At 73.8% G+C, this 55655-nt stretch carries 51 protein-coding genes, 2 pseudogenes and 1 riboswitch (2 of these 54 cut by a window edge); of the genes and pseudogenes, 26 read left to right on the forward strand and 27 right to left on the reverse strand.

The annotated features are described in order from the left end of the window. Positions 1-428, reverse strand: the beginning of a protein-coding gene (locus tag P2424_RS16570; protein ID WP_276476503.1) for an ABC transporter permease. Its footprint begins 664 nt before the window's first position; the window shows 428 of its 1092 coding nt (coding positions 1-428); the start codon lies at positions 426-428; its stop codon lies off the left edge, out of view. A 170-nt stretch (positions 429-598) separates the two neighbouring features. Here P2424_RS16570 and P2424_RS16575 point away from each other — a divergent pair, with 170 nt between their 5' ends. Further along, the gene (locus P2424_RS16575; RefSeq protein WP_276476504.1) at positions 599-1807 is read left to right on the forward strand and encodes a sensor histidine kinase; all 1209 of its coding nucleotides are present in this window, start codon (positions 599-601) and stop codon (positions 1805-1807) included. Next, a complete protein-coding gene (locus tag P2424_RS16580) occupies positions 1804-2439 on the forward strand; it encodes a response regulator transcription factor (RefSeq protein WP_276476505.1) in 636 nt (211 codons plus the stop codon). The genes P2424_RS16575 and P2424_RS16580 overlap by 4 nt, the downstream gene beginning before the upstream one ends. Before the next feature lie 94 nt (positions 2440-2533). Here P2424_RS16580 and P2424_RS16585 read toward each other — a convergent pair whose 3' ends face one another. After that, positions 2534-3424, reverse strand: coding sequence for a LysR family transcriptional regulator (locus P2424_RS16585; protein WP_276476506.1), 891 nt, complete (start codon positions 3422-3424; stop codon positions 2534-2536). A gap of 97 nt (positions 3425-3521) precedes the next feature. On the opposite strand from P2424_RS16585, the gene P2424_RS16590 reads away from it, so the two are divergent. From P2424_RS16590 to P2424_RS16600, 3 genes are all read left to right on the forward strand, one after another. After that, complete coding sequence (locus tag P2424_RS16590) at positions 3522-4898, forward strand: MFS transporter (RefSeq protein WP_276476507.1); 1377 nt, start codon at positions 3522-3524, stop codon at positions 4896-4898. A gap of 189 nt (positions 4899-5087) precedes the next feature. Next, entirely contained in the window at positions 5088-5660 is a 573-nt protein-coding gene (locus P2424_RS16595) for a DUF2165 domain-containing protein (RefSeq protein ID WP_276476508.1), read from the forward strand. A 407-nt stretch (positions 5661-6067) separates the two neighbouring features. Further along, complete coding sequence (locus tag P2424_RS16600; protein WP_276476509.1) at positions 6068-7321, forward strand: glycosyltransferase family 4 protein; 1254 nt, start codon at positions 6068-6070, stop codon at positions 7319-7321. Positions 7322-7504: 183 nt separating this feature from the next. Here P2424_RS16600 and P2424_RS16605 read toward each other — a convergent pair whose 3' ends face one another. The 3 genes from P2424_RS16605 to P2424_RS16615 all read right to left on the reverse strand — a co-directional run bounded on the left by P2424_RS16605 (position 7505) and on the right by P2424_RS16615 (position 9685). Next, a complete protein-coding gene (locus P2424_RS16605) occupies positions 7505-8164 on the reverse strand; it encodes a glyoxalase (RefSeq protein ID WP_276476510.1) in 660 nt (219 codons plus the stop codon). A gap of 105 nt (positions 8165-8269) precedes the next feature. Then, positions 8270-8653: a helix-turn-helix domain-containing protein gene (locus P2424_RS16610; RefSeq protein WP_276476511.1), complete on the reverse strand. Its 384-nt coding sequence runs from the start codon at positions 8651-8653 to the stop codon at positions 8270-8272. 270 nt (positions 8654-8923) lie between these two features. Then, complete coding sequence (locus P2424_RS16615) at positions 8924-9685, reverse strand: LysR family substrate-binding domain-containing protein (RefSeq protein ID WP_276476512.1); 762 nt, start codon at positions 9683-9685, stop codon at positions 8924-8926. Between the two features lie 58 nt (positions 9686-9743). Here P2424_RS16615 and P2424_RS16620 point away from each other — a divergent pair, with 58 nt between their 5' ends. From P2424_RS16620 to P2424_RS16635, 4 genes are all read left to right on the forward strand, one after another. Continuing rightward, positions 9744-10148, forward strand: a complete 405-nt coding sequence (locus P2424_RS16620) for a DUF5997 family protein (protein ID WP_276476513.1) — start codon at positions 9744-9746, stop codon at positions 10146-10148. 217 nt (positions 10149-10365) lie between these two features. After that, positions 10366-11490 (forward strand): slipin family protein, encoded by a 1125-nt coding sequence (locus P2424_RS16625; RefSeq protein ID WP_276476514.1) that lies wholly within the window; start codon positions 10366-10368, stop codon positions 11488-11490. A 132-nt stretch (positions 11491-11622) separates the two neighbouring features. Beyond that, a complete protein-coding gene (locus P2424_RS31005) occupies positions 11623-12084 on the forward strand; it encodes a hypothetical protein (protein ID WP_346660096.1) in 462 nt (153 codons plus the stop codon). Between the two features lie 66 nt (positions 12085-12150). Then, positions 12151-12699 carry a DUF1697 domain-containing protein gene (locus P2424_RS16635; RefSeq protein ID WP_276476515.1) on the forward strand — a complete coding sequence of 183 codons (549 nt, stop codon included), beginning with the start codon at positions 12151-12153 and terminating at the stop codon, positions 12697-12699. Between the two features lie 118 nt (positions 12700-12817). Here the strand turns inward: P2424_RS16635 and P2424_RS16640 are convergent, their stop codons facing one another. Together P2424_RS16640 and P2424_RS16645 are read right to left on the reverse strand one after the other, a co-directional pair. Beyond that, on the reverse strand, positions 12818-13651 hold the full coding sequence (locus P2424_RS16640) for an MOSC N-terminal beta barrel domain-containing protein (protein ID WP_276476516.1): 834 nt from the start codon (positions 13649-13651) through the stop codon (positions 12818-12820). 106 nt (positions 13652-13757) lie between these two features. Further along, a complete protein-coding gene (locus P2424_RS16645; protein WP_276476517.1) occupies positions 13758-14357 on the reverse strand; it encodes a TetR/AcrR family transcriptional regulator in 600 nt (199 codons plus the stop codon). Between the two features lie 77 nt (positions 14358-14434). Between P2424_RS16645 and P2424_RS16650 the strand changes: the two genes are divergently transcribed. After that, a complete protein-coding gene (locus P2424_RS16650; RefSeq protein ID WP_276476518.1) occupies positions 14435-15292 on the forward strand; it encodes a class I SAM-dependent methyltransferase in 858 nt (285 codons plus the stop codon). A 57-nt stretch (positions 15293-15349) separates the two neighbouring features. On the opposite strand, the gene P2424_RS16655 is transcribed toward P2424_RS16650, so the two are convergent. Both P2424_RS16655 and P2424_RS16660 read right to left on the reverse strand, forming a co-directional pair. Further along, entirely contained in the window at positions 15350-17830 is a 2481-nt protein-coding gene (locus tag P2424_RS16655) for an FtsX-like permease family protein (protein ID WP_276476519.1), read from the reverse strand. Next, complete coding sequence (locus P2424_RS16660; protein WP_276476520.1) at positions 17824-18561, reverse strand: ABC transporter ATP-binding protein; 738 nt, start codon at positions 18559-18561, stop codon at positions 17824-17826. Before P2424_RS16660 ends, P2424_RS16655 begins: the two co-directional genes overlap by 7 nt. Before the next feature lie 166 nt (positions 18562-18727). Here P2424_RS16660 and P2424_RS16665 point away from each other — a divergent pair, with 166 nt between their 5' ends. The 3 genes from P2424_RS16665 to P2424_RS16675 all read left to right on the forward strand — a co-directional run bounded on the left by P2424_RS16665 (position 18728) and on the right by P2424_RS16675 (position 23043). After that, complete coding sequence (locus tag P2424_RS16665) at positions 18728-19327, forward strand: helix-turn-helix domain-containing protein (RefSeq protein WP_276476521.1); 600 nt, start codon at positions 18728-18730, stop codon at positions 19325-19327. 529 nt (positions 19328-19856) lie between these two features. Next, positions 19857-20033, forward strand: a riboswitch (cyclic di-AMP (ydaO/yuaA leader). A 4-nt stretch (positions 20034-20037) separates the two neighbouring features. Continuing rightward, a complete protein-coding gene (locus P2424_RS16670; RefSeq protein ID WP_276476522.1) occupies positions 20038-20805 on the forward strand; it encodes a LysM peptidoglycan-binding domain-containing protein in 768 nt (255 codons plus the stop codon). A gap of 225 nt (positions 20806-21030) precedes the next feature. Continuing rightward, positions 21031-23043 (forward strand): glycosyltransferase family A protein, encoded by a 2013-nt coding sequence (locus P2424_RS16675; protein WP_276476523.1) that lies wholly within the window; start codon positions 21031-21033, stop codon positions 23041-23043. A gap of 61 nt (positions 23044-23104) precedes the next feature. Here the strand turns inward: P2424_RS16675 and P2424_RS16680 are convergent, their stop codons facing one another. The 7 genes and pseudogenes from P2424_RS16680 to P2424_RS16705 form a co-directional block, all read right to left on the reverse strand. After that, positions 23105-24364: an alpha/beta hydrolase gene (locus P2424_RS16680; protein WP_276476524.1), complete on the reverse strand. Its 1260-nt coding sequence runs from the start codon at positions 24362-24364 to the stop codon at positions 23105-23107. Positions 24365-24817: 453 nt separating this feature from the next. Beyond that, entirely contained in the window at positions 24818-25192 is a 375-nt protein-coding gene (locus P2424_RS16685) for a hypothetical protein (RefSeq protein ID WP_276476525.1), read from the reverse strand. A 132-nt stretch (positions 25193-25324) separates the two neighbouring features. Continuing rightward, positions 25325-25831 carry a roadblock/LC7 domain-containing protein gene (locus P2424_RS16690; protein WP_276476526.1) on the reverse strand — a complete coding sequence of 169 codons (507 nt, stop codon included), beginning with the start codon at positions 25829-25831 and terminating at the stop codon, positions 25325-25327. Between the two features lie 38 nt (positions 25832-25869). Then, complete coding sequence (locus tag P2424_RS16695) at positions 25870-26829, reverse strand: transcriptional regulator (RefSeq protein ID WP_276476527.1); 960 nt, start codon at positions 26827-26829, stop codon at positions 25870-25872. Positions 26830-27044: 215 nt separating this feature from the next. Beyond that, positions 27045-27449, reverse strand: a complete 405-nt coding sequence (locus P2424_RS16700) for a hypothetical protein (protein WP_346660128.1) — start codon at positions 27447-27449, stop codon at positions 27045-27047. Next, positions 27429-27611 (reverse strand): annotated as a pseudogene (locus P2424_RS31010) (hypothetical protein); the annotation flags it as partial. The gene P2424_RS16700 and the pseudogene P2424_RS31010, both read right to left, overlap by 21 nt. Before the next feature lie 404 nt (positions 27612-28015). Further along, complete coding sequence (locus tag P2424_RS16705; protein ID WP_276476529.1) at positions 28016-29188, reverse strand: MFS transporter; 1173 nt, start codon at positions 29186-29188, stop codon at positions 28016-28018. Positions 29189-29554: 366 nt separating this feature from the next. Between P2424_RS16705 and P2424_RS16710 the strand changes: the two genes are divergently transcribed. Both P2424_RS16710 and P2424_RS16715 read left to right on the forward strand, forming a co-directional pair. After that, positions 29555-29926 (forward strand): hypothetical protein, encoded by a 372-nt coding sequence (locus P2424_RS16710; protein WP_276476530.1) that lies wholly within the window; start codon positions 29555-29557, stop codon positions 29924-29926. A 368-nt stretch (positions 29927-30294) separates the two neighbouring features. After that, complete coding sequence (locus tag P2424_RS16715) at positions 30295-30873, forward strand: transglycosylase SLT domain-containing protein (RefSeq protein WP_276476531.1); 579 nt, start codon at positions 30295-30297, stop codon at positions 30871-30873. Positions 30874-30974: 101 nt separating this feature from the next. On the opposite strand, the gene P2424_RS16720 is transcribed toward P2424_RS16715, so the two are convergent. Continuing rightward, complete coding sequence (locus P2424_RS16720) at positions 30975-31874, reverse strand: FAD-dependent oxidoreductase (RefSeq protein ID WP_276476532.1); 900 nt, start codon at positions 31872-31874, stop codon at positions 30975-30977. Positions 31875-32068: 194 nt separating this feature from the next. On the opposite strand from P2424_RS16720, the gene P2424_RS16725 reads away from it, so the two are divergent. Continuing rightward, positions 32069-34117 (forward strand): prolyl oligopeptidase family serine peptidase, encoded by a 2049-nt coding sequence (locus P2424_RS16725; protein ID WP_276476533.1) that lies wholly within the window; start codon positions 32069-32071, stop codon positions 34115-34117. 16 nt (positions 34118-34133) lie between these two features. Here the strand turns inward: P2424_RS16725 and P2424_RS16730 are convergent, their stop codons facing one another. Continuing rightward, entirely contained in the window at positions 34134-35603 is a 1470-nt protein-coding gene (locus tag P2424_RS16730) for an FAD-dependent monooxygenase (RefSeq protein WP_276476534.1), read from the reverse strand. Positions 35604-35718: 115 nt separating this feature from the next. On the opposite strand from P2424_RS16730, the gene P2424_RS16735 reads away from it, so the two are divergent. After that, positions 35719-36321, forward strand: a complete 603-nt coding sequence (locus tag P2424_RS16735) for a TetR family transcriptional regulator (protein WP_276476535.1) — start codon at positions 35719-35721, stop codon at positions 36319-36321. A 111-nt stretch (positions 36322-36432) separates the two neighbouring features. Here the strand turns inward: P2424_RS16735 and P2424_RS16740 are convergent, their stop codons facing one another. Continuing rightward, complete coding sequence (locus tag P2424_RS16740) at positions 36433-38016, reverse strand: glycoside hydrolase family 3 N-terminal domain-containing protein (protein WP_276476536.1); 1584 nt, start codon at positions 38014-38016, stop codon at positions 36433-36435. 530 nt (positions 38017-38546) lie between these two features. Here P2424_RS16740 and P2424_RS16745 point away from each other — a divergent pair. The 5 genes and pseudogenes from P2424_RS16745 (at position 38547) to P2424_RS16765 (ending at position 43080) form a co-directional block, all read left to right on the forward strand. Further along, entirely contained in the window at positions 38547-39665 is a 1119-nt protein-coding gene (locus P2424_RS16745; protein WP_276476537.1) for a phytanoyl-CoA dioxygenase family protein, read from the forward strand. Continuing rightward, positions 39647-40969: a DUF6271 family protein gene (locus tag P2424_RS16750; protein WP_276476538.1), complete on the forward strand. Its 1323-nt coding sequence runs from the start codon at positions 39647-39649 to the stop codon at positions 40967-40969. Before P2424_RS16745 ends, P2424_RS16750 begins: the two co-directional genes overlap by 19 nt. Next, positions 40966-41235, forward strand: a pseudogene (locus tag P2424_RS16755) (type III PLP-dependent enzyme); the annotation flags it as partial. The gene P2424_RS16750 and the pseudogene P2424_RS16755, both read left to right, overlap by 4 nt. A gap of 52 nt (positions 41236-41287) precedes the next feature. Further along, positions 41288-41905, forward strand: a complete 618-nt coding sequence (locus P2424_RS16760; protein WP_276476539.1) for a GNAT family N-acetyltransferase — start codon at positions 41288-41290, stop codon at positions 41903-41905. Further along, a complete protein-coding gene (locus P2424_RS16765; protein ID WP_276476540.1) occupies positions 41905-43080 on the forward strand; it encodes an MFS transporter in 1176 nt (391 codons plus the stop codon). The genes P2424_RS16760 and P2424_RS16765 overlap by 1 nt, the downstream gene beginning before the upstream one ends. 72 nt (positions 43081-43152) lie before the next feature. On the opposite strand, the gene P2424_RS16770 is transcribed toward P2424_RS16765, so the two are convergent. Continuing rightward, complete coding sequence (locus P2424_RS16770) at positions 43153-45222, reverse strand: SpoIIE family protein phosphatase (RefSeq protein ID WP_276479004.1); 2070 nt, start codon at positions 45220-45222, stop codon at positions 43153-43155. Between the two features lie 499 nt (positions 45223-45721). Here P2424_RS16770 and P2424_RS16775 point away from each other — a divergent pair, with 499 nt between their 5' ends. From P2424_RS16775 to P2424_RS16785, 3 genes are all read left to right on the forward strand, one after another. Beyond that, entirely contained in the window at positions 45722-46315 is a 594-nt protein-coding gene (locus P2424_RS16775; protein WP_276476541.1) for a hypothetical protein, read from the forward strand. A gap of 98 nt (positions 46316-46413) precedes the next feature. Next, positions 46414-47031 carry a hypothetical protein gene (locus P2424_RS16780; RefSeq protein ID WP_276476542.1) on the forward strand — a complete coding sequence of 206 codons (618 nt, stop codon included), beginning with the start codon at positions 46414-46416 and terminating at the stop codon, positions 47029-47031. Positions 47032-47184: 153 nt separating this feature from the next. Beyond that, positions 47185-47370, forward strand: coding sequence for a hypothetical protein (locus tag P2424_RS16785; RefSeq protein ID WP_276476543.1), 186 nt, complete (start codon positions 47185-47187; stop codon positions 47368-47370). On the opposite strand, the gene P2424_RS16790 is transcribed toward P2424_RS16785, so the two are convergent. From P2424_RS16790 to P2424_RS16820, 7 genes are read right to left on the reverse strand one after another with little or no spacing between them, the layout of a single operon-like run. Continuing rightward, complete coding sequence (locus P2424_RS16790; RefSeq protein ID WP_276476544.1) at positions 47354-48601, reverse strand: beta-ketoacyl-[acyl-carrier-protein] synthase family protein; 1248 nt, start codon at positions 48599-48601, stop codon at positions 47354-47356. The genes P2424_RS16785 and P2424_RS16790 overlap by 17 nt on opposite strands. Continuing rightward, positions 48598-48867: an acyl carrier protein gene (locus P2424_RS16795; protein ID WP_276476545.1), complete on the reverse strand. Its 270-nt coding sequence runs from the start codon at positions 48865-48867 to the stop codon at positions 48598-48600. The genes P2424_RS16790 and P2424_RS16795 overlap by 4 nt, the downstream gene beginning before the upstream one ends. Beyond that, positions 48843-50009, reverse strand: a complete 1167-nt coding sequence (locus P2424_RS16800) for a beta-ketoacyl-ACP synthase 3 (RefSeq protein WP_276476546.1) — start codon at positions 50007-50009, stop codon at positions 48843-48845. Before P2424_RS16800 ends, P2424_RS16795 begins: the two co-directional genes overlap by 25 nt. Before the next feature lie 4 nt (positions 50010-50013). Further along, on the reverse strand, positions 50014-50871 hold the full coding sequence (locus P2424_RS16805) for an SDR family NAD(P)-dependent oxidoreductase (protein WP_276476547.1): 858 nt from the start codon (positions 50869-50871) through the stop codon (positions 50014-50016). Next, positions 50868-51962 (reverse strand): ketoacyl-ACP synthase III, encoded by a 1095-nt coding sequence (locus P2424_RS16810; protein WP_276476548.1) that lies wholly within the window; start codon positions 51960-51962, stop codon positions 50868-50870. The genes P2424_RS16805 and P2424_RS16810 overlap by 4 nt, the downstream gene beginning before the upstream one ends. Further along, complete coding sequence (locus P2424_RS16815) at positions 51959-53839, reverse strand: hypothetical protein (RefSeq protein WP_276476549.1); 1881 nt, start codon at positions 53837-53839, stop codon at positions 51959-51961. The genes P2424_RS16810 and P2424_RS16815 overlap by 4 nt, the downstream gene beginning before the upstream one ends. Next, a complete protein-coding gene (locus tag P2424_RS16820; RefSeq protein ID WP_276476550.1) occupies positions 53836-54921 on the reverse strand; it encodes an acyltransferase domain-containing protein in 1086 nt (361 codons plus the stop codon). The genes P2424_RS16815 and P2424_RS16820 overlap by 4 nt, the downstream gene beginning before the upstream one ends. A 547-nt stretch (positions 54922-55468) precedes the next feature. Here P2424_RS16820 and P2424_RS16825 point away from each other — a divergent pair. Beyond that, positions 55469-55655, forward strand: partial view of a hypothetical protein gene (locus P2424_RS16825; protein ID WP_276476551.1) — the 5' portion only. 1193 nt of this gene lie beyond the right edge of the window; the window shows 187 of its 1380 coding nt (coding positions 1-187); it begins with the start codon at positions 55469-55471; its stop codon lies beyond the right edge, outside the window.

The raw sequence follows: 55655 nt of genomic DNA on the forward strand, positions 1-55655 counted from the left end.
CCGAGAGCGTCGGCGGCGCCCTCCGAGAGCACCGCGGAGTTCCCGTCGATCCGGTGGCTGTCCGGGGCCAGCTCGGAGCCGGGACGCACTCCGAACATCGAGACCGGGGAGCTGCGGCTTCCGGAGGTGGCTCTGGTGGTGCGGATACCGAGGGGCTCCGCACGTGCGACGCCGGGCGCGTCGGCCCAGGTGCGCCACTGGCGGCGGGTGACGGTGGAGTCGGCGTAGGAGGGATCCTCTCCGGCGCCGGGCGCGTCGAAGGCGATCCGGTCGGCGGGGAGCCCGGTGATCGCGGAGGTGTTCTGCCGGCCGAGACCCGCGGTCAGGCCGGAGAGCAGCCCGACCAGCAGCGTGAGAAGCACGATGACGGTTCCCATGAGGATGAACCGCCCCTTGGCGAACTTGAGGTCCCTCCAGGCGACGAACACTGCTGCGGCCTGCTTTCGTACGACGGAAACGGCGGAGCTCCCAGCCTCGGCGCTCCCTCCCTCGGTGGCATCGTTCGCGGGAGGGCACTCCGCGGGCCGAAAGGCGGCGGCCGGGTTCCACCTTTCGACAGAGGCCGCGCCGGGCCACCTGCTCGTACGCTGGAGTGGCCGTGAATACGCTGACTCCCACCACCCGGGCCCTGGCCTGGTGCCTGCACCTGCTCATCGCCGGGCTCCTGGCCCTGGCGGCCGGACGTGCCGTGGCCGACCACCGGCCGGAGGCGGTGGCCGTCGTCGCCGTCGCCCTGCTGCTCGCCCTGGCGTACGCGGCGGGACCGCTGCTGCCCGCCGTGGGCCGCTCCCGGCGGGCAGCAGCCGGATGGCTGGCCGCCCTGGGAGCGGTCTGGCTGGGGCTGCTGGCCCTGTCGCCGGACGGGGTGTGGGTGGCCTTCCCGCTGTACTTCCTCCAGCTCCATCTGCTGCCGCGGCGCGGCGGGCTGGTCGCGGTGGCCGCCACCACCGCCGCCGCGATCGGTGCCTTCGCCGCGCACCAGGGTGCCTTCACCGTCGCGACCGGCCTGGGCCCGGCGCTGGGCGCGGCGGTCGCGGTGGCCGTCGTGCGGGGCTACCAGGCGCTGTACCGGGAGAGCGAGCAGCGCCGCCGGCTGATCGAGGAGCTGACCGCGACCCGGGCCGACCTGGCCACCGTCCAGCACGCGGCGGGGGTGCTCGAGGAGCGCGAACGCCTCGCCCGGGAGATCCACGACACGCTCGCCCAGGGCCTCTCCAGCATCCAACTGCTGCTGCGCGCGGCCGAGCGGGCGCTGCCCGGCCGTCCGCAGGACGCCGGCGTTCATGTCGACCAGGCCCGGAAGGCCGCCGTGGACAATCTCGCCGAAGCCCGCCGGTTCGTCGCGGCCCTCACCCCGCCCGCACTGGAGGGCGGCACGCTGGCCGGCGCGCTGGAGCGGCTGTGCGCGACCGTCTCGGCGCGCCATCCACTGTCCGTCGGCTTCCATCTCACGGGACGCCCGGTTCTGCTGCCCGCCCTGCACGAGGCCGCCCTGCTGCGCGTTGTCCAGTCCGCACTGTCGAACACGGCGTCCCACGCCGGTGCCACCCGTGCGGAGGTCACGCTCAGCTACCTCGGGGAGCATGTCGCCGTGGACATCGTGGACGACGGGAGGGGTTTCGACCCGGGCGGGCTGCCCGCCTGCGAACCGGGCGCCGGGGGCTTCGGCCTCCCGGCCATGCGGGCCCGGATGGGCGCGCTGGGCGGCAGCCTCATCCTCGAGTCGGCACCGGGCAGCGGCACCGCGCTGGCGGCCCAGCTTCCGGTTCCGGCCGCACACCCGTCCGACGAGGAGGCTCGCCGGTGACCGGCGGTACGGTCCGGCTGCTGCTGGCCGACGACCACCCCGTGGTGCGCGCGGGGCTGCGCGCCGTCCTGGAGACCGAACCGGGGCTCGCCGTCGTGGCCGAAGCCGCCACGGCCGAGGAGGCCGTCGCCCTCGCCGGCGCGGGCGGGATCGACGTGGTGTTGATGGATCTGCAGTTCGGTGCCGGTATGACCGGTGCGGAGGCCACCGCCGCGATCACCGCGCGTCCCGGCGCGCCGCGGGTCCTGGTCGTCACCACCTACGGCACCGACGCCGACGCGCTGCCGGCCATCGAGGCGGGCGCCACCGGCTACCTCCTCAAGGACGCGCCGCCGGACGAACTGGCCGAGGCCGTACGCACCGCGGCCGCGGGCCGTACCGCCCTCGCGCCCGCGGTGGCCGACCGTCTCATGCGGCGGCTGCGCGCCCCGGGGACCGCCCCGACCCAGCGGGAGACCGAGGTGCTGACCCTGGTCGCCGCGGGGCTGTCCAACAAGGACATCGGCCGCCGGCTCCACCTCACCGAGGGAACGGTCAAGTCCCATCTGGCGCGCATCTACACCAAGCTCGGCGTCGACTCCCGCACCGCGGCCGTGGCCGCCGCCGCGGATCTCGGGTACATCCGCCGCTGAGCGGCCACCGCGCCGGTGTCCGCGCTGCCCGCGCGACGCCCCCCGGTCCCGTCGCCGGGGCGGCCGGCACCGCGGGTGCCGGTCCGCGGCGCGGTCAGGCGGCGCCGCGGCTGCCGCTCGCCGCGTACAGCAGTTCGCGCACCTCGGGAAGCGCCTCGTCGGCGGTGCTCCACACCAGCCGCAGCACGAGGTCGGGGGCGGGCAGCCCGAGCCGGAGCAGACGGCCCTGCTCGAGCCCGTCCTCGACCGCGAACCGGGGCAGCAGCGCGATGCCCAGGCCCTGCTCCGCCCATGCCCGCATCACCGGTACCCCACCGGCTTCCACCCGCTCGACCTCGGGGCCCAGCAGGTGGTCGGCGACCATGCGGAAGGAGCACTGCGCCACGTTGACCAGCAGCCGCTCGCCCGCCAACTCGGCCGCCGCCAGCCGGCGGCCGGCCAGCGGATGTCCGGGAGCGGCCACCAGATCCAGCGGAACGGCCCCGACGTCCAGGCTGGAGAGCGGCGCCGCCGGGAGGGGGAAGCCCAGCCCGCCCAGGCTCTCGCCCCGGTCCAGGAGCAGCGCCGCGGTCATGCTCCCCGCGGCGACCTCGTCGAGCAGCACGCCACGCCCGGCGGCGACGCGCACCTCGACCCCGAGGCGGGGCCGCCGACGCGCGAACCGGCGGAGCACCGCCGGTACGCAGGTGGCCGCGATGGTCTCCAGCGCGCCGAGCCGCAGCGGCCGGGGCGCGCCCCGCACCTCGCCGACCGCCTGCTCTGACTGGCGCAGCAGCCGTGCCGCCCAGTCCACCAACCGGTCGCCCGCGGCCGTCGTGCGCATGCCGTGCGCCGTACGCGCGAACAGAGCGACCCCCATCGCCTCCTCCAGCGCCCGGATGTGCGCGGAGACCGACGAGGGGGCGAGATCGAGCGCGTGTGCGGCCTCGGTGACCGTGCCGTGCTTCACCACCGCCTCGAAGGTGCGGAGTTGTCGCAGCTCCATGCCCCCCGCCTCTCCCCTGTGGCCGTGCGGATTTCCCGAACGGAGTGTACGGCTGTGCCGGTGGAGGGCGGAGCGCGGCGGGCGCACAGTGCCCGGTATGACGCTCGACAAACACCTTCTGCCACCGGGCACGACCGGTCGCCCGCGCTCCTCGGTCCGGCGCCGGGGAACCGTACTGGCGGGAATCTCGCTCGGCTATTTCATGGTCCTGCTCGACACCACCGTGCTCTCCGTCGCCGAGCCGGACCTGGCGGTCTCCCTGCACACGTCGGTGGCCGGTCTCCAGTGGGCGGCCAACAGCTACACGGTGGTCTTCGCAGCGCTGCTGCTGTCGGCCGGGGCGCTCGCCGACCGGCTGGGCGCGCACCGGGTCTTCCGCGCCGGTGCGGCCCTGTTCGCGGTGGGGTCGGCACTGTGCGCGCTCGCTCCCACCGTCGGTGCCCTGATCGGGCTGCGGGCTCTGCTGGGTGCCGCGGCCGCCGCCTGCGTGCCCTCGTCGCTGGCGCTGATCGGCCACCTCTATCCGGACCGGGGCCGGCACGCGCGGGCCGTCGCGACCTGGGCGGCGATCAGCGGCGCCGCGGTGGCCACCGGACCGCTGGCGGGCGGCGCGCTGGTCGGCGCGGCCGGTTGGCGTGCCGTCTTCCTGATCAACGTCCCGCTCGGTGCGGTGGTGCTGGCGCTGACGGCCACTCGGAGCCTGCACTGCCCGCGGGGGGACCGGAAAGTGGACTGGCCGGCCCAGCTTGCGGCATGCGCCTGTCTGGCACTGGTCACGGACGGGCTCATCGCCGCCGGTGCGGCAGCCTGGCCGCACACCGCCGCGGCGCTGGGCGGCGCCGCGGTCACCGGCGTGGCCTTCGTGCGGCTGGAGCGGCGCAGCACGGCACCGGTGCTGAACCGTGCGCTGCTGCGTGCCGGAGCCGCACGGGCCGGCCTGGCCGCGGGGGCCGCGGTCAACTTCGCCTTGGCGGGCAGCCTGTTCGTGCTGCCCCTGCTCCTCACCGACCGCGGCATGTCGGCGTTGGAGACAGGGCTCGCCTTTCTGCCGCTGACGATCCCGTTCGCCCTGAACCCGCCGCTGACCGGCCGGATCGTGGCCAGGAGGGGTCCTCGGCCGCCCGTGCTGGGCGGGCTCGTGCTGCTCGCCGCCGGGGGTGCCGTGCTCGCAGCCGCCGTGTGGGCCCGGGCGCCGTACGGCTGGCTGGCGGCGGGGCTGCTGCTGACGGGCCTCGGCGTCTCGTTCGCCCTGCCCGCGCTGGTCACCGCCGTGGCCGGTGCGGCGCCGCCGGGCGCCGGCGGTTCCGTGGGAGGCATGCTCAACGCTGCACGGCAGACGGGCGCGAGCCTCGGCATCGCCGCCATGGGCGCGCCCCTGGCGGCGGGCACCGGCGCGGCTTCGTGGGCATTCGCCGTCGCGGCGGTGGTGTGTGCCGGGGCGGCCATCTGGTTCGGCGGGGTACAGCGTCCCTGACCAGGTGCACGGGGGCCGTGCGAGCCGGGCACCGGCGGACCGGGTGGGACGGGCCGCCGATGACGCCCCCGGGAGGCGTCGCCTGCGGGGCCGGTCCGCGGCGAGGCGCCTGCCAGGGGCAGTTCGCGGGCGGTCCCTGCACGGGAGGCGGTCTTCAACACGCGGGGTTCTCCGGCCCATAGTCGGACCATGAATGCCTCATCGGATCATCCCCGCGGACCGCGCACCGGCCCGGCGGGCGCCGCAGCCCGCCGCTTCCCTGACATACGCGAGGCGGCGGCCGCCGTGCTGACCGGCGTAGTGGCCCTGTACATCGCCCTGGTCGCGTTCGGGAACATCACCGACTTCGACACCAACCGGGAGTTCGTCCGGCACGTACTGGCGATGGACACCACGTTCCGGGACGACGGTGTGATGTGGCGGGCGGTCACGTCGCGCGTGTGGCAGGACGCGGCCTACGTCGCGATCATCGTGTGGGAATCGGCCGCGGCGCTGGTGCTGATCGCGGCGACCGGACTGTGGCTGCGGCGCGGGGACCGGCACCGCGCCCGCTCCCTGTCCACGGCGGGCCTGCTGATGCTTCTCGTCCTGTTCGGGGCGGGGTTCATCGCGCTCGGCGGGGAGTGGTTCGCCATGTGGCAGTCGGAGAAGTGGAACGGGCTGGATGCCGCCTCCCGCGTCGTCCTGCTGAGCGGACTCACGCTGCTGACCGTGCACACCACCCGGGACCGCCCCGGCGCTGCGGGCGGCGGTACGGACTGACCGGTGCGGCAGCCGGAGCGGGCCGGGGTGGGCACGTCCCTCCCCGGCCCGCTCCGTTCCGCCCGTCGGCCGGGACGCCGCGGCCTCCGGGCGGTCGCCGCGGTCGGAAATCCGGCGCTCGCCGTGAACTTTCCGCGCGGAGCGGCCATCGAACTCCACGTGCAGAACACCGCAGCAGAGGGGCGGATGCGCTCCGCTCCCGTATCGCCACCCGCTCCGCCCGACACGTTCCGCTCCGCGCGGCCCGCCGGCAGGTCGCAGGCGCCACCGGCGCCGGCTCGGCTGCCGTGCTGCCGTCCCCGCGCCGCGGTCCGGTACCGGCACTGCGCTTCGCACGGTGCCTGCACACCACCCGCGGCAGGCTTCCGGCCCGCCGTCCCGACCCACCGCACCGGATATGAGGACCCATGCACATCTCGTTTCTGATCTTCAGCGCGTACGGGATGGGCGGGACGGTCCGCACCACCTTCAACCTGGCGGACGCGCTCTCGGGGCAGCACGACGTGGAGGTCGTTTCCGTCTTCCGCTACCGGGACAAGCTGTTCTTCGAGCCGGGCGAGCGCGTACGGCTGAGCTCGCTGGTCGACATGCGCCGGAACCGGCCGACCTATGAGGGCGACGACCCCGAACACGCCCGGCCGGCGCGGGTCTTCCCCGCGGCCGACGGCCAGTACTCGCGGCACAGCGTGCTGACGGACCGCCGGATCGGCGCCTACCTCAGGAACACCGAGGCGGACGTCGTGATCGGCACCCGGCCCGGACTCAACGTGCACGTGGCCCGGCAGACGCGGCGCGGCCCGGTGCGGCTGGGGCAGGAACACCTCACTCTCGCCACACACTCCGTGCGGCTCAAGCGCCTGCTGCGCCGCACCTATCCCCGGCTGGACGCGGTCACCACGGTGACCGAAGCCGACGCGCGGGACTACCGCAGCACGCTGCGCCTTCCCGGAGTGCGCGTCGAAGGGCTCCCCAACAGCGTGCCCGAGCCGCAGATCAGTCCGACGGACGGCAGCGGCAAGTGGGTCGTGGCCGCGGGGCGGCTCGCTCCGGCCAAGCGCTACGACGTGCTGATCCGCGCCTTCGCCGAGGTCGTGCGGGAACGCCCCGACTGGGGGCTGCGCATCTACGGCCACGGCCGGGAGCACGACAGGCTGCGCAACCTCATCGACGAACTCGGCCTCTACAACCACGTCTTCCTGATGGGCTCGGCCAAACCGATCGAGGCCGAGTGGGTGAAGGGCGCGATCTGTGCCGTCACATCGAGCCTCGAATCGTTCGGGATGACCATCGTCGAGGCGATGCGGTGTGGGCTTCCGGTCGTGGCCACCGACTGCCCGCACGGGCCCGGTGAGATCATCCGGCACGGCGAGGACGGGCTTCTGGTGCCCACGGGTGATGTGAGTGCGATATCCGGTGCGCTGTTGCGGCTCATCAACGACGAGGGGCTGCGCGCGCGTATGGGGCGGGCCGCGCTCACCGCGTCGGCCCGGTTCGATCCGGCGCACCTGGCCGCCCGGTACGAGGACCTGCTGACCTCGCTGGTGAACCGCCGGTCGGGGACGCTGCACCGAGCCCGCGGCAGCCTGCTCGGCGGAGCGTACACGGCTCGGGAGGCAGCGCGCGCGGGGGCCGGGTACGCCCTCAGGGCTGCCCGGAAGTGATCGGGCGGGCCCGGGGTCCCTCCCGGGGAACAGGGCCCGCCGGGCAGCGCTCCGGGCTCCCCGCGGCTCCCCGGAAGGCGGAGCGGCGGTCCGAAGCGCAGGCCGCCGGTGTCCGCGGGCCCGCCGGGTTCTGTGGGCCGGCACGCGGGCCGCGGACCCGCGGGGAGACCGCCGGTCCGCGGTTCAGGACGCCTCGGAGGCGGCCGGCCCGGCGGTCTCCCAGAGGAATCCGTCCGGGTCGGAGAAGGAGTCCGCCGTGCCGCCGAGGACGATGCGGTGCGATCCGGAGCCGTCGTCGGGAACGCCGAGGTCCTTGGCGAGGCCGGGGCGCTTGTACAGCGCCAGCTTGACCGGGCTGGATTCGCCGGGGGCGAACTCGGCGTACTTGCCGCCGAAGCTCTTGGCCACGGTCAGTCCGCGGTCGGCGTAGAACTGCTTGGTGGCCTTCACGTCCCGGACGCCCAGGAGGAGGACCAGCTCGTCGATCTCGCGGGTGGCCGGGCCCGTGTCCTTCTTCGCGGGGGTCGCGACCTTCCAGATCGTCCCGTCCGGTGCCTGGACGACACCTCCGTAGCCCCACAGCGACTTCGCAGCGGGCTTGAGCACGGTGGCGCCGGCGTCCACGGCGGCGTCGAGGAAGCCGTCGACGGTGGCCGGACGGGAGACCGTGAGCGCCAGGGTGAAGCCGCGGAACCCGGTGGAGTGCGGCGCGGAGCGCCGCAGACGGATGCGCGATTCCACCCCGAAGGCGGTGTAGAAGAGGTGGGCGGAGTCGGGGTCGGCCACCTCCAGGGTGACGGAGGAGAGGGAGATGCCGGCTGTGGTGGAAGCGGTGGTTGCCATGAACATCACGCTAGGAGGAACCGCCCGACCGGGGCTTCTCGATTCCTGACCGCTTGGATCCCCGCTCCGGACCGCGCCCCGGCGGGAGGGAGTCCGGCGGGCCTCTCAGAGGTCGAAGCGGCGGCGCGCCTCCTCGATGTGCGTCAGATACCGGTGGGTCCAGCCGCACATGGCGTCGACCGTGCCGCGCAGTGCCCGGCCCGGTTCGGTCAGGGTGTACTCGACCCGCGGCGGAACGGTCGGATATACCGTGCGGTCGACCAGGCCGTCCCGCTCCAGCCGGCGCAGGTTCTGGGTGAGCATCTTGTGGCTCACTCCCTCGACCTCCTTGCGCAGCTCGCTGAAGCGCAGGGTGCGCTCGCCGAGCGCCTCGACGATCAGGAGCGCCCACTTGTTGGCGATGTCGGAGAAGATCTCCCGCGCCAGGGAGTCGGCGCGCCTCAGGTCGGCATCCTCGGGCAGGCCCTCGAGCTCCTGCTTGGTCCCCATCAGGTTCCTCTCCCCGCCGAAACGCACGTTCTTCCAGGTCCGCCGCCACTCTCCTACGGTCGGCCGGCCGGACACAATCGCGGTGCGCGGTCGGGCACCCGGCGGCGCCCGGGAACCGGGGGCGGCGTCGGTTCCCGGAGGGCACCCGACACGGCAGGCCGGGCGCACGTCGCCGCGGACCGGACCGCGGCCCCGCCTGCGCCGGGCCGAGGGCGGGTCACCGGTGGAGTTCTGCCGCCCGCAGGGTCGCCGCCCCGTACGACGAGCGGGTCAGGAGCGGCGGCGGGGCCTGCCGCGCCGGCTGCTGTCGGTCCGTCCGGCGCCGCTGCGGCCCTTCCCGCCGGTCTGCTTGCCGGGGGCGGGCTTGCGGCGGGTGGTGGACTGCTCCGCGCGCCGCTGCCCGGTCTGCGCTTCGGGCGCCTTGCGGCCCCGGGTGCTGTTGGGGGTGCGGCCGCGCACGATGCCGATGAAGTCCTCGACCATGTCGGTGGTGCGCTCCTCCGGCCAGGAGAGCGCGACCTGCGAGACGGGCGCGTCCGTGACGGGCCGGTAGGTGAGGTCCCGGCGGTGGTGCAGCCGGGCGAGGGACTGGGGGACGATCAGGATTCCCACTCCGGCGGCCACCAGTTCGACAGCGTCGGCGGTGGTGGCCGGACGCTCCAGGGCGGGCTGCCCGGGCCGCTGCTCCCAGTCCAGGACCTCGTCCAGGGGGTGCAGCACGATCTCGTCGGCCAGTTCGGCGAGGGTCACCTCGTCCGCCGCGGTCACCAGGTGGTCCTTGGGGACGACGGCCACCGTCGTCTCGGTGTACAGCGGGATCGCGCTGAAGCGGGAGCGGTCGACGGGCAGCCGCACGAAACCCGCGTCCGCGGCGCCGTCCGCCAGCACGCCGGGGGCGTCCGCAGCGGTCGCGGAGACCAGATGCAGCGGGATGTCCGGCAGCCGCTCCCCCCAGATCCGCACCCATTTCGCGGGTGTCACGCCGGGGACGTAGGCGAGGCGGAACGACGATGGGGTCTCCGAGCCTGTCACGTGGCCAGGCTACCGGGCGCGGTCGAGTGCGCCGCAGGTGATCGATACCCTGGACGGCATGACGTCGCACAAGACCACCCAGACCATGAAGCCCGCGACCGCGGCGAAGAAGCTGGGTGTGTACCTCGAAGCCACCCCCGCCGAGTTCCAGGAGGGCGTGGTCTCGCGCGACGAGCTGAACGCCCTGCAGACCGAACCTCCCCAGTGGCTCCTGGACCTGCGCCGCGACGGCCCGCACCCGCGGCCCGTGGTCGCGGCGAAGCTGGGGGTGTCCATCTCCGGTCTCGCGCGGGGAGGCGTCACCGAGGCCCTCACCACCGAGCGGATCGAGGCGCTCAAGGCGGAGAACCCCGAGTGGCTGCAGAAGGAGCGCACCACTCAGGCCGAGGTCCGCAAGGAAGCGGCCCGGCTCAAGGCGAAGAAGGCCGAACGCGCCGCGGAGGCGGACGCACCGCGCCGCTGACCGCGCCGGTACTCCGGGCACCACGGGTCGGTACTGCGAGGTTCCGACCCGCGCCCGGGTGCGCGCGGTCACCGCTGCTGCCCCACCGTGTCCCGCCGGGCCGGACGCCCCCCGCGCGGCGAAATCGTGCCTGTTCACAGGCCCGCCCCACCGGGCTCGCCTGTACACCCCGACCGGATCTACGCTGGTATCAGCCGTTCTGGACGTAGGTGCGGATATGTCGGAAACAGTGACAACTGTCATCGTCGTCGTGGCACTGCTGGCAGCGATGGGCGTGCTGTCAGCGGTTCGCATCATCAAGCAGTACGAACGCGGTGTCGTGCTGCGTCTCGGCCGCCTGCACAAGGACATCCGCGGCCCCGGACTGACCTTGATCGTTCCCGTCGTCGACCGACTGCGCAAGGTGAGCATGCAGATCATCACCATGCCCGTCCCGGCGCAGGAGGGCATCACCCGCGACAACGTGACCGTGCGGGTGGACGCGGTCGTCTACTTCAAGGTCGTCAAGCCGGCTGACGCGGTCATCCGGGTCGAGGACTACCAGTTCGCCGTCTCCCAGATGGCCCAGACCTCGCTGCGGTCGATCATCGGCAAGAGCGATCTGGACGATCTGCTCTCCAACCGGGAGAAACTCAACCAGGGCCTGGAGTTGATGATCGACAGCCCCGCGGTCGACTGGGGTGTGCAGATCGACCGGGTGGAGATCAAGGACGTGTCCCTGCCCGACACGATGAAACGGTCCATGGCACGCCAGGCCGAGGCCCACCGGGAGCGGCGGGCACGCATCATCAACGCGGACGCGGAACTCCAGGCGTCCAAGCGGCTGGCAGAGGCCGCACAGCAGATGTCCGGGCAGCCCTCGGCCCTGCAACTGCGGCTGCTCCAGACCATCACGGCGGTCGCCGCCGAGAAGAACTCCACGCTCGTGCTGCCGTTCCCCGTCGAGCTGCTGCGCTTCCTGGAGCGCGCACAGCCGGAGTCCGACCAGGCAGCTCCGTCCGCCGCGGACACCGCAGCGGACGAGACACCGGTGCCGGTGGGTGGTGGACCGACGCGGGACGCGACCGCGGGAGAGAGGCGGAGCCGAGCGGACAGGGGCGTCGCGCCGACCTTCCGGTCCGCGGCCCGCGCTGCCCGCTCCGCAGTCGAGGACGAGGCCGACGCCCCGTTCACCGGCACACTGCCGCCGGACCCGGCAGCTCCCCTCCGGGATCCGGCCATGGTCCTGCCGGAACTGCAGGTGACCGGGTTGCCCACGGCCGAGTCGGCGCGTCCGGGCGGAAGGTCCGAGGAGACCGCACACACCGGGCACCGGCGCAGGCGCCCCGGCAACCGGACGTGAGGGGAGCCGGGCCACCGGAACCGAGGGCCGCCCGGAGCCCCGCTCGCGCATTCTCACCGGTTTCTCACCGGCGGACGGAAGGCCACCGAGCGCATCCCTCGTAGCCTGGGAAGATGAGGAGGCGCATAGGCCATGAGCAACGGCGGCAGCCGGGCCGGGGAACCGGGCGGCGGTGACCCCGGCGACGGGCCCGACCCCCGGAACCGGGGCGGGCGGGGTGAAGCGGATCCCCGCGCCGACGTCTCACGTACGCGCGAGGAGCCCGAGCCGTCCGAGGGACCCGATCGGCACGAGGAGCCGGCGCCGGGGGAATCCGGGCCGTCGGAGGCGGTGGGCAGCATCGAGCTCACCGACGAGGAGGCGGAGTCGGTCGAGTTCGGCGAGGCCTTCATCCGTGCGGCGGACGTGACCGAGCCGGCGGCCCGGACCCGAGAGCTGGCGGCCCGATGGGACCGGGAGGGGTATCCCGAGCGGGAACCGTGGCGCTCCGACGAACCGCCCGCGGGCTGGTTCTGGAGCCGGTCCCGGCGCGGTGGCCGCGGACGGCGGCGCGGACATCGCCGCTGGCCCTGGAAGCGCCGGCCGGAGGACTGAGGCCGCCTGGTGCGGAGCCGGGCGGCAGCGGCCGCCCGGGACCGGCGGCCGCTATAGGGTGGGGGCGTGGGAACGATGTACGCCGCTCTCCTGCGGGGAATCAATGTGGGCGGCCACCGGAAAGTACCGATGGCCGAACTGCGGAAGCTGCTCGTCGGTCTGGGGCACGGTGCCGTGCGCACCCATCTCAACAGCGGCAACGCAGTCTTCAGCAGTGACGCGTCCGACGAGGACTCGCTCGCGGCGGAGTTGGCGGACGCGCTCGAACAGCGCTTCGGCTTCCCCGTCGCCTGCATGGTGCGCGGTGCGGACTATCTGCGGGACGTACGCGACGCGGGCCCCTTCCCCACCGACGGTGTCGGGGGCAAGGAGCTGCATGTCGTCTTCTGCTCCCGTCCCGTCCCCGCCGAACGGCTGGCCTCGCTCGACGCCGCGGCCTATCTCCCCGAGGAGGTCCGCAGGGGAGACCGGTCGCTGTACCTGTACACGCCCGGCGGTCTCGGCACCTCCCGCCTCTCCCCCGCCCTGCACCGCCCCGCCGTGCTCGGCGATATCGACGCGACGTCCCGCAACTGGAACACGGTGACGGCGCTCGTCGAGCTGACCAGCGGCTGACGTCCCCCCGGCCGGCGCGCGAACGAGGCCCGCCGGAGGGTTCCTGCTCGCCCGGTCACGGGCTGACGTGTACGGGCCGCGGCCCCTACGACCCCGGAGGAGGCGGCGGCCCGCCGGTTCAGACCTCGCCCGGCCCCCGGGCCGTGACCTCCACCTCGTCTCCGACCCGTATCCGGCCGGGGCGCAGCACCGCGTACTTCACTCCGAACGCCACCGGCCCCCCGGCGGCCCGCCGGTAGCCGGCCAGGGTGCGCAGCGGCTCCGGGCCGTCCCGCCGGCCGTTGTGCTGGTCGACCATGACGACGGCGCAGCGGGTCGCGGGCTTGGCGTAGCCGAGCTCAGCGTCGCCGACGGTGAGGCGGTGGGCGCGGTCCTCGGTGTGCGGCTCGCCCCAGCCGTCGATGATCAGATTGGCCCGGAAGCGGTCCTCCGGCACGGCCGGAGCGCCGTTCTGGGCGAGTTTCCTGCCGAGGAGGCCGAGCGTGGCACGGGACAGGACGTGCAGCGCGCAGCTGTCGGCGTAGCCGGAGGTGCCGGGGGTGCGGCCGTCGGTGACCCTGGCGTGCTCGGGCGGCACCCGGACCAGCCGGCTCGGGGCGCGCAGGGCCTCGGACAGCCACTGGGCGGCGTCGTCTCCCTGGTCGATGCCGTGGAAGGGCTGCCCGAACAGGTCCACCGGGCGGCGGGGGCCGGTGGTGTCGACGGGGATACCGAGGGGCGGCAGGCCGTCGGCCCGCAGGGTGAGCAGTTCGCCGCCGGGACTGACGGCGGGTCGTACGAGAGCCAGGCGGGGGTGGCGGCGCTGGGTCCGGAAGACTCCGTCCCTGCTGGTCACCATGAAGCTGCGGTCGTGCGCGAGCCCGGCCGGGGTCAGTTCGGCCTCGTCGGGATGCGTGGCCGCGGCGCCCTTGACGGGGAAGTAGGACAGCGAGGCCACGTGCGGCGTGCTCATGATTCCGGGTGGTCCCTTCCGGGAGTCGGGCGGGTCGGCTTCGGTCCTGCGGCGTCCGGCGGTGGCCGCGCCGTCGGTTGACGCCTGCCGCGGGGGGGGGGGGGGTTCAGCGCGGCGCCTCCTGCTCGGCACCGGCGACGACCGCGGTGACGACCCTGCGGACGTCTTCGGTCTCGGGCGGGGTTCCCCGCCGGTCGGCGAACAGCATGTGGGCGGCTCCGACGAGGGTGGGAGCCAGCGTGGCGATGTCGGCGTCCGCGCGGAGGCGGCCGAGTTCGCGCTCGGCGGCGAGGTAGCCGGCCAGCGCGGTGGCCGCGTCGGCCAGGATCGGCAGGCCCGTCGGTCTGGCCTCGCGCAGTCGCGCGCGCAGACCGTCCCGCGAGGTGACGAGGCCCACGACGGCCACCGCGACCGGATCGAGGACCTCCAGCAGCTCCCGGGTGAGATTCCCGGCGACAGTGCCCGTTCCGGCGGACGCGCGCAGGGAAGCGGCCCGGTCCTCGACACGGGCGACGCGCCCCAGCACGAGTTCGGCGAGGAAGGCGTCGAAATCGGCGAAGTGCCGGTGCAGGACGCCCTTGGCGCACTCCGCCTCGGTGGTGACCGCGCGGCTGGTGAGCGCGCTCGGTCCGTCCCGGAGCAGGACACGCTCGGCGGCGTCGAGCAGTTGGCCGCGTACGTCGCGGAAGGCGACTCCGGTGGGCACCGTACGTCTCCTCGGCTTCCTGGTCCGCCGACCCGCCGGGATTGACGAGTGGGCACATGCCCACCCAGAGTCGGCACATGCCCACTCTACCGCCGGAGCGCGCTGCCCGCTCCACACCGGCGCCACACGAAGTCCGGGAACTGGCCGAGTCGTTCGGCACGGACGCGGAACGCTACGACCGGGCCCGCCCCGGCTACCCCCGGGCCCTGGTGGAGCGGATCGTCGCCGCCGCCCCCGGCCGTGCGGTCCTGGACGTCGGCTGCGGCACCGGCATCGCGGCCCGGCAGTTCGAAGCCGCCGGATGCCGGGTGCTGGGCGTCGACCCCGACGACCGGATGGCCGCCCTGGCGGGACGGCACGGACTCGACACCGAGGTGGCGGCGTTCGAGACCTGGGAGCCGGCGGGCCGGACGTTCGACGCCCTCGTCTCCGGGCAGGCCTGGCACTGGGTGGACCCGGTCGCCGGAGCCGCCAAGGCCGCACAGGCCCTGCGTCCCCGCGGGCTGCTGGCCCTCTTCTGGAACGCCGGGCGGCCGGCCCCCGACGTGGCGGAGGCCTTCGCCGAGGTCCACCAGCGGGTGCTGCCGGGCTCGCTCGCCGCCCGTCCGTCGACGGAGTCGGCCGTGGCCGGGTACACGGCGCTGTGCACCAGGGCGGCCGACGGGATCCGGGAGGTGGCCGGGTTCACCGAGGCCGAGCAGTGGCGGTTCGACTGGGAACGGGTCTACACCCGGGACGAGTGGCTGGACCAGCTCCCCACCCAGGGTTCCTTCACCCGGACCCCGCGGGCGGCGTTGGAGGAGGTGCTGGCCGGTGTCGGCGCCGCCATCGACGCGGCAGGAGGCAGCTTCACGATGCACTACGCCACCGTGGCCGTCACCGCGCAGCGGACCGGCGCTCGCCGACCCGCCGGCGGACCGCCGGGAGGCAGGTGAGCCGCGGCGGCCGGACGCGGGCGGGTGGCGCTGCTCCCGCCCGGCCGGACGCGGGTGCTACTCACGGACGCCCGCGAGTTCGACGGCCCGGAGGCGCAGTGACAGCGCGGCGGGGACCGTGGCGCAGAGCACCGCGACCAGGGCACAGGCGGCGAGCACCACAGCGAGCGCCGCCCAGGGGAGCTGGAGGGGTGTCCACACCGAGAGCAGGCCCAGCGCGCACCACATACCGGCGAGGTGGAGTCCGGCGACGGCGGTGCCGAGCAGACCGCCGACCGCGACCACCAGCAGGGCCTCGGCCGCAACGGTACGCAGCCCTTGCCGCCGGGTGGCGCCGGTCAACCGCAGCAGGGCCAGTTCGCGCACCCGGTCCGCGGTCGACATGACCATGATGTTGGCCAGCGCGATCCCCGTGTACAGCAGCGCGATGCCCAGGACGAGGAACAGGCCCGCGCGCGTCGTGCGTGCCGCCTCGGGCCGTTGGTCGCGTATCCACTCCTCCTTGGTGCGGGCCCGGCCGTCGGAAGCGGGCACGGCCTCCCGCAGCGCGGCGGACACCGCGGCGGCATCGGCTCCCTCCCGCAGCCGCACGTCCACCCGGTCGACGGGGGCGCGGGGTGCGTTGCGCGGGGTGACGTAGACCCCGTTGCCACCCGTCCCCACCGCCATGACGGCGGCGATCCGCAGCGACTTCCTGGTGCCGTCCCCGAGCCAGACCTCCACGCGCCGGCCCACGGTGTGCTGCTCCCACTCCTCGTTGACCACGATCGAGTCGTCGTCGAGGTCGGCCAGGCTTCCGGCGACGAGCGGCAGCCGGGCGGTGTCCCGGAGCCGGGCAGGGTCCGCGGCCCGGGCGGGCGACTCGATCAGCGCGACTCCGTCCTCGAGCGTGTAGACGGCGCTGGAGGAGGTCGCGGAGACCTCGGCGCCGGGGAGCTGCCGCAGCCGCCGCAGTGTCGCCTCCTCGAAGCCTTCCGGGCCGGTGGGGGTGAGGACGAGGTCGGCGGCGGTGCGGGTACGCATCTCGGTGGTCTCGGCGCCGTTCAGCGTCGCGGTGGCGCCCAGAAGGGAACCGGTCAGCGCCACGGTGATCAGCACGGGTGCGGCGACCGCGGCGGTGCGGCTGCGCCCGGTGACGGCGTTCTGCCGCAGCAGCACCCCTGTGGCACCCGGGAGCCGGGCCGGGAGCCAGGCGAGCAGCCGCACCAGCGGGCCGACCAGCAGCGGGGCCAGCAGCGCCACTCCGACGATCAGCAGCATGGGGCGGGTGATGTACGTCTTGCGGTGCAGCAGGTCACTCGGATCGGTCGCCAGCGATACGACCAGGGAGACCGCCGCGGCCAGCAGCAGGGCACCGGCGCACAGGCGCCGGCTCATCGGCAGGGCGCGCCTGTCCGCTGCGGACTCCCGCAGCGCCTCGGCGGGAGCGGTGCGCCCGGCCCGCCAGGAGGCCGCCACCGCACCGGCCAGGGCGACCAGCAGCCCGGTCCAGAAGGCCAGGTGGTACGGCCAGAGATGGTCGCCGATCCGGAACCAGCGCGGCGCCAGTTCCTGGTCGACCGCCCATGCGGCCAGCTCGGGCGCCCCCTGCGCGCCCAGCACGCAGCCGGTCGCGGAGGCGAGGGTGCCGACGGCCAGGGCCTCGAACAAGACGGTGCGGCGCACCTGGGCCGGGGTGGCGCCGGCCATCCGCAGCAGTCCGAACTCGCGGCGCCGCTGGGCCACCGCGAACGCGAAGGTGGCGGCCACCACGAACACCGAGACGAAGGCGGAGACGCCGCCGGCGGTGCCGAACATGGCGTTCATCGCGGTCAGCGCCTCGCTGTCCCGGCCGGGATCGGCGTCTGCGAGCCTGCGGGCATCACCGGTCAGGACACGCGCGCCGGCCCCGCCGTCGCGCACCACCGCCCGCACGGCGGTCGCATCGTCGGTTTCCACCACCAGTTGGCGGCTCTCCGGCGAGAGCCGTGCGGCGCGCCGGTCGGTGTAGAAGACGGCGTTCTCGAAACCCCGTCCTGCGACGACTCCGACGACGCGCACGGTCCCGCGCGTGGTGTGCAGGCGCTTCCCCGGCCGCACCGGCTTTCCCTCCGCCGACCAGCCGTCGCTGACGGCCACCTCGTCGCCGGCCCGGGGCGCGCGACCCTCCGTGAGGCGGTAGGGAGCGAACGCGGCCGTGGACCAGGGGTGGCCGACCAGGTCCGGGGGGCCGCCGCGGACCCGGACACCGAAGGCGCGGTCCTCCACGACCCTCCCCGGCTTCCTCAGCCGGGCCTTCGTCTCGTCCGGCACGGCACGAGGCCGGGCCGGCTTCCGCACCCGGTCACCGGCCGGAGTGGCGACGCGGAGGGTGTCCGCGCCTTTGACAAGGACGGGTGCCGCGGCGAACCGTTCGGGCTTCCGCTCCGGCGCCTGCAACGACGAGGCCAGCGCGAGTCCCATGACGGCCAGCAGTCCCGCCCCGAGGGCGAGCGCGACGAAGCTGCCGACGAAGCCGGTCCAGCGGGTGCGCAGGGTGGCCAGGGCGATTCTCAGCACGGGAGGGCCTCCAGCTTCGCCATGTGCTCGGCGATCTGCGGCGAGGACGCGCCGTGCAGCTCCCCGTCGAGGCGCCCGTCGGCGAGGAAGACCACGCGGTCCGCGTAGCCGGCGGCGACCGGGTCGTGGGTGACCATGACGGTCGTCCGCCCCTCCTGGTGGACCATGTCGCGCAGCAGGGTGAGGACCTCGCGGCTGGTCACCGAGTCCAGCGCGCCGGTGGGCTCGTCGCCGAAGAGCACCTGGGGACGAGTGATCAGCGCACGGGCCAGGGCGACGCGCTGCTGCTGGCCGCCGGACAGCTCCGCGGGCCGGTGCCGGGCCCGCGACCCGAGTCCGACCTGCCGCAGCGCCTCCGCGACGCGGGCGGACGGCGGTCGGCGGCCCGCCAGGCGCAGCGGCAGGCCCATGTTCTGCTCGGCCGTCAGGGACGGCAGCAGATGGAACGCCTGGAAGACGAATCCGATGCGGTCGCGGCGCAGCAGCGTCAGCCGGGTCTCGTCGAGCCCGGTCAGCTCGGTCCCGCCCACCGCGACCGATCCCGAGGTGGGGCGGTCCAGCCCGGAGGCGCACTGCAGCAGAGTCGACTTCCCGGATCCCGAGGGGCCCATGACGGCGGTGAACGTGCCGTGGCCGAAGTCGAGGGTGACGTCGTCGAGCGCGGTGACGGCTCCGGCACCGGTGCCGTAGCGGCGGGTGACGTGCCGCATGCGGACGGCTTCATCGGCCATGTGTCTGTCCTGACGTGTTCGAAGTGGTCGGCGCGGGAGCGGCGCGAGTGCACGCCGGTCACGCCGGGCGGCGAGGCCGGTGATGGTGCTCCGGGCCCACTGAGCATTGCAGAGAAACCTCTGCACAGGAAGCTCTGCACAGTTTTCTCTGCGATAGGCTCGGGGTATGACCGAGTCGTCGCACCAGGACCGCACCGCTTCCCACCAGGGGCAGCACACCGTCAGCGACCCCGCGACCCTGAAAGCACTGGCGCATCCGCTGCGCCTGAAGATCCTGCGCAGACTGGCCGCCGCGGGCCCGGCGACCGCCACCGCACTCGCCTCGGCTCTCGGCGAGAACACCGGGACGCTCAGCTACCACCTGCGCCGGCTGGCCCGGGCCGGCCTCGTCGAGGACGACCCCGACCACGACGCGAACGGACGCGAACGCTGGTGGCGCGGCGTGCGCGGCACGGACGTGCGGCGCCCCTCCCGGGCGGGCCTGCCGGGCGCGGAGCGCGCCATGGCCGAGGAACTGGACCGGGCGCACCTGCAGGAGGACATCGAACTGGTCCGGCGCCACGCGGACCGTCCGGCCGAGGACGACGAGTGGGTGTCCGGCTCCCGCAGCACCCTCCACCTCACACAGGAGGAACTGCGGGAGTTCCACGACGCCTACCTGGAGCTGCTGCGACGCTTCCGGCGCGACCGCACCGAAGCCGGACCGGGCACCCGGCCCATCGCCGTGCGCTGGTTCGGGGTCCCGCTCGACGGCCCCCAGGACTGACACCACCGCCGCGACATCGCGAACGCTTCCGGTGCGCGCGGCCGGGCGCCCACCACCCGGCCGCGCCCCGGCCGCTCCGGACCACCCCCGCACCCCCGCACGCCGATATACGATCGCGCTTAGTAGAATTGCTCCGTGCGGTGCCTCCGACCCCCCACGGGATCCGGCAACCGGCTGCATTCTGCGGTATTCACCGGCAATGTCCGGATATACAGGACTTGCCCTTCCCGGTCGTACGCTGTGTCGGGAAACACACCAGCCGGACCCGGAAATCAGCAAGATCTTCTGACAGCTCATCAGGAAGCCTTTCCATAAGAGCCTTTCGAAGGACCGGAAGGTTCGGCTTTTCACGCACAGAAAATGATCCACAGCATAGCGTTGAAGAATTGCTAGATCATTTCCAGCGGCTGCCCCGTTCGGGAATCACGCGCCTTGATCCGGGCAATCCATTGTGTTTCTGTGTCCTGGCTCCGGCCTCCATGAACGGCCGGAGTTCCGCTGCCGGGGCGCCGAATCCTGCCGCCCGGCTAGGAAATTCGCACCAGTACCGCGCGGCAGGAGCGGGGGACCCACTTATGTGCCGAGCCGCACTTCGCGGCCCGGCTAGGGGTGAAGTCATGGCCGCTGTGCCTCGGCACAGCGGATATGGCCGGGCAACTCCAGCCCGAATCCGACAGCTCACCTCGCAGGCGCTAGGAGAGGACACCCCCATGTCTCGTGGCCTTCACGCCCGTCATCCGTTCCGCGCCCGCCGCCTCCGGCTCTCGATCGCCCTCGCCGCCGGCGGTGCGGGCATCGCCGCTCCCCTGCTGGCCGCGGGCAGCGCGCACGCCGCCCCGGCGCAGGTGCAGGAGCAGACGCAGTCCGCACGGTCCGGCGCCGCCGCGCAGGTGAAGACCGAGCAGGAGCCCAGCTCCTACACCGTCGTCAGCGGCGACACCCTGTACCGGATCGCCCTGGACCACGACATCGAGGGCGGCTGGAACACCCTCTACGAGGCCAACAAGAAGACCGTCGGCGGCGACCCGGACCTGATCCTGCCCGGTCAGAAGCTGACGCTGGACGCCGCCTCGAAGCCTGCTGAGAACAGCGACGCCACGCCCGAGCGCGCCGACCGCAGCTCGGCCGAGCGCACCGGCGGCGTGCACAAGACCCAGTCCACCAATCTGGACGGCTGGATCAACGAGGCGCTGACCATCATGAAGCAGCACGGCATTCCCGGCACCTACGAGGGCATCCACCGCAACATCATCCGGGAGTCCGGTGGCGACCCCAACGCCATCAACAACTGGGACATCAACGCCCAGAACGGCACGCCCTCCATCGGCCTGCTCCAGGTCATCAAGCCGACCTTCGACGCCTTCCACGTCGAGGGCACCGCCTACGACCAGCGGGACCCGGTCGCCAACATCGTCGCGGCCTGCAACTACGCCGCCGACCGCTACGGCTCGATCGACAACGTGAACGGCCCCTACTGAGCCGAAGCACCCATGCGGCGACTGCCCGCCACCCTCGCGGTGGCGGGCAGTCGCCGTCTCGGCACCACCGGCCGGCGGGCCACCAGGGGGCGCCCTCCCCCGCCCCGGTCGCCGTACGCACCGGAGCGTGCACCCTCCGTCCGACGCCCGCCGCGCCGCGGCCGGCGTTCACCCGAACACCGCTTTCCTCTGGCGCGGGTACGCCCGAATGGCCACCGTCGAGCCATGAGCGAGAACAGAAATATTGTGAGCGTGATAACGCCCGCTTACAATGCGTTGCCCTGCATCGAGCGCTGCGTCGAATCGGTCGCACACCAGTCCTTCGACTCCGGCGCCACCGAGATGATTGTCGTCGACGACGGCTCGACCGATGGCACCTCCGCCATTTTGGATCGGCTGTCCGCACAGTATCCGAGTCTTCTGCGGGTGATCCGCCAGGAGAACTCCGGGAGCCCCTCGGGTCCGCGCAATGTCGGTCTGGATCTCGCGAGCGGTCGGTACGTATTCTTCCTCGATGCCGACGACTACCTGGCCCCCGAAGCCCTTCAACGGCTCACGACAGCGGCCGAGGTGAACGCATCCGATGTCGTACTCGGCCGAATGGCCTCGGAAGGACGCCGGGTGCCGCGCTCCATGTTCCGCGCGAACCAGGCCGATGCCGATCTGTTCACCTCCCGCGTCTACTGGGCGCTTTCCGCGCAGAAACTCTTCCGCAAAGAGCTGCTCGACCGGCTGCAGTTGCGCTTCGACACCGGTCTGCGGATCGGCGAGGACCAACCCTTCACCGCGCTCGCCTACTTGCGGGCCCGCCGTATCTCGGTGGTCGCCGACTACGACTGCTACTACCTGGTCCGACGCCCCGACGGCCGGCATCTGACCGCCACGGGCAGCACCGAGCCGGTACTCGATGCGCTGCACAGGGTCTGCGAGTTGCTGCGGGCCGAGCTTCCGCCCGGGCAGCGGCGCGACGCCCTGCTGGAGCGGCACTTCGCCGTCGAACTCCGGGACGTCTTCCGGTTCCTCGGCCGGGAGGCGGATCCGGCCGTCCAGCAGCGCGAGTTCGCCCGTGTGCAGGAACTTCTCGCCCGACACGAAGACGACTCCTTCTGGCACCGGCTGGCCCCCGTCCAGCGCCTGCGCTGCCATCTGGCCCGGCACGGGCATCTCGGGGAACTGCTCACCCACACCCTTTCCGCCGACGCGCACATGCCGTTCAGTGTCCACATCTCCCGGGGAACGGCACTGGCCCACTACCCCCCGCGGGGGGAACACCGCGCCCGGGGTCCGGCCGCGTCCTTCGACGTGACGGACCGTCTCACGCTCAGCCACCACATCTCCCACTTCTCCTGCACCGGCACCCGGCTGCGGCTGACCGGACGCGCCCGCCTTGAGCAGGCCGAGCCCGCCGACCGGCAGGCGGTCGAGGTCTTCCTGCAGCACCGGGACGGGCCGTGGCGACGCCACGCGCGGACCCGTCTGGCGGGCGAGTTCTTCGAGGCCGACCTGGATCTCCTCGACGAGCCGGGCGACGGGGTGCCGCCCGCCGACGGCTGCTGGGACCTGTATCTGAGCCTGACCGTGAACGGACTGACCAGGACGGTCCGGCTGGGCAACCGACGCGATCAGGACGCCGGACGCTGCCCGTTCACGTATTTGACCGACGACGGTGAGGGCCGCATCCGGACGGTCAGGCTGTACGCCACCACCCACGGCAATCTCACCCTGCGCCTGGAGCACGTCCCGGCAGGACGGCTGAGCAGGGAGCTGCGGCTCGATGTGGAAGCACCGGTCTGGTGCGGCCCGGTGCTGCGCCTGCACGGCAGCACCAACCTCGTGGCCCCTCCGACGGGCAGCGTCCTCGTACAGCTGGCCTCCCGCAGCGGCTCCGCCGACTTCCCCCTGGTGATCGAGGACGACGGCCGGTTCTCGGTGGAACTGCCCCTGGACGTGCTGTCCTCGGGGCGGTGGGCGGCGGCGCTGCGGATAGCCGCGGCCAACTGGCAGCACACGCGGCCCCTGCGGCAACCGGTCCTGCCGGCCGGCTCGGCACGCTGGCGCCAAAGCCTCATGCCCCGATACGCGAAACCGGTGGCCGGCGACCCGCTGACGCTGCGCGTGGACCGGGTACGTCCCACCCGCGGACTGCGTCGCCGGTTCGCGCAGCCGGCTGCCCTCCCGGCCGGGCCGGCCGCGCAGCGGGCCGGCGGAGCGAGTCCGGGCGGTCGGGAGGCTGCCTGATCCCGGCAACCCGCCCGTGGAACCGTCCGGAATGCACGCCGGCCGCCGGTCCGCCGCCGGGCTATGGCGTGTGGAAGTCCACCTCCGGGTTCTCCCGCGAGGGGCCGTCCAGCAGCGGTCGCGCACGTCCCCGCAGCTGCCGGTCGAAGAAGGCCGTCACATAGCGGGTGGTGATCTCCCCGGAGCGCTTTCCGGACAGCGGGGCCTCGGGGTCGGTGACCCCGGCCTGACCGCCGAGGATCGGCAGGTCGATGAAGGTGAAGTGCCCGGATCCGGCCACCGTCAGCCAGCGCTTCCAGCCGTGCAGGCGCTGCCAGGTCCGCGGCCACGTCGCGTCGGCCGCATGCGGGGTGTGGCCCTTCCGAGTGCCGAGCATCAGCGTCGGCCGGCCCAGACCCGCCCGCGGCACGGGCGCGAAGAAGGTGCCGTCCAGATTCGCGGCGGCCCGGATCCGGCGGTCGGCACCCGCTGCCACCGCTGCCGCGTTGCCGCCCAGTGAGTGGCCGGCGGCGCCGATGCGACGGGGGTCGATCAGCGCCGCCCAGCGTGCGGACCCGCGCCCCGCGCCGCTCCGCACGCCCTTACCCGCGTCCGTCAGCCTGTCGACGACGAAAGAGATGTCGGCTGCCCGGTCGCGCGCGGCCCGGGCGAGCCGCTTCTTCTCCTCCTCGTCGTCCGGCTCGTCCTCGACGGTCTCGCACGCGACACAGGTGAGCGTGCGTCGGCCGGCCGGGCCGGTGAAGGTCGTGCCGAAGGATTCGTAGGCGTGGTCGAGCACGGCGACGACATAGCCGTGGGAGGCGAGTTCCTCCGCCAGCGTGGTGAGCGTCGCGCGGTGCAGCGAGAACCCCGGCGAGAGCACGATCAATGGATGCTTCCCCGCGGCCGGTCGGGCCCCGGTGCGGGCGTTCGTGCGCACCGAGGCGAGTCTGTCCGCCGGGAAGGCCGCATCGAGCTTCAGCCCCTTCAGCAGTAGCTCCGCCTCCCGGACCGACAGGTAGCGGGCGCCGGCACCGCGGCCGCCGCCGTGCCGGGCCGGATAGAAGACCGAGGCCATCAGCCGGCGGGGACCCGCGGAGGGCACCCAGGGGTCGCGGCGCTTCTCGTCGGTGAGTTGCAACGTGTCGCGTCCGACCGGCCAGCGGCCCGTGGGCCGGGGGACGGACAGCCGGTCGGCGCGGTTCGAGACAGCGGCGGCGGACGCCCGGCCGGTTGGCGCGCCGTCCGCCGGGGCCCCCTCGGCGGAGGCGCGGGCCGTGGCCGCGGGGGCGAGCAGTGCGGCGGCCAGCAGGGCTGCCGCCGCGCGGTGTGTACGGATCATGTCCGGCAGCGTAGGAACCCGTACACCGCGCCCGGCACCGGCGAAAGCCGGTACCGTCCGTGCACTTTCGGCAGATGCGGCGCGGGCCGGGGGAACGGGCGCGGCCGGTCGCCCACCGCCGCGGCGGTCGGTCCCGGAGTCGGACCTGGGGAGTGCACGCCTGCCCTCTCGGCAGGCGCGGCAGCGCCACACTCGGCATCCGGGGCGACACCTTCGCCGGTCACCTGGCCGGCGCGAAGCCGGACGGCATCCCCTTCGACCCCGACGGCTGAGCCCGGGCCCGGACTCCGGCCGCAGCGCGCCGGGCGCAGCGACACGCCTCTCCCGGCGGACAGGTCCCGACGAGGAGCCGGCGGGCGGGCACCTTGCCTGCCGGATCCTCCGCGCATCGCCGGACCGGGTCGGCCCGGGCCAGCCCGGCGTTCGACAGGCCTGACCCGCGCGCCGGTCGGGTCAGACCTCCAGGTTCGCCTCGATCCGCCGCAACTGGTGCCGCGCCATGGCGAGGTTGGCCTTGCCGGCGTCCAACGCGATGTAGAGGAAGAGGCCGTTCCCGCTCTTCGCCCGCAGCAGACGGATCAGATGGTACTGCTTGCTGAGAGTGATCAGGATGTCCTCGATCTCGTCCTTGATACCCAGGTGCTCCATCGTGCGCAGTTTGGACCGCACGACATCCGTGTTCCCGGCGGCGGCGACCTCGAGGTCGAATTCCTTGCCCCCGCCGAGGGTGCCCAGGGCCATACCGCTGGTGTAGTCGACCAGGGCCACCCCGATCGTGCCGTCGATGCTGCTCATCGCTTCCTTGAGGGAAGCATCGGTATTCGACATGGTGTCCTGCTGTCCTTTCGTCGGTGCGTTGATCGACCCGGTGGGCTTCACCCGGGGTGCGTCGTGCGGTGTGCGTCCCGCGGGCGGTCCGGTGAGTCGTGCGGTGCGGATCGTTCGGTCGTGCGGCGGTCGTCACTCCGCGGCCGGGGCGTTCCGGCGGCGGCGCTCCAACGGCAGACGGCGGCGCTCCAGCGGGGGCCGGTATTCGGGCGGCGGGCGGTCCCCGGCCGGGTGCGGAGCCGCCGGGCCCTGGACGGCCGTCACGAGTTCACCGATCCGCGCGGCTGTGCGGCGCCCCTCCAGATGCAGTCGGCCGACATTGATCCAGTCGTCCGCGAGCAGCGTCAGCACCGCGGACGACCCCGCCGCGTACGTGGCGACGTACCCGAGCTCTCCGTGGATCAGCAACTCGCGGAAGGCGCCGCGTGCCGTGGCCTCGTTCATCCGGAAGGCCAGGCCGAGCGCGGCGGCGGTGAGCGCGGCGAGCGGCTCCGCCTCCGGGCGCTCCCCCGTCCGGGCCGGCGCCATGTCCTCGGCCAGCACGAAGCCGTCCACGGTCGCCGCCAACGCACCGGCGACCTGCGGAACCCTGGCCCGCAGTCCGCGCAGTTCCTCGCCCACGCCCTGCTCCGCCGCCATGCGCACTCTCCTCTCGGCCCGCTGCCGGAATCCCTTGATCACAATGCCTCCAGCGCGTCCCGGAGCCGGCGCAGCAGGGCGATGTCCGGCTCCGCGAACACCGGCCCCGGTGGTCCGGCAGGAGGCGTCCCGCCGTCGGCGGCTGCGGTGTTCGCACCCGGGGGTCCGCCTTCCGGGTGCGGGTACCGGTCCGGCACACCTGCCGCCGGGCGATCCTGCGGCGCCGGGGCCACCAGGCCCGCTGCGGCCAACCGGCGCAGCTCCACGAGTGTGTGGAAGGCGGGCCGCCCGAGTGCGCGGGCGATGTCCGTCGGGGTGCGGAGGCCGTCGGCCAGTTCCAGGATCCGAAGCTGCCGGACCGGTACGGCCCGCAGCCGGCTGCTCTGTCCGGGCGCGGCAGCGGACCGTACCTGCCGCCCGGTCGGGTTCGGTCGCGCGGTCCGCGGCACTGCACCGCTCCGCACCACCGGGTCGGCCGGGTGCCCGGGCGGGGCGGCGGCGCCGGTCGGCACGGGCGGCAGGACATCCAGGCGCGCGTCGGGCCAGATCCGGTCCAGAAAGGCCAGCCGACGCACCGTCTCACGCTCCACCACCAGCGGCACGACGCCCCCGCGGGCTCCGAGCCAGTGCCGGACCCCGCGCCGGAACCTGCCGGGCCCGCCATCGGGCGCCAGCACGAAGAAGGCCGCGTCGTACAGCGCGACACCCTGGCACAGTTCCAGTACTCCGGCGGGGACGCGGCCGGAGGCCACCAGATGCCGTGCGCCGCCGTCCCGCCCCGCCTGGGTCCTCGCCGCTTCCCAGCACGTCCGGGAGAGGGCGCAGCCCCGGCTCAGCAGGATCTCCAGCCCCGTGGCCGCCGAGCTCTCCGCGTGCACGATGTGGCCGTCGACGAGGAAGAGGGTGCCCCCCGCGCGGGTGAAGGCGCCGGTGGCGCGCTCGGCTGCGAGCCGGTGCAGCGTCGAGGGAGCAGGCGTCCGGCGAGGTCGAGCCGGCACGGTGTCCGCGTATGCGGCACCGGGACACGCGGTGCCGTGCGGCACCGGGCCGCCGTTGCGCGTCGCGGGCGGGTGCCCGGCCGGGCCGTGCGGTGCCGCAGGGGTCGGTAACGGGCGGGGCGGGTCCTCCGGCGGGGGGTCCGGGCGCTCCGCCCCGCTGCCGGGCGGTTCGGGGCCGGAGCGCGGCCGGGGCTCCGGCACGGGGACCGCTCCCATCAGAGCACCATCCGACCCGCGATCTCCGCCAGCCGTATCCGGGCCAGCGCGAGATTGCCCTCGTCCCGGGCGAGCCACAGGTGGAGGAAGAGCGTGCCGTCCAGGGCGCCGGTCACGAACCGCAGCAGGTGGTAACTGTCGCTGTTCGTCGCGATGATGTCCTCGACGGCCGGGGCCGTGCCGCCGCGGTGCGCGGCGGGACCGGAGAGGTGCGGAGTGCCGGGAGGGGCCGGTGGGAAAGGGTGGCCGGAGGCGGCTTCCGGGCCGCCGGGGCCCGGGCCGTTGTCGTGTCCGGGAGAGCCTGCCTGAGGAACCTGCGGAGGCGTATCGGGGGTCGCCGTCGCGGGGTCGCCCGGGGGGCCGAGTGCGGAGAGCGGGCCGAGCGAGCGGTACTCGGCGACCATCCGGGCAAGTTCGGCCGTCTCGCAGGCGGCCGCCTCGTGGTCCCCGCCGGGCGGCTCCCCGGCGACGCCGAGCGCCAGTCCGCTGATCCAGTCCACCACGGCGGCGCAGCGGGCGCCTGGCAGCCGCATCGCCTCCAGGAGGCACTCATCGATTCCGGGCACGCTGCACTCCCTCCCCGGCACACCGCATCGCTACCGAAACCGCCCGGCCACGGACAGTGAGGCTCACACTACGCATGCGCCTGGCGGAGTAGCGCGTGTTCCGGCATTTTCCCGGGGAACATGCCAAGACAGCCTCGAAGTTGGCCAAATCCTTTTGAAAGAAAGTCAATTCAGGGCAACTTCTGATCGACCCAGATCGAGTCTTGAAGCGTGCGGAATGTCCGGCTCGACCCACCACACGAGTGCCGCCGACTCCCCGCTCCGCGCTCAAGACGTCGCGGACCCCGGCACCCAAGCCCTTCGAAGGCCGCGGAAAGCCAACCGGGTACGCGCCGCCCACCGCCAAGCCGGACGTGCGACCCACACCGTGCAGCCCACACCGCCCCCGCCGAACCGGCCGACGCTCAGGCGGCGGCCCGCCGCGGAGCGAAGGAGGTGGCATATGCGACGGTGACCAGCACCAGCACCATCGGCACCAGCATGGCCACGCGGTAGTTCCAGACCTCGCCGAGCGCTCCCACCAGGGGCGAACCGATGAGGAAGCCGACGTAGTTGAAGATATTGAGGCGGGCGACGGCGGAGTCCGAGGCCCCCGGGAAGAGCCGCCCCGCAGCCGCGAAGGTCTGCGGGACGAGCACGCACAGCCCGAGCCCGAGCAGCGTGAATCCGAGCATGCCCGTTCCCGGGCCGGGGGCAGCCGCCACCGTGCCGAACCCGAGCGCGGCCAGCAGCGCTCCCGCGCGGACGACGGCCGCGGCGCCGAATCGCCGTACACCCAGGTCGCCGAGAGAGCGGCCGAGGAGCGTCGTCACCATGTAGACGTTGTAGGGGACGGTGGCGAGCTGCTCCGAGCTGCCCAGCACATCCTGGAGATACTTCGCGCTCCAGTTGGAGACGGTGGAGTCCCCTATGTAGGCGAAGGTCATGACCAGGCACAGCGGCAGCAGCAGCCGGAAGGCGGCCACCGACTGCCCGGTCCCGGCAACGCCGGGGCCCTCGTCCGGCTCCCGGCCGCGGCCGGCGTCCAGGTACCACCGGCTGCCCAGCAGGGCGGCGGGCAGCAGCACAGCGGCGACGGGCAGACAGGACCCGAGGAGCGGCACCTGCCCGCGCGCGCCCACCCAGGCCAGCGTCGCACCCGCGATCCCGCCCAGGCTGTACGCCGCGTGGAAGCCCAGCATGATGCTGCGTCCGTAGCGGTGCTGAAGGCTCACCCCGAGCATGTTCATCGAGGCGTCCAGCGCCCCGACGCCGAGCCCGAAGACCGCGAGCGCCACCGCCAGGTGCAGCACGGCGTCTCCCGCCGCGACACCCAGCAGTGCCAGCAGCACCACCGGCTGCGACCATCGGAGCACCAGGCCGGGCCGGACCCGCTTGACGAGTTGCTCCGCACCCACGCTCCCCGCCCCGGCGAGCACGGGAACCGCCGCGAGGAACGCCGGGAGCAGGGCGTTCGATATGCCGTACCGGTCCTGTACGGCGGGGATGCGCGTGACCAGCAATGCGAACGCGACGCCCTGCGCGAAGAAGCTGAAGGCGAGCGCGGCCCTGCCGTGCCGCATCCGTGTGTCCACCATGGCCGGCCAGCGTATGCCGCACCACTACCCGCGGGTAGACCGATCACAGCTTGGATTCCCGGCAGTTCAGCTTGGCTTCCCGGCAGTTCTCCACCGTTCCGCGACCGCTTTCGGATGCGGGCACCTGCGCGTCGCCGCAGCCGGAGTGGCTGCCGTGCGGCGCCGAGGCGCGCACCGGATCGTTCCGGGGCAGCTCTGTCGTGCGGAAGCGGAGCGTGGAGCCCAGCCTGGAGAGGGAAGGGGACGCGCAGACGGCCCGCGGCGACAGCCACCGGGGCGCTCTCGCGGGTCGGCATCGCTCGGCAGGCGGGTGGGCCCTCGAGCCGACCGGCAGGCCGACGGGAACGGACGGACGGAGCCGAGTCCATGGCACGGCTGCTGATCGACAAGGACGACCTGGTCATCCGGCCGGCCTGGTGGCAGAGGGTCGCCACCGGGCACCGGGAGATACGGGTACCGCTGTCCGCGGTGACGCGGATCGGTGGCGCCTCGGCCTGGTGGCGCCCGCTGCGGGGCCGCGCGGAGCGGACCAGCCACCTGCCCGGACTCGCGCATCTCGGGGTCTGGCGGCATGCGGACGGGCAGGATTTCGTCGCGGTCCATCCCTGGAAGCCGGTCGTGGTCGTCGAGACGCGGGGACAGACCCGGTTCGCCCGTATCGCGGTCTCGGTACGGGACACACGGGCAGCGGTGGGCGTCCTCCCGGACGACCGCCGTCGCGACCGGCCCTTCTGCTGACGGGGGGCGGATCACCGGCCACGGGTGATGTGCCGCTCCTGGCGGCTTCCCGGGTTGTGGCGGTGGGTGTGGGGGTGGTTGCCGGGTGTGGCGGGGAGGGGGTCTGGTGGGGTGGGGGTTGTGAGGCCGCCCATAGGGTCCACGTCACCTACGACCCACCCTCGTATGTCCGAAATGCCGGTATCGGAGTGGGTGAGGGGGTCACGGCCCCGGACCGGCACGGAGGGACGAATACGGGTCGTAGGTCACCTGTTTGCCCGGGTGGGGGGTGCCTCCCGCACGGTGGGCCCCACGCCGCAACCAGACCACCGGCACCCCCACGCCGGAACGCGGCGCCACGTCCCCCCGCGAAAGGTCCCCCGCCCCTCATGCGCACCACCCTCACCGCCCTGAGTACCGTCCGCCCCACCCGCCGCCTGGCCGTCAGCGGCCTGACCGCCCTGGGCGCGGCCGGAATCGCCGCCACCGCCCTGACCGGCACCGCCCACGCCGCCCAGCCCCAGACCCAGACCGCCGGCCCCGCCACCCACCAGGCCGCCGCCACCGCCCAGCACCTGACCGCCCAGGCCGACCACGCCGCCAAGAACACCAAGAACAGCGGCAAGGACAGCGGCAAGGGCGAGTACGCCGACAACCTCGACGGCTGGATCCGCGAGGCCCGCGCCATCATGGCCAAGCACGACATCCCCGGCAGCTACGACGGCATCAAGCGCAACATCATCCGCGAATCCGCCGGCGACCCCCACGCCGTCAACGACTGGGACGTCAACGCCAAGAAGGGCACCCCCTCCAAGGGACTCCTCCAGGTCATCCAGCCCACCTTCGACCAGTACCACGTCAAGGGCACCCCCGACGACCTCACCGACCCCGTCGCCAACATCGTCGCCGCCTGCAACTACGCCGCCGACCGCTACGGCACCATGGACAACGTCGACTCCGCCTACTGACACACCCACCCGACAACACACAGCACGCCACGGAGCGGACAGGAAGAACACACCCCCCACCCGCCCCCACGCATCCTGAGACGACGCGGGGCCGAGCCGCTTCAGCCGGCGCGGCCCCGCGTCGCGTAGTAGTGCGTGAGCACCGCCTCGGCTCCGGATCCCTGGGCGGTGACGATGCGTTGGTGGCGGGCCGATCGGAGGTCCCCCGCGACCAGGAGACGGGGATGCTGGGCCGCGGGCGGGCAATAGCCGTCGGGGCCGGGCGCGAGGTCCCCGTCGAGCGGCGCGGCACGGGAGCCGAGGTTGCCGAACAGCACGCGGGTCCGAACCTCGTGCACCCGACCGTCGGTGCACCGCGCCGTGATCCGATAGCCATCGTCCAGGGGCACCACGCAGGCGTGCTCGACCTCGTACAGCCGTACCCGGGCGTCGGCGGCGACCTCCGTCGTCTTGTACGCGTCTCCCGCCGGGTGCAGTACCTCCAGTCGCGCGGCTGTCTCGGGACGGGTCCGCAGCCAGGTGCCGAGCGGGCGGTCGGCGCCGAGCACCACGGCCGGCTCCCCCGCCCCGACGTCCTCGGGCCGCGCCCGCCACAGCGGCGGCGGCCGCAGCTCCTCGGGGGCCTCGATCCACGGCGCGTGCCCGGGTGTCAGCGCGGTGGCCCCGGTCGTCACCAGTACGGCGCCCGCAGTGAGCGTGCGGCCGTCCGCGAGCACGGTCTCCGCCCGGTCCCGGTGGGCTCGCGCCCGGAGGGCGCGCGCCTGCAGGAGGATGCACCGGCCGGTCTCCCGCACCCGCTCGACGTCCGCGGCGAGCGCCCGGGCGAGGGCTGCGCCGTCGCTCCAGCCGCCGGGAACGTTCTCCAGCGCGCCGATGTCCCATGTCTTGCCGCCGACTCGGCCCGCCTCGACGAGGACCGTGCGCAGGCCCAGCCCTGCCGCCATGAGCACGGCCGCGACCCCCGCCGGCCCGGCGCCGATCACCACCAGTTCCGGCTCCACGCACACTCCCTCGTCCGCGCTCCGCCGCCGGGCCGCTCCCGGCGTGCCGTGCCTCCACACGGTCCCATCGTGCGGGGCGGCCCGCGACCGGCGCCTTTCGGTCCGACCGCCGTGCTCCCGGTGACCGTTCCACCGCCGGGGACCGGTCGCGACCGGTCCCCGGCCCGCCGGCCGCGGGGGACAATCGTGCCGTGATGGACGACGACCCGTATCTGTGGCTGGAAGAGATCGAGGGCGACGCCGCGCTCGGCTGGGTGCGCGAACGCAACGCGGAGACCGTGGCGGAACTGACCGCCGATCCCGGGTTCGAGGCGCTGCGCGCGGAAGTGCGGGAGGTCCTGGGCGATCCCGCACGGATTCCGTACGTCAGGCGCCGGGGGCCGTATCTGTACAACTTCTGGCGCGACGCCGACCACCTCCGAGGGGTGTGGCGGCGCACCACCCTGGAGGAGTACCGGCTGCCGGAACCGCGCTGGGAGACGCTGCTGGACCTGGACGCGCTGGCCGCGGCCGAGGACGTGCCCTGGGTGTGGGCGGGCGCCTCGGTGCGGCGGCCGGATCGGAGGAGGGCGCTGGTGGAGCTGTCCCGGGACGGGGCGGACGCCACCGCGGTACGGGAGTACGACCTGGAAGCCCGCGCGTTCGTGGCGGACGGGGACCACGGCTTCGTGCTGCCGGAGGCCAAGAGTTCGGTCGGCTGGATCGACGAGGACCACCTCTTCGTCGGCACCGACACCGGCCCCGGTTCGCTCACCGCGTCCGGGTATCCCCGCACGGTGCGGCGATGGCGGCGCGGCACCCCGCTCGCCGGGGCCCCGGTGGTCTTCGCGGGGCGGGAGGAGGACGTGTCGGTCGCCGCCTGGCACGACCCCACCCCGGGGTTCGAGCGGAGTCTGGCGGCCCGGAACCGGGACTTCTGGCACCGCGAACTCTTCCTGCTGGGGCCGGACGACACCCCGGTGCGGATCGAGGTGCCGGACGACTCCCTGGCCCGGGTACACCGCCGGTGGCTGCTGGTGCGGCTGCGCTCGCCCTGGCTGGAGCAGCCCGCCGGAGCGCTGCTGGCCTTCGACTTCGACGCTTTCCTGGGCGGCGAGCGGACGCACGAGGTGCTGTTCACTCCCGACGAGCGCACCGTCCTGGAGGGCTACGCCACCACCAGGCGCCATATCGTCCTGGAGACCCTCACCGACGCCTCCTCCGGTCTGCACCTGCTCACCCCGAACGCGGGCGGCGGCTGGTCGCGCAGTCCGCTCGGTGAGGTGCCGCCACTGTCGACGGCCACCGTGACCGCGACCGCTCCGGACGAGGAGGACGAGAACGCGGAGGAGGTCCTCTTCGCCATCGACGGGTACCTGCAGCCCTCCGCACTGTGCCGGGTGTCGGCCGAGGCGCCGCAGCCGGAGACGCTGAAGCGGGCGCCGGCCCGCTTCAGCGCCGAGGGGCTGTGCGTACGGCAGCACTTCGCCGTCTCGGCGGACGGGACGCGGGTGTCCTACTTCGTCGTCGGGCCGGCGCACCAGGAGGCGCCGGCTCCGGCACTGCTGTACGGCTACGGCGGGTTCGAGGTGTCGCTCACCCCGTCCTACTCGGCGGTGACGGGCCGGACGTGGCTGGAGCGCGGCGGCACCTATGTGGTGGCGAACATCCGCGGCGGCGGCGAGTACGGTCCCGCCTGGCACCGGGCCGCGCTCGGCGCCGACCGGGACCGGGCCTTCGAGGACTTCGCCGCTGTCGCCCGGGACCTGACGGCTCGGGGCATCACCGTCCCGGAGCGGCTCGGTATCGCCGGGGGCAGCAACAGGGGCCTGCTGACCGGCGTCATGCTCACCCGCTGCCCCGAACTCTTCGGCGCGGTGGTCGCCGAGGTGCCGCTGCTGGACATGCTGCGCTTCCACACGCTTCTCGCGGGCAACTCCTGGGTCGCCGAGTACGGCGACCCCGACAACCCCGCCGAGCGGGCGCACCTGCGGCGCTGGTCGCCGTACCACAATCTGGCCGCCGACCGTCCCTACCCGCCGCTGTTGCTGACGACCTCGACCCGTGACGACCGCGTCCACCCGGGTCACGCGCGGAAGATGGCCGCCCGGATGCGCGACCTGGGACTGCCGGTCCGGTATTACGAGAACACCGGGGGCGGGCACGCGGGTGCCGCCGACCATGAACAGGCCGCCTTCGTCGAGGCGCTGGTCCACACCTTCCTCTGGACCACCCTGGGCGGCCCGGGCAGGGTTCCGGACTGAGCCGGGGCCCGGCGCCTCAGCCCAGCTGCTCCTGGAGCGCCTCGCGGACGGCGTCGGGGCCGGGCGCCTCGGCGGCCCACGCCGCGTACCCGTCGGGGCGGACCAGGAGCGCGGTGCGACGACTGCTCGCCCAGTGCCGTACGGTCAGCGGGCCGGATTCCCCGGCAGCCGGGGGCGTCTCCGTTCTCGGGGCGATCAGGACGAACCGGCCGCCGCGCAGGGCCTCGTAGAGCCGGCCGCCGTCCGCGAGGCGCACGTCGGGGACCCGGCGGCCGGTGAGCCGGTGGGAGCCGCGTGGTGCCGGATAGCGGTAGGCGATACCGCTGATCCGTCCGGTGACCGCGCGGCGGGCCGGGCCGACGGTGTCGAGGACGGTGGCCAGGGCACCGCGCACGGCACGCGCCCAGGGAGTCTTCGCCATGGCGAGCCGGATGATTCCGCCGCTGCTGCGCAGGACGGAGGTGCCGACGGGGTGCCGTTCGGAGTGGTACGTGTCGAGCAGTGCGTCGGCGGCGTGCCCGGCCGCGACCCTGGCGAGCTTCCAGCCGAGGTTGGCGGCGTCCTGCAGCCCGGTGTTCATGCCCTGGCCTCCGGCGGGAGTGTGGACGTGGGCGGCGTCGCCGGCCAGGAAGACCCGGCCGACGCGGTAGGCGGGTGCCTGGCGCTCGTCGCTGTGGAAGCGGGACATCCAACGCGCATCGTACATCCCGAAGTCCCGCCCGAACGCACGACGGGTGACCTCCTTGACCTCGTCGAGTGTGACCGTCTCGCGATCGGGGACGGCCCGGCCGCGGTGCCATCCGATGACGCGGTGGTAGCCGTCACCGAACGGAGCGATGAACGCGAAGGCGTCACCGACGGCGTTGACGGTGAGGAGGGATTCGGGCTGCTCGGCCAGTCGCACGTCGGCCAGCACGACGGAGCTGATGACGGAGCGGCCGGGAAAGGGCAGCCCGACCGCCTCGCGTACGGCGCTGCGCATGCCGTCGGTGCCGACCACGTAGGAGGCTCGGAGGGTCCCGGATTCTGCGGCCGGTCCGCGTACATGGACGGCCACGCCGTCGGCGTCCTGGGTCAGACCGGTCAGTTCGGTCCCGTACCGGAAGTCGACGCCGGCGTCCGCGGCGCGCCGGTGCAGCAGCTTCTCGACCTCGTACTGCGGCAGGACCAACAGGTGGTTGAAGCGGCTCGGAAGGGTGCCCAGTCGGATGGTCAGCTTTCCGAAGAGGCGCAGCCGCTCCAGAGGCCGGCCGACGGCCTCCAGGTCGTCGGCGAGCGCCCGCGCGTCGAGAAGTTCGAGGGTGCGGGCGTGCAGGACGAAGGCGCGGGAGAGGTTGCTGATCCCCGCGCCGCGCTTCTCCAGCAGGGTCACCGGGACGCCCGCCGCGGCCAGGTCACCGGCGAGGAGCAGGCCGGTGTGACCGGCGCCGACGACGATCACCGGGCGGGCGCCGGGGGTGGTGCCGGATTCAGTCGTGCTGCTCATCAGGACCTCCTGGACTGCCGACGACGGCGCGGCCAACGCTCGTTGACCCCACAGCGGCAACACTAGGAGCCGCGAAAGGAAGCGTCAACGCTTGTTGGCCAACGAGCGTTGACATATGCTCGTGGACGTGACTCGAGCCAAGCCCCCCACCGCCGCCCCCGACGCCCCGCGGCGCTCCGCGACGACCCGCACCGCCATCCTCGAAGCCGCCCGCGAACGCTTCGCCGCCGACGGCTACGAGCGGGCGACGATCCGCGCCATCGCCCGGGACGCCGGTATCGATCCGTCGATGGTGATGCGCTATTACGGCAACAAGGAGGGGCTGTTCGCCGCCGCCGTCGCGGTGAACCTCGATCTGCCGGATCCGGGCGCGCTGCCGCACGAGCGCATCGGCCACACCCTGGTGGCGCACTTCCTCCGGATCTGGGAAGGCGACGGAGAGCTCACGGCGCTGCTCCGGGTCGGCGCGACCAACGAGGCGGGCGCGCAGCGCATGCAGCGCATCTTCCAGGAACAGCTCCTGCCCGTCGTCCGGCAGATCCACCCCGACCCGGAGCAGGCACCGGTACGGGCCGCACTGGTGGCCTCCCAGCTGCTGGGCCTCGGGCTGACCCGCTACGTGCTGCGGCTGCCACCGGCCGTGGCACTGGACCGGGAGGAGATCGTGGCGTGGCTGGGGCCCACCCTGCAGCGCTACCTGACCGCGGCCCACCCGTAGGCCGGCCGCCGGCGGGCCCCTTCGGAGCCCGTCCGTGGCGGGCACGTCCGTACCCGGACCGGCGGCGGGCAGCGGAGCGGTGACCTCGAGAATGCCGGGAGGCGCCGCCCCTCAGGCCGCTCCGGGCACGCTCCCGGAGACAGCGACTCCGGAGGCCGCCCCACCCGGCCGGCCGGCCACCGGCCCCCGGTCACCTGCCAGCACCTCGGCCGCGGCCACTCCCGAGGCGGCGCTGGCGCCGTGGGTGTAGATCTGCGCGGCGCCCTCGGCGGTGGCACCGGGCAGGCCCATCTCCACCACGACCGCGTCCGGGCGCGCGGCGGTGAGCGTGGCGGCCGCCCGGCTCATCCACGCGTGCCGCGCCGCGTCCCGGACCACCACGACCAGCGGTCGCCCCGCGGCGGGCGCCAGCGCGCAGCCGTCCAGCGTGACGGTGCGCTCCTGCAGTTCGTCGCCGCGCACCCGCACGGACGTCGTCCCCGGAAGCCGCTCCTGCAGCGGAGCCGCGACGCCCCACGGGGTCTGCGTGCCGACGGCCATGTTGGTGACCGGCACCAGCTCCACCACGTGCGGCGCGGCGCGCAGGGGCAGGCTCTCCCCGGCCGCGCCACCGAGCCGGACGGCACGGCGGGCGGCGACATGGCCGATGTCCCCACCCGCTCCCCGGGCGCTCGGGTCCGCACGCAGCCGAGTCGACCAGTCGGCGAACTCCGTGACCCGGGCCGCAGCTTCAGCCAGCCGCTCCTCGGACAGGCCACCGTCGGCGACGGCACCGGCCAGCGCGTCGACCAACTGCCCGACTGTGGCCTCCTCGGCGCTCTCCCCGCCGACGCAGACGGCATCCACCCCGGCCGCGACGGCCCGCACCGTGGCTCCCTGGATCCCGTAGCGCCGGGTGACGGCACCCATTTCGATGGCGTCGCTGACGATCAGGCCGTCGAAGCCCAGCTCCTGCCGCAGCAGTCCTTCGAGCACGGGCCGGCTGAGGGTGGCCGGGAGTTCGGAGTCGTAGGCGGGGACCAGCAGATGACCGCTCATGACCGCGCGGACACCGGCCCGGAGCGCCGCCCGGAACGGGGGCAGCGCCTGCGCGGCGATCTCGGCCGCGTCGGCACCGTAGGTGGGCAGCTCGTGGTGCGAGTCGGCGGCGACGTCACCGTGCCCGGGGAAGTGCTTGACGCAGGCGGCCACGCCGGAGGACTGGAGTCCGCGGATCCACCCGGCGGTGTGGCGGGAGACCAGTTCGGGGGCCGCGCCGAAGGACCGGACCCCGATGACGGGGTTGTCGGGGTTGGAGTTGACGTCCGCACTGGGCGCGTAGTCCAGGCTCACTCCGGCGGAGCGCAGTTGGCGGCCCAGGTCGGCGGCGACGGCCTCGGTCAGCTCCGGGTCGTCGACGGTGCCGAGGGCGAAGTTGCCCGGCCGGGTCGAGCCGGTCGCCCATTCCATCCTGGTGACGTCGCCCGCCTCCTCGTCGATGGCGACGACGAGTTCGGGGTTCTCCGCGCGGAGTCGGGCGGTCAGCCGGGCGACCTGGTCCGGAGAGGTGATGTTGCGGGAGAAGAGCACGACGGATGCCAGCCCGTCGCCGATCTCGCGCAGGATCCAGTCGGGCGCCTCGGTACCGACGAATCCCGGTTGCAGGACGGAGAGCGCGAGTCGGCGCAACGCGCTGCTGTGCTTCTTGGCGGACATCGACCGCGCCTTTCGGTGAGACCGGTACGTCGGCGACGGCAGGGAATGAGTTCCGCGCCGCCGATCATCTTGGTATAGACCAACGCTGTACGCCCAGATTAACCACACGCGTCAAGGAGTGCCCCGCACTTCGGAGGGCCGCACCCCCCGGCACCGCACAGCGCCGTACCACCACCGGGCGGCGGATCGGCGGGAGTTGACATTCGATTTGGTCTAGTCCAACTTTGGTGGGGCGCGAGCCAAAGGAGAGACACATGTGGCACGCGTTCCGTTTCGCGACGGAGCGCCCCGCACCGCTGCGCCTCCGGACCGCCGCAACGTGACCCGCCCGTGACCGGGGGACGGCCGCGGACGCCCGCAAGCCGCGACCGGCGACCGCCGCCGAGCGCCCCGTCGGCCCCGCCCTCCGCGCCGCGATCCGGCCGCGAACCGCACCCCTGACACCCGCCCGGTCACCTGCCACCGCACACCCACCGGACGTACGACCGCCGCCGCCCTCCCGGAGCGGCAGTGAGCACCTGGAGTACCACATGGCGACGTCGGACCCATACCTCCATCGAGCCGCATCGAACATCCCCTACTTCAGCGCGGACGGCGACACCTACCTGGCGCGGACGCCGCTGCGTGAACTCCGCAAGACCCGCCCCCTCCGGGTGCTGTCCGAGCAGGACTTCACCTTCTGGCAGACCTACGGGTACATCGTGGTCAAGCAGGCGATCCCCGCCACCGCCGCACGACGCCTGCTGGACTTCGCCTGGGAGTTCCAAGGACTCGACCCCGGCCGTCCGGAGACCTGGTACGGGGAGCGCGCGTTCCGTTCCGACCTGGAACGGGAGCTGCACATCTACGGGTTCGTCGAGGCGTACCACCACCAGCTGATCTGGGACAGCCGTCAGACCCAGCGGGTGTACGACGCCTTCGTCGACGTGTGGGACTGCGAGGAGCTGTGGGTCACCCTGGACCGGCTCAACCTCAACCCGCCCAACATCCGCAACCGTGACCGGTCTCTGATCGAGCACCGGGAACGGGGTTTCGACATCGAACTCCACTGGGACATCGACACCTCGCTCGGTGTGCCGCCGCAGCGGGTGCAGGGCATCATCGCGCTCAACGACACCGAACCGGCCCTGGGCGGCTTCCAGTGCTGCCCCGAGCTCTTCCGGCAGTTCGACCGCTGGAAGGCCCTGCAGCCGGAGGACCGCGACCCGATCCGGCCCGCGGTCGACCGGCGGGAGATGCCCGTGATGCGGCCCGAACTGGCGGCCGGGGACCTGCTGATCTGGAACGGACTGCTCGCGCACGGAGTCTCGCCCAACACCTCCGAACAGGGGGTGCGCGCGGTCCAGTACCTGTCGATGATGCCCGCGCTCGAGGGCCACCGCGGCCTGCGGGCGTCGCGGACCGACTCCTGGCGCCAGTTGAGCACCCCGGACTGGAACCCGACCCTGGTCGGCGACCCGGACCGGCACGAGTCCCTGCGGTACGGACCCGCCGAGCTCACCGGACTGGGCGCCAGGCTGCTGGGGCTGGAGTCCTGGCACGGTCCGGAACGCGGCACCGGCACCGGCACCGGCACCGGCACCGGCACCAGCGAAGGCATCGAGACCACCGCAGCCACCGGGGAAGAGACATGCGCCGTATCTGTCTGACCCTGCCCACCAACAGGCCCTGCACCGCGACGATCGCGGCCGTCGGCGCGGAGGCCGGCTACGCCGCCGCGCGCTTCGGCATCGAGGTCCGGCTGCTGATCCTCGACTCCTGCTCCGCAGCCGGGTACGCCGAGCACGCCGCGGCCGTACGGGACCTGCCGCCCTCGCCCGGAGTCACCGTCCACCACCTGGACGAGGCCCGGCAGGCCGACTTCCTCCGGCGGCTGACCGAGCGCAGCGGGCACGCAGAGCCCGCACTGCTGCGCGAACTGCTGCTGCCCGACGCCCTCTCCTACGGTGCCTGCACCGACCGCGCCTTCCTGCTCGCCGCCGCACTCGGCTGCGAGTCGGTGCACCGCAGGGACTCCGACAGCCGGTACCAGACCGTGAACGGCTCCCCCGTCTTCCCCGTGCACCAGGAGCTGATGTCGCTGGGCCGGCGGGCCGGTCACGCGGCGGCGCACGTGGCGGAGACCACGCTCCCGGCGGAGCACACCGGAAAGCGGATCGCCCTGGTGGGCGGCTCGTTCATCGGGGCGCCGTCGGTGGACCTCGGCGACATGCCGAGCACCGCCCCGGAGATCCACCACGAGGTCGTCAGCCTGTGGGCGCCGGCGCACTGGTCCGCGCGGCAGAAGCGGGAGCTGGTCCGGGAGTCGTTCCTGGGCGCCGGCACCCGGCCCTTCGAACGGGACCACTCACTGCTGACGCTGGTGGACCCGATGCGGGTGGACATGTGCAATGTCAGCTTCCACGGCGTGCACGAAAGGGTGCCGCTGCCGCCGGCCCGGGACACCATCGGCAGCGACTACTTCCTGCTTCACCTCGTCCGTCACGCCGAGCTGCCCGGTGTGCTGCACAACCGGAACATCATCAACTATCACACCACCGAACGGCGCACGGACCAGGGCTTTCTCGCCTACCAGCGGCGCTTCGCCAAGTTCCTGCTGTCGATGCTCTACTTCCACTCCCTCTACGAGGCGATGGCCCGCGCGGGGGACACACTGCTCGACAGCACCGGGCAGGTACGCGGCGCCGCGGTCGCCGAACTCATCGGTCGGAGCACCGCACTGGACCAGCGGGAGAACGTCCAGCGGCTCGACACACTCGAGACCTCCTACCGCAGGCTGGGCGGCCGCTACGCCACCTTCGCCGACCGGTTGGGCGCCGACCGGGAGCAGCTGCTGGACGAGGCGCGCGGCGACATCGCGGACTTCGCGCTGCTGACCGAGGCTTGGGGGGAACTGGTGGCCGCCGCCCGGCACACCCCGGTGCTCAGTGAGCCGGAGGTGAGCCGCCGATGAACACGGGCACCCCGGTTCGGCCCGGGCCGCACCTCCCGGCCGCCGTCGCTCCCGGTGCGCACCCGGCCGCTGCGCTCACCGCGGCGCTCGCCGCGGCGGACACCGACCGGATCGTCTTCGACCTGGCGGGCATCGAGCGCGGCTACGACGCGCTGTGCCGGGAACTGCCCGGCGTCCGGGTCCGGTTCGCGATGAAGGCGTGTCCGGTGGACGAGGTGCCGACCGTACTGGCACGCAGGGGCGCGGGGGTCGACGCCGCCGGACCGACCGGGCCGCGGCCGGCGCCGTCGAGCGCCCCCGTCGCCACGGGGGTGCTCGATGGCTGAGCCGGTGCGCTCGATGGCCGAGCCGGGGCGCCGCGAGGCCGCCGTCCGCATCCGCCCCATCGTGGACGGCGACTGGGACGTCATCGCGGCACTGGAACGGGACGCCTACGGCGGCATCGGCCTCTGCGAGGGGCGGGCCGCGCTGCAGACGCGGGCGAGCGCCTCGCCGGCCACCTGCTTCACGCTGGATCTCGGCCCGCGGACCGTCGGCTATGTGCTGGCGCTGCCCTACCCCGCCTTCCGCTATCCCGGCCTGGAGCGGGCGGCGGAGACGTCGTGCTCCGTCCCGTCGGCGGAGGGCAACCTCCATCTGCACGACATCGTCGTCGCCGGGCCGCTGCGCCGCAGAGGTCTGGCGCAACACCTCCTGCGCCATCTCGGGCGGCTCGCCCGGGCACGCGGGGACGAACGCATCTCGCTGGTCTCCGTCGGCGGCAGCGAAGGGTTCTGGTCGGCGCGGGGGTTCGTACCGCATCCGCGCATCGTTCCCGCAGGGAGCGGATACGGCGCCGGCGCGGTGTACATGTCCAAGCCGGTCCGCGCTCCCGGCGCCCCGTCCGTTCGGCGGAGCGCATCGCGCGGCCCGGCGATGCACCACGAGGTGAGTTGATGCACAGGTCCACCGCAGACGGTTCGTTCCTCCGGGCCCAGACGGCGATCGCGGCGCTGTTCTGCTCCCTGGGATTCCAGTACGCCACCTGGGCCGCGCGGATACCGGCGCTCAAGAGCGAACTCGACCTGACCGCCGCCCAGGTCGGCATGCTCCTGATGGCCGCCGGGATCGGTGCCGCGGTGTCCTTCCCCCTGGTGGCCGTGCTGATGAGGCGGCTGGGATCGCAGCGGCTCGCGCTGCTCTCCCAGTTGTGCCTGACCCTGCTGCTGGCAGCGCTGGCGGCGGCGCCCGACTACCCGTCCGCGCTGCTGGTGCTGTGCGTCGACGGGGTCCTCGTCGGGTGCCTCAACGTCGCGATGAACGCGCAGGGGGCGGCGCTGGAGGAGCGTTTCGAGCGCACCGCCATGGCGCGGCTGCACGCGGTCTTCAGCGGCGGGTCGCTGCTGGCGGCCCTGCTCGCCTCGACCATGACCGCGCTGACCCCGTCGGTGGGCACGCACTTCGTTGCCGCGGCGGCCGTCCTCCTGCTGCTGGGCGGATACGCGCGGACCGGGTTGCCGGCGGACGGCGGCAGCACCCCGGAGGCGGAGAAGCCCGGCCGCGGCCGGTGGGCGCTGCCGTCCCGGGTGACGCTGTGGATGTGCTGCGCCATGGTGTTCGGGACCGTCGCCGAAGGAGCCATGAACGACTGGTCCACGCTCTACCTGCGGGATGTCGCGGAGGCGGCGGCGGAGACCGCGCCACTGGGGATCGCCGTGGTCTCGGGGATGATGGTCTTGGCGCGGCTGTTCGCGGACGGCTGGCGCAATCGCTGGGGCGACCGGCGGGTCGTCCTCCTGGGCAGCGTCCTGGCGGGTGCCGGGCTCACCTGCGCCCTGGCGGCCGGTGGCGTGGTACCGGCCCTGGCGGGCTTCGCCTGCGTGGGCCTGGGCATCGCCGCGGTCACCCCCTGCGTGTACGCGGCCGCGGCCAGGGAGGGCTCGGACGCGCTGACGCTCGTCGCCGCCATGGGGACGACCGGGCTACTGGCCGGGCCGCCCCTGATCGGCTTCATCGCGAGCGCGAGCAGTCTGACCTGGGGCATGGCGACCGTCGCCGCCTCGGCTCTGGTGGTGTCGCTGTGCAGCACCCGGATCCGGTGGACCCCGCAGGTGACCGCCACGACCGGCTGAATCCCGCCGTACCGGACGCGCGGCCCACGCGGCCCCGGCGGCGCCCCGGGCGCCGGAGCCGTACCCACCGCGCTACCCGCCCGTGGGACGCAGCAGGAGCAGCGCGATGTCGTCGGTGCCCGGTACCTGCCGCGCCGAGGGGTCGGCGAGAGCGTCGGCGAGGGCGTCGAGGTCGGACTCGGTGGCCTCGGCGAGCCTGCGGGCCAGTGCGGCGGTGCACGCTCCGATGTCCGCCCCCGGGATCTCGACGAGCCCGTCGGTGTAGAGAGCCAGGACGGAGCCCGGTTCGAGCGGGACACGGATCGTGGGGTACGCGCTGTCCGGCTCGATGCCGAGCAGCAGTCCGGGCGGCAGGTCGAGGATCTCGGTACGGCCGTCCGGGTGGCGCAGCAGGGGCGGCGGATGTCCCGCCGTGGCCAGGCTGACCTCGTTCCGCGCCAGGTCGAGGTGCGCGTACAGGCAACTGGTGAACAAGCCGGTGTCCAGGTCGATGAGGAGCCGGTTGGTGCGGGCGAGGATCTCACCCGGCGGCGCACCGGCGGTCGCGTGGGTGTGGACGGCCGTGCGCACCTGTCCCATCAGCGCGGCCGCCGTGGTGTTGTGTCCCTGGACGTCGCCGATGGCGGCCGCGGCGCTGTCGGGGCCGCAGCGGACGAGGTCGTAGAAGTCGCCCCCGATGTCCATTCCGCGCCCGGCGGGCAGATAGCGGGCGGCGACCTCCAGCGACGGGATGTGGGCCAGGCTGTGCGGCAGGAGCCCCGTCTGCAGGCTGTGGGCCAGGCGCCGCTGGGTGTCGTAGAGCCGGGCACGGTCGAGCGCCTGGGCGATCAGGCCGGCCAGGGAGGTGAAGAGGGCACGCTCCGGAGAGGTGAAGGGATGGGGCTGGTCGTAGGCGAGTACAAGGGTGCCGATGGGGCTGCCGGACGCGGTCAGCGGCAGAAACGCCCAGGCGGCCATCCCGTCCTGCTGGGTGGTGTGGGCGTGGGTCCGCTCCAGGTCGGCGGCGCTCGCGAAGAAGGCCGGGACGCCGGAGGCCAGAGCGCGTGCCGCGGGCGCTCCGGAGGAGAGCGGCACCGCATCCGAACGCTCCATCGCCTCGGCCGGGAAGCCTCGGTGCCCGACGATGTGGAGGCGCCCCTCCTCGGCCGACATCAGGGCCATGGCGCCCGGGCCGAATGCGGGCACGAGCTGATCGGCGACGAGTTCCACGACATCGGTGACGCCCACTGCCTCACTGAGCACGGCGGCCAGATGGGTGAGGTGGTAGAGGGCGGTGGCGCCGCCCGGCGGACCGGTCTCGGCCGGGCCTCGGTCCGGCGGTTGGAGGGCCTGCTCGGTGGCGGCGGGTGTGATGTGCACGCTCACCCCGCCCTGGCCGGGGAACAGCCGGAAGGAGAGCCAGGTGTCGGGGGGACGCCGCGCGGTGAAGGTCGTGGGCTGCCGGGCGATCACCGCGGCCCGGTACCGGTCCTCGAACACCGGGTCGTGCAGCCAGGGCAGCGACTCCCAGGGGCGCGTGCCCAGCAGCGCCTCCGCATCGGCGCCCACCAGCGCTGCGGCCCCCGGGTTGAGGAAGACGATCCGGCCCTCCACGTTCAGCGAGCAGCAGCCGTCCGGGAAGCGTTCGAGGAACGCGAAGGCGGCCGCCGCCTCGTCGGGTCCGGGTTCGCGCGGCGGTCCCGGCTCGAGCAGCCGGGGTTCGTCCTGGGGCAGCAGCGGACGGCCGCTGTCGGCTGCCTGCCGCAGGACGCGGCTCGCGCTGCGGCAGCTGGCGCCGATGACATGGCGTTCGTGGGTGCTCAGCCGCGTCGGGTGGGCGGACGGCCACAGCAGCACGATGCCGCCGCGCGCCGACCCGGAGGTGAGGATGGGCGCGGCGGCCAGCCGGAAATCGTAGGGCAGCACCAGGCCGACTCTCGGATAGCGGCGGGCCATCTCCTCCTGGCTGGCGAGCCACACGATCCGCCGCTGACGCATCGCGACCGCCACCGGGATCGGGGCCTCCAGCGGCACCCGGGCCCACGGCGCGGCGATCCGTCGGGAGACCCCGACCACCACGGCGAGCCGGAGCACCCGCTCACCGGGCGGCAGCAGGTACAGCAACCCCATCGAGGCGCCGGTGGCAGCCATCGCCTCGGACATCACCGCGTCCAGCCGCCCCCAGCCGGATTCGTCGGATCCAGCGGACCGCACCGTATCGCTCACGCCGCTCCCGGAACTGGACGCAGGTAGCCAGGGACAGCCGGTGCGGCACGCTGTGCGCACCCGGCCGCCGCCTGACATTGTTCCGGTCCGGGCCCGCGCTCCGGTGGCGGCGCACCGACGGACGGCCAGGTGGCCCGCCCTCTATCAGGCGGACGCGCGTTCGACCCGCTGGTCCGCAGCAGCCGAGCGGGGGTGAGGAACCCGGCCCGGGCCCCGGGCTCCCGCAGGGCGGCTCGACGGCCCGGCCTCCCCTGCCTGCCCAACCGGGCGCCCTGCCCAGGGCCCCACAATTCCGGGCACCTCCGAGGAATCACCCCTGTTGCTTCCGGTGACTTCCGGGCAATACCGGGCTTGCTGTTTCAGCCGGGAACCAGTGAGCACGCGTACTGCTGTTCCACGCCAACACGGCGTGCCCCACGAACAGTTGGAGGATCACATGTATTCCCGGCCGAGACGCCGCACTCGACGCACGGTCACCCTGGCAGCCTCCGTACTGCTGGCCGGCGCCGTGACGGCACCGGCAGCCCAGGCCGCCCAGCCGAGCGGCGGAGGCGGGCCGCGGCACTGCACCCTCGACCTGAACACCGGCGCCGAACGCTGTTTCGCCGACTTCACCGCGGCCGTCGAGCACGCGAGCGGCGGACGCATCGACAACGCTCCCGCCTCCGCCCGCGCGGCGGCCCATGACAGCGGGTTCCGCGCCCGGGCCCGGTCGCTGGCAGCGGACAGCGACCGGCAGGCCGACGGCGTCATCCAGGGCACCTTCTTCGACGACGTCGACTTCGGCGGTGACTCGCTGACCATCACCGGCGAGAGCCTGTGCGAGAAGGACGGCTGGGTCGACTACCAGTACGACCTGCAGGACGCCTGGAAGAACCGCATCTCCTCGGTGCAGCCCTGGGGCAACTGCTGGCTCTGGCTCTACCCCGAGCCCGACCTCGGCGGCGACCGGGACGGACCGTTCAAGGAGAACACCGCGGACATCGGTTCATTCATGAACGACCGCACCCAGTCCATCGGCTTCAGCTGACGCCGAGGCGACGGGCGGTGCCCAGCACGCTCCGCCAGGTCCCGCAACGGCGTCGGCGCTCTTCCGCCCCTCCCCCACCATCCATGAGGAGAAGCCCCATGAACCAGCGCGTCAAATGGTCCGTCCTGCTCGCAGCCCTGGCGACCGCGGGCAGCGCCGCACTCGCCCCCGGCGTGGCGCAGGCCGACGACAATCCGCCGACCATCCGTGAACTGCTCGACAAGTGCGACAACGGCACCGACGTCTGCGTCTTCCATCCGGACGGGCCGCCCCGCGACTCGATGGGCGAGTCGCACCAGGTCGGCGACAGCGCCTTCAACTGCACCCAGGACCTGCAGCGCTCGACCGTCGGCTGGTCCGACACCACCGGTGAGAGCAACAGCGTGGGCGTGTCGCTGAGCGCGGAGTACGGTTTCGCCGAGGTGTTCAAGGTCAGCATCGAAACGAACTACCAGCACACTTGGGAGAGTTCCCACACCGAGACGGACCAGACGAACATCGACGTCCGGCCGGGTGAGGTCGGCTGGGTCACCCGCGAGGCGCAGCTGCAGACCGTCAGCGGGCAGTACGAGATGCACTTCCCCGACCGGTTCCACGGCCACTACATCTGGTACGTCCCCTTCGAGGCCACCGGCCCGAAACCGGACGCGCCCAGCACCAAGACCCAGCACACCCGCCAGATGACCGACGACGAGCGGGCCCAGCACTGCGGCTGACCGGCGCCTCCCCCGACCGGTCCCCCGGTACGCCGGACAGGGGGACCGGCCGGGGCCACTCGGGCGGCCGGCTGCCCGAGTGCCGTACCACAGCACGGGTGATCCCCGGCGAGGCTCTCCAGTGCCGGAGGCAGGGCGGGGTACGCCTGTGCCATGACCGATCCGGAACACTACGCGCTGGCCATGGCATCCCGATCCGCACCGTCCGGCGACCCGGCGCCGGCCCAGGAGCAGCAACCGGCAGCCTTCCGCACCGGCACCGGGCCGGACGAGGAGGCGCCCGCCCCGCAGCCCACGGCGTCTCCGTCCCGAGCCGACCCCCTCAACCCGCCGACGTAGCAGCGGAGGCGAACGCCAGCACCACGTTGTGGCCGCCGAAACCGCAGGAGTTGCTGAGGGCCAGCCCCACGGGCCGGGAACGCGCGGCCCTGTGCACGAGATCGAGTTCCCGGGCCCCGGGGTCGGCGCCGTGGAAGTTGGCGGTCGGCGGTACCGTTCCGTGCTGCACGGCCAGCACGGTCAGTGCCGCCTCCACGGCTCCGGCCGCGCCCATCATGTGCCCGGTGACCCCCTTGGTGGAGGTGATCGCGGGGCCACCGGCGAAGAGGGATTGCAGCACAGCCCCCTCGGTACGGTCGTTGAGCGGGGTTCCGGTGCCGTGGGCGTTGACGTGGTCGACATCCGCGCGGGCGGCACCGGCCCGGTCCAGCGCCTGCTCCGCCGCTCTCCGCAGTTGGCGGCCCGCCGGCTCCGGCGCCACGGTGTGGTGCGCGTCGGTCGACGAACCGTGCCCGGCGAGCAGGGCGCGGACGGGTGCACGCCGCGCCGCCGCGTCCGCGGCACGTTCCAGCACCAGCACTCCGGCGCCCTCGGCCAGGACGAAGCCGTCCCGCTCGGTGTCGAACGGGCGCGAGGCACCCGGCGGATCGCCGCTCCGGCGGGAGAGGGCCCCCGCCCGGGCGAAGGCCGTCGCGCACAGCGGGGTCACCATGGCGTCGCTGCCGCCGGCGACGGCGACGTCGCAGGCGTCTGCGTCCAGCAGCATGGCCGCGACGGCCAGCGCGGTCGCGCCCGAGGCGCAGGCGGTCGCGGCATGCAGTACCGGTCCGTGCGCTTCCAGGTCGATGGCGAGCCGGCCGGCTGCCATGTTCGGCAGGAAGGCGGGCAGGGTGAGCGGGGAGACCGCGCGGTGCCCGGTGGTGAGGAACCTGTGATGCTGCTCCTCGTAGGTGCCTACGCCGCCGGCCGCCGAGCCCAGGACCACCGCGATTCGTGCGCCGTCCCAGGCGCGCGGCTCCAAGGCGGCGTCCCGCACCGCCTCCCGGGCAGCCACCAGGGCGAACTGGGTGAACCTGTCGTCCCGCCAGGGCTGGGAGCCGCCCACGTGCCGGCGGGGGTCGAACCCTTCGACCCGGCACGAGAGTCCGACCGGCGCCCCGGCGAGTGCCGGATCCTCCGCCGCGGTGGCACGGCCCGAGCACACCCGCCGCCAGGTCTGCTCGGTGCCCAGGCCCGCCGGAGTCACCAGGCCCAGACCGGTCACCGCCACCGGACGGCCGGTGCCGCTCACTCCTGCGTCCCCTGCCCGGCGGGCCGCGACTCCCCGCTCTGCAGCTTCCGCACCAGTGCCGCGACGTCATCGGGTGTGGCCTCGCCGGTGACCGCGTCATCGGGCGGGCCGACAGCGTACTGTTCCTGGAGTGTGACCAGGAGTTCGGTGACGGCGAGGGAATCCAGGCCGAGTTCGGTCAGGGTCACGCCGGGCGCGATGCCCTCCGCGGGGATGTCGAACTTGTCGGTGAGCGCAGTGATCACTTGGTCGTGGACGGAGTCCATGGGTCTTCCTCCCGCTGTTGTCGGTTCTGTGGCCGGTTCGTCTCGTGTGGCAGGTCCGGGCCGTGGGGTGGCCGCTCCTCGGCCGAAGTGGCCGGTCCGGCCGGGGTGTCGGCACACGTCCGGGCTTCGGGCCAGGTCAGGGCGATCGACCCCCAGGTGAGTCCGCCTCCGAAGGCGGTCAGCAGGGTGGGGGCACCCGGCCGCACCACACCGCGGGCCGCGGTGTCGGCGAGGGCCAGTGCGACGGAGGCGGCCGCGGTGTTGCCGACGTCGCGGATGTTGCCGAAGCGGCACTCGGCCGCGACGCCGAGCCGGTCGCCGACCGTGTCCAGGATCCGCTGGTTGGCCTGGTGTCCGATGAACGCGCCGAGCGCCGATGCCGGCCAGTCCGCCCGCCGCAGGACGGTCCGGGACGACTCCGTCATCCGGCGCACCGCGTGCGCGTACACCTCCCTTCCCCGCATCCGCAGATACCGGTGGTCCCGCGGTGGCCGGTCCGAGGCGCCGGGCGCGGCGGAGCCGCCCGCGGCGATGGCGATCAGGTCGCTGCCGGCACCGTCCGCGCCCAGATCCCAGGCGAGCACCTCGCCCGGTTCCCCGCGCTCTCCGGCGCGCAGCAGCACCGCACCCGCGCCGTCGCCGAAGATGACGGCGGTGTCCCGGTCCCGGGGGTCGACGATGGTGGAGTAGGTCTCCGCGCCGATGACCAGGGGCCGTTCGCAGAACCCGGACCGGACCAGCCCGGTGGCCACGGTCAGCGCGTAGACGAACCCCGAGCAGACCGCAGCCAGGTCGAAGGCGGGAACGGGCCCCAGGGCCAGCCGGTGCGCCACCTCCGGAGCCGTCGCGGGACAGCGCCGGTCCGGTGTCGTCGTGGCCAGCAGCACCAGGTCGGGCGCGGCGCCGCCCGACGACTCCAGCGCGGCCCCTCCGGCGGCCGCTGCCAGGTCCCCGGTGGCGATGCCGGGGCCCGCGCGGCGGCGGCGCGCGATACCGGTGCGCGAGCGGATCCACTCGTCGCTGGTGGCGAGGTCCCCCTCGCGCGCCACGTCCGCGTTGCTCCGCTGCGCGGGGGGCAGCGAGGCACCGATACCGCACACCACACCGGCCCGCCCGTCGTGCGGGGGTGTCCTGGACGCCACCGGCTCACACCTCCGCGAAGGGGGAGGCGGGCTTGGGGATGCCGGCGAGACCGCCGTCCGGGACCGACAGTCCGCCGTCCAGCAGCAGCGCCTGCCCGGTCAGATAGGCGGCCGCGGGCGAGGCCAGGTACAGCGCGGCCCACGCGGCCTCCTGCGGTTCGGCCCAGCGGCCCATCGGCACGTGCGCCATCAGCCAGTCGGAGACCGCGGCGGTGCCCGAGGCGAACGAGGTCATGTCGGTGCGGGCCCACCCGGGGCACAGCGCGTTCACGCGGATGCCCTCGCGTGCCCACCCGACGGCCAGGCTGCGGGCCAGAGAGACCTGTCCGGCCTTGGTCGCCGCGTACGCCTCCATCATCGGGGTGCCCACGGCTCCGGCCACCGAGGACATCAGCACCAGAGAGGCCCGGCGGGACGCCTTGAGGTGCGGATGGGCGTGCCGGCACAGCGCGGCGGAGGCGTTGAGATTGACGGTCACCACGGCGTCCCAGTCCTCCTGCCGCGTGTGCTGCAGGGGCGCGACGTTCGGTGTACCGTCGGGGCCGCCGGGCAGGATGCCGGCGTTGTGGACGACGGCGTCGAGTCCGCCCAGCGCGTCGGCCGCCCGGTCGACCACGGCCCCGGCGGCGGACGGCTCCGAGAAGTCGGCGGGAGCCAGGGCGGCTGTCCGCCCGCGGCGTGCGACCTCGGCGGCGGTGTCCTCGAGCGCCGCCGAAGTACGCGCCGACAGCACCAGGTCGGCGCCCGCGTCGGCGAAGGCGAGCGCGACGGCCCGGCCGATTCCGCGCGACGCGCCGGTCACCAGGGCGCGGATGCCGTCGAGCCGGAACGCCTCGGCGGTGGTGAGGGTGGTGGTGTTCATCGTGGGCTCCGTTCCGTGGATTCCGGGGCGGGGGCGGTGCGGATGACGGGGGCGCCGCTCCAGGTGAGCAGCGCGCTGCCCCAGGTCATCCCGGCGCCGATGGTGGTGAGCAGGACGCGGCCGCCGCGCGGCAGGGCACCGTCGGCGGCCGTGGCGGCCAGCGCGTAGGGCGTCGAGGCGGCGCCGATGTTGCCGACCTCGTCCGCGACGATCGGGAGCCTGCCCGGCGGGATGCCCAGCGACGTGCCGACCGTGCGCAGCAGCCTGGGGTTGGGCTGGTGGGCGACGAAGGCGTCGATGTCCTCCATCCGCAGCCGGTTGCGGGCCAGGCCGTCGGCGACGAGGGCGGGGAACATCTCGGCGATGAAGTCCCGCACGGCGCGGCCGTCCATCCGGATGGTGTGCCGGCCCGCGGCGAGAGTGCCGGAGCTGGCGGGCGCCCGGCTCCCCCCTGCGGGGATCAGCACATGGTCGGCGAGGACGCCGTCGGAGCCGAGGTGGAAGTCGGCGAACCCCTCCCCCGCGGGAACCGGGCCCAGCACCGAGGCGGCGGCGCCGTCGGCGAACAGCACGGCGGTGGCCCGGTCGGCGGGGTCGAGGAACTTCGAGTACGCCTCGACCCCCACCACCGCCGCGTACCGGGAACAGGCGTCGGAGCGCAGGTGGTCGTGCGCGACCCGGACCGCGAACAGCCAGCCCGAGCAGGCCGCGCTGACATCGAGGGCGACCGCGTTGCGGGCCTTGGTGAGGGCCTGGACGCGGCAGGCGGTGGCGGGTCCCAGCTCGTCGGGGGTGGAGGTGGCCAGGATCAGGAGATCGAGCTGCTCGCTGTCGATGCCGGCCGCCGCCACGGCGGACCGTACCGCGGCAGCCGCCAGGTCGGAGGCGGCCTCGTCCGGGGCGGCCGCGTGCCGGTTGTGTACGCCGGTCCGTTCGGTGATCCAGCCGGGGCTGACTCCGGCCGACCGGGCGACCTCGTCGTTGGAGCGCCGCCCGGCGGGCAGATGGGTGCCCATGCCGAGCACGCCGATGGCGGGCGGCCGCGGGGCGGGCGCCGAGACGGCGCCGGGGGTGGGCAGGGTCGTGGTCACGGGTGTCCTCCGTCGGGGCGGTCGAGGGTGGCGTGGAGCGCGGCGGCGTAGTCGGGGTCGGTCAGCGGGGTGGGGGCGAGCGTCTCGGGCGGGGCGAGCGCTGTCGCCAGTTCGTCGATGTGCGGGGCGAGTCGCGCGCACTGCCGGTCCGCGGCCGCGTCCAGGGAGGCGGCCGTGCGGGCGGAGACGACGCCCGTCCACTGCAGCGGTCCGGCCAGGCGCAGCGCCTGTGTGGTGCCGTGGAGGGCGGTCAGGGTCCGCCGGGCCGGCTCGGAGCCGGCGCCGGTGGCCGCGGGGGCGGCCACCGCCTGTGCGGCGAGCCGGAGGGTGTGGACCTCGCCGAGCTGCCGGGCGCGCTCCAGCAGCGGGTTCCACAGGTCCATCCCCTCCAGTCCGCTGCCGCGGCCGTCCTTCAGCGCTGCCCGCAGTCCGGCCGCCAGGCGCTCTTCCAGGGCGGTGACGGTCCGGCACCACCAGGTGGGGTCGTCGGGGTCGGGCGGCGGGCGGGTGTCGGGGGGCGGTCCGTCGGCGGGATGCTCCTCGGCCAGGGCGCAGCCGACGTCGAGCAGCACGAGCCGGTTGTCGCCGCCCGCCGCGCCGAAGGAGTCCGCGAAGCCGCTGTATCCGCTGAGCCGGTTGGCGGCAAGGTAGCCCGCGACACCGCAGCGGCGGCGGCACTCCGCTGTGACGCGCGCCGCGCCGTCCACGGCGGACGCCTTCAGCGCGGACAGCCTGCGGTCGACGGCCGCCCAGGGGGTGAACGCCGCCTCCTCCGCTCCGTCGGCCTCGGCGGGGCGGCCGGCGGACCACCACGCCCGCGCGTCCTCCGCCTGTTGCCAGACGTCCAGCGCGGTGCTCGCCACGCGGTCGAGCGCGAACGCCTCCGCCAGTGCGCCCAATACCGCGCGCTGTTGGGTGCGGTAGTCCAGCACGGGTGCGCCCGGGGCGAGCCGGCCGTGCGAGCGCCGGTGCTGGGAGTGGCGCAGCGCGGCCACGGCGGACGCGCGGGCTGTGGCGGCGGCCGCGGTGGGTACGGTCGCCCACAGGCGGCGTCCGACATCCAGGGTGCGCCGCAGCGCCGCCCCGGGATCACCACCCGGGTCGTGCAGGACTCCGTCGCCGTCGATCGAGGCAGCCCCGCGCAGCCAGCGGTCGTAGGGCAGCCTGGCTCCCTCGAACCGCACCAGGGCGTACTCCAGCGGGAGGGCCTCGACACCGAGCGGTCCGCTGACCGTGACCCCGGGCGCGGTGCCCCGCTCGTCGCACAGGTCGGCGAGGAAGGGATGGACTCCGTGGCAGGTGCCGTCCACCCTCAGGCGGGCGCACACCACGGCGGACTGCGGCCTGCCCGGGACGCCGACCCCGGAGAACTTGGCGGCCCCGGCGTCCGGCGTGCGCAGGACGAACTCGCGGCGTTCCGGGTCGAAATCGGCTGTGGTGCGGAGCGCGAGGTGGCTGTTGGCATCGCCGATCTCGGTGACCAGGAAGACGCCTTTTCGGTGGCCGCTCTCCAGGGCTTCCACGGTCCGCGCGAGCTCCTTCGCGCCGAGTTGCTCCGTATCCGCCGCGCCCGCGACGGAGCCCAGGCAGAGGATGTGGTGGTTGACGACGGTCATGTACAGCGCCGGGTCCACCAGGACCGTGCAGGCGCTCAGCGCGGCCAGCCACTCCCGGTCCCGCAGCAGTTCGCGGGCGGGCGGCAGCACCGCCGCCAACCGCGTCAGCGCGTGGTGGGTCCGGTGGTTGCGGCTGGGCCCCTCGCCCGGTGCGTGAGGGCGCTGGGCTCCCAGGGCGTCCGCGATACGCCGGGCCTGCCGGGTACGCAGGGGGTCGCCGTCGTATCGGTGCGGGGGCGGCGAGCCCGTCGACGGTGTCACACGATCACCCCGTGCTGCTCGCGGCGGTTCGCGCCGGGCTCCTCGCTCCCGGCCGACCGTGCGTCGGGGCACCGGTTGAGCCGGTGCGGCCGCTCCCAGGGGAAGGCCGGTTCGGTGAGCGGGCTGCGCGCCGCGACCAGGTCGTGCCCGGCCAGGACCCGGCGGGCGTTGCGGGTGAGCGTCTGACCGGTACCGGCCTCCAGCAGCAGGGCCGGCCCCTGGGTCGCGGCCCGCTCCAGCACCGGGGGCAGCAGCACCGGGTGGGTCAGGCAGGCGGCGAGTCCCTGGTACGGGTCGTCCCCCCTGCTGTAGGGGCCACCGTGGACGGCCGAGTGCACGGGCGTGTGGGCCGGTCGGGACGGCAGGGTGCGGATCGCGGCCGCGAACCCCTCGGCGTACGAGCTCAGCGAGGGATGGTGGGAGGCGAAGGGCAGCCGGAGCCGGACCGCTGCCACTCCGTACCGCTCGGCGCACGCCTCGGCCTGCGAGAGCTCATGCGTCGGGCCACTCAGGACCGTCTCCTGCGGGTCGTTGACACAGGCCACGGACACCCGGCGGGACCCCGCCGCGTCGATCAGCTCCCGCGCCCGGTCCTCGCCGGCCGCGAGCAAGGTCATGCCGCCGCGGCAGCGGCTCAGATAGCGCGAGAGCCTGCAGGCGATCCGGGTCCCGTCGGGGATGTCGAAGACCCCCGCGGCGGTGAGCGCGGCGATCTCCCCGAAGCTCACGGCGACGATCCGCCGGGGTGCCGCGCCGATGGCGCACAGCGCCCGGTGGATCGTCATGGACGCTCCGAACAGTGCCACTTGCGGGGTGCCCACCGGGCCGGCCGCCAGGGTCCGGCCGCTGGGCGGTGTGCTGCCGAGCAGCGCGGGGCCCAGCGCGGGCACTCCGTAGCTGCCGCTGACCGCGTCGACCTGGGCGAACACCTCCTCGGCCGCGGCGCGGAGCACGGGGTGCGCGCGGACGGCCGACACCAGTGGTGAGACGGCGAAATCCCCCTGGCCCGGGAAGATATGAACGAAGTCGGGAGCGGCCGCGCCCCGGGCGGACAGCTCGGGTCGGTCGGATGCTGAGGGCATGGTGCTCTCTCTCTTTGCGCAGGGAGCTGTGTCCGCACGGCGGACAGGGACAGCCGGGTACGGTGGACGGTGGCGCCTCCGGGCACCGGATGAGGTCTTTCGCTCGGTGGTCTGCGGCGACGGACCAGTCGCCTGCGTGATGCGCACAGCCGGAAGAAGTCCGGGCGGTGCCGGTTTCTGGACGTTTCCTCGCGGACCCGCGGCGGCCGCACCCCGGGCTGGGCCGTTCCGTGAGAACCAGTCGTGACGTGCAGCGTTACGCCGCGCCTCGGCAACGTGTGACGACTGGTGTCAGGGGGAACGGCAACAGCTGACACACGGAAACCGCCGGGCCAGTGGCATCCCCGTGCGTACAGTCCGAAAAGCACTCCCGGTTGGTGCGGAGAGGTCTCCGCCTCGGGTATGTCTCCACCGAAACACAAGGACGGGCGCGGTGATAATCGGATCCGGTCATCGGGACGTGAACGCGTTGAAAGCCCCGGGCCCGCGTGACCGGGCGCCCCCCGCGGAACGGGACGGCCGGGCAGGAGCGAGCCAGGAGACGCCCATGGGCCGGTACCGGCCGAACCGCCATCTCGCCGCGCTGCTCGCCGAGTCCGGGTGGAGTGCGGGAGAACTCGCCCGGGCGGTGAACGCCCTGGGGACCAAGCACGGGCTGCGGCTGCGCTACGACCGGACCGCTGTGGCCCACTGGCTGGACGGGTCCAGGCCGCGCGCACCGGTTCCCGGCCTGG

This window comes from Streptomyces sp. WMMB303 (assembly GCF_029351045.1).
Lineage (GTDB): Bacteria > Actinomycetota > Actinomycetes > Streptomycetales > Streptomycetaceae > Streptomyces.

Excerpts from the sequence above, each read along its gene's own strand:
- P2424_RS16685 (WP_276476525.1), bottom strand. The coding sequence starts at position 25,192 with ATGTCGAATACCGATGCTTCCCTCAAGGAAGCGATGAGCAGCATCGAC.
- P2424_RS16705 (WP_276476529.1), bottom strand. The coding sequence starts at position 29,188 with ATGGTGGACACACGGATGCGGCACGGCAGGGCCGCGCTCGCCTTCAGC.
- P2424_RS16590 (WP_276476507.1), top strand. The coding sequence starts at position 3,522 with ATGACGCTCGACAAACACCTTCTGCCACCGGGCACGACCGGTCGCCCG.
- P2424_RS16735 (WP_276476535.1), top strand. The coding sequence starts at position 35,719 with ATGCTCGTGGACGTGACTCGAGCCAAGCCCCCCACCGCCGCCCCCGAC.
- P2424_RS16710 (WP_276476530.1), top strand. The coding sequence starts at position 29,555 with ATGGCACGGCTGCTGATCGACAAGGACGACCTGGTCATCCGGCCGGCC.
- P2424_RS16610 (WP_276476511.1), bottom strand. The coding sequence starts at position 8,653 with ATGGGGACCAAGCAGGAGCTCGAGGGCCTGCCCGAGGATGCCGACCTG.
- P2424_RS16660 (WP_276476520.1), bottom strand. The coding sequence starts at position 18,561 with ATGGCCGATGAAGCCGTCCGCATGCGGCACGTCACCCGCCGCTACGGC.
- P2424_RS16670 (WP_276476522.1), top strand. The coding sequence starts at position 20,038 with ATGTCTCGTGGCCTTCACGCCCGTCATCCGTTCCGCGCCCGCCGCCTC.
- P2424_RS16690 (WP_276476526.1), bottom strand. The coding sequence starts at position 25,831 with ATGGCGGCGGAGCAGGGCGTGGGCGAGGAACTGCGCGGACTGCGGGCC.
- P2424_RS16725 (WP_276476533.1), top strand. The coding sequence starts at position 32,069 with ATGGACGACGACCCGTATCTGTGGCTGGAAGAGATCGAGGGCGACGCC.
- P2424_RS16795 (WP_276476545.1), bottom strand. The coding sequence starts at position 48,867 with ATGGACTCCGTCCACGACCAAGTGATCACTGCGCTCACCGACAAGTTC.
- P2424_RS16620 (WP_276476513.1), top strand. The coding sequence starts at position 9,744 with ATGACGTCGCACAAGACCACCCAGACCATGAAGCCCGCGACCGCGGCG.
- P2424_RS16680 (WP_276476524.1), bottom strand. The coding sequence starts at position 24,364 with ATGATCCGTACACACCGCGCGGCGGCAGCCCTGCTGGCCGCCGCACTG.
- P2424_RS16730 (WP_276476534.1), bottom strand. The coding sequence starts at position 35,603 with ATGAGCAGCACGACTGAATCCGGCACCACCCCCGGCGCCCGCCCGGTG.
- P2424_RS16770 (WP_276479004.1), bottom strand. The coding sequence starts at position 45,222 with ATGTCCGAGGCGATGGCTGCCACCGGCGCCTCGATGGGGTTGCTGTAC.
- P2424_RS31005 (WP_346660096.1), top strand. The coding sequence starts at position 11,623 with ATGAGCAACGGCGGCAGCCGGGCCGGGGAACCGGGCGGCGGTGACCCC.
- P2424_RS16715 (WP_276476531.1), top strand. The coding sequence starts at position 30,295 with ATGCGCACCACCCTCACCGCCCTGAGTACCGTCCGCCCCACCCGCCGC.
- P2424_RS16675 (WP_276476523.1), top strand. The coding sequence starts at position 21,031 with ATGAGCGAGAACAGAAATATTGTGAGCGTGATAACGCCCGCTTACAAT.
- P2424_RS16760 (WP_276476539.1), top strand. The coding sequence starts at position 41,288 with ATGGCTGAGCCGGTGCGCTCGATGGCCGAGCCGGGGCGCCGCGAGGCC.
- P2424_RS16745 (WP_276476537.1), top strand. The coding sequence starts at position 38,547 with ATGGCGACGTCGGACCCATACCTCCATCGAGCCGCATCGAACATCCCC.
- P2424_RS16640 (WP_276476516.1), bottom strand. The coding sequence starts at position 13,651 with ATGAGCACGCCGCACGTGGCCTCGCTGTCCTACTTCCCCGTCAAGGGC.
- P2424_RS16805 (WP_276476547.1), bottom strand. The coding sequence starts at position 50,871 with ATGAACACCACCACCCTCACCACCGCCGAGGCGTTCCGGCTCGACGGC.
- P2424_RS16750 (WP_276476538.1), top strand. The coding sequence starts at position 39,647 with ATGCGCCGTATCTGTCTGACCCTGCCCACCAACAGGCCCTGCACCGCG.
- P2424_RS16585 (WP_276476506.1), bottom strand. The coding sequence starts at position 3,424 with ATGGAGCTGCGACAACTCCGCACCTTCGAGGCGGTGGTGAAGCACGGC.
- P2424_RS16740 (WP_276476536.1), bottom strand. The coding sequence starts at position 38,016 with ATGTCCGCCAAGAAGCACAGCAGCGCGTTGCGCCGACTCGCGCTCTCC.
- P2424_RS16605 (WP_276476510.1), bottom strand. The coding sequence starts at position 8,164 with ATGGCAACCACCGCTTCCACCACAGCCGGCATCTCCCTCTCCTCCGTC.
- P2424_RS16600 (WP_276476509.1), top strand. The coding sequence starts at position 6,068 with ATGCACATCTCGTTTCTGATCTTCAGCGCGTACGGGATGGGCGGGACG.
- P2424_RS16665 (WP_276476521.1), top strand. The coding sequence starts at position 18,728 with ATGACCGAGTCGTCGCACCAGGACCGCACCGCTTCCCACCAGGGGCAG.
- P2424_RS16785 (WP_276476543.1), top strand. The coding sequence starts at position 47,185 with ATGACCGATCCGGAACACTACGCGCTGGCCATGGCATCCCGATCCGCA.
- P2424_RS16650 (WP_276476518.1), top strand. The coding sequence starts at position 14,435 with ATGCCCACTCTACCGCCGGAGCGCGCTGCCCGCTCCACACCGGCGCCA.
- P2424_RS16595 (WP_276476508.1), top strand. The coding sequence starts at position 5,088 with ATGAATGCCTCATCGGATCATCCCCGCGGACCGCGCACCGGCCCGGCG.
- P2424_RS16820 (WP_276476550.1), bottom strand. The coding sequence starts at position 54,921 with ATGCCCTCAGCATCCGACCGACCCGAGCTGTCCGCCCGGGGCGCGGCC.
- P2424_RS16780 (WP_276476542.1), top strand. The coding sequence starts at position 46,414 with ATGAACCAGCGCGTCAAATGGTCCGTCCTGCTCGCAGCCCTGGCGACC.
- P2424_RS16765 (WP_276476540.1), top strand. The coding sequence starts at position 41,905 with ATGCACAGGTCCACCGCAGACGGTTCGTTCCTCCGGGCCCAGACGGCG.
- P2424_RS16775 (WP_276476541.1), top strand. The coding sequence starts at position 45,722 with ATGTATTCCCGGCCGAGACGCCGCACTCGACGCACGGTCACCCTGGCA.
- P2424_RS16625 (WP_276476514.1), top strand. The coding sequence starts at position 10,366 with ATGTCGGAAACAGTGACAACTGTCATCGTCGTCGTGGCACTGCTGGCA.
- P2424_RS16700 (WP_346660128.1), bottom strand. The coding sequence starts at position 27,449 with ATGGTCGCCGAGTACCGCTCGCTCGGCCCGCTCTCCGCACTCGGCCCC.